Below are 56675 nucleotides of genomic sequence, written 5' to 3'. Positions count from 1 at the left end.
ATAGGTGTCGTGGTAGTGGCCGGAGACGTCGTCGATGCCGTAGTGCGCCAGCGTGGCCTCGATGGCGCGCTGCACCTTCACCGGCGTGCCGACGCCGATGGTGTCCGCCACGCCGACGTGCTGCACGCCGATGTCCTTCATCAGCTTCGCAAGCCGGCCCACGGCCTCGGGCGCGATCTCGCCTTCATACGGGCAGCCGACAGTGCACGACATCGCCCCGCGCACGTAGATGCCCTTGTCGCGCGCGGCGGCCACCACGGGTGCGAAGCGTTCGATGCTCTCGGCGATCGAGCAGTTGATGTTCTTCTGACTGAAAGCCTCGCTGGCGGCGCCGAACACCACGATCTCGTCGGGCCACTCCTCGCGCGGCGCCGCGATGGCCGCCTCGAAGCCCTTCATGTTCGGCGTGAGCACCGAGTAGCGCACGCCGGCCTTGCGCGTGATGCCGTGCATCACCTCGGCGTTGTCGGCCATCTGCGGCACCCACTTCGGGCTGACGAAGCTGGTCACCTCGATCTCGCGCAGGCCCGCATCCTGCAGGCGGTGCACCAGGCCGATCTTCACGTCGGCGGGGACGGGTTGCTTCTCGTTCTGCAGGCCGTCGCGCGGGCCGACATCGACGATCTTGACGTGGGTGGGGAGTTTCATGATGGGTCTCGTTTCAAGGAGGGGCGTTCGCCGGGATCACCCTACGCGCAAAGCGCAAGCCGGCCGCTCGCCACGGGAGAAAGCCAATATCGCGGGGGCAGGAAATCTCATGAAGCGCACGCGATCAATAGCCGCGCCGAGGATCCACCACGCCCGGCAGCGCATCGAATGCCGCGCCGGCTTCCAGCGCGCGGATCTTGCCGGCGATCTGGGCGATGGACTCCTCGCGCAGCGTGCGCGCCGAGGCATGCGGCGTGACGGTGATCTTCGGATGGCGCCAGAACGGATGCTCGGGCGCGAGCGGTTCGGCGGTGAACACGTCGAGCGTCGCACCGGCAAGCTGGCCGGCATCGAGCAGCGGGATCAGGTCGTCCTCGACCAGATGGGCGCCGCGTGCGACGTTGATGATGTAGCCGCCCGGCTTGCCGCCGTTGAGCTTCAGCAGGTTGTCTCGGCACAGGATGCCGCGCGTCTGCGCCGTGAGCGGAAGCAGGCAGACGAGCACGCGACTCGCGGCCAGGAAATCGTCGAAGCCCGCCTCGCCGGAGAAGCACCGGATGCCATCGATCTGCTTCGGCGAACGGCTCCAGCCCGTCACCGGAAACTCGAACTGCCCGATCGCCTTGCCCACGCGCTCGCCCAGCACGCCGAGGCCCATCACGCCGACCGTGAAGTCCTTGCGCTCGCGCGGACGGCGGTAGCTCCAGCGGCCTTCGCGCGCATCGGCTTCATAAACATCGAACTCGCGGAAATGGCGGATCAGCGCATGGCAGACGTACTCGGCCATCTGCACCGACATGCCCGCATCGTCGAGCCGCACGATGCGCGTCTGCGGCGGCAGATTGAGCTTGAGCAACGCGTCGACACCCGCGCCGATGTTGAACAGGCCACGCAACTGTTGCTGCTCGTCGAGGAACTCCTGCGGCGGCGCCCACACCACCGCGTGGTCGGCTGGCACGTCGCCCGGTGACCAGGGCGAGATGTCGGCATGGGGCAGTTCGGCTTGCAGGCCGGCGACCCAGGGTTCGGGGCGGTTGTTGTCGGTGAGGCAGACGGTGATGCGCATCGATCGAGCTTACTCAATCAGGCGCCGGCCGCGATGCGCAGCAATTCATTCCCCTCCGCCACCTGGTCGCCCGGCGCGAACATCAGTTCCTCCACCGTGCCGTCGGCTGGCGCGGCGATGGTGTGCTCCATCTTCATCGCCTCCATCACCGCCAGTGGCTGGCCCTTGCTGACCTTGTCGCCGGCCTTGACCGCGAAGGAGACGACCTTGCCCGGCATCGGTGCGGTGAGCCGGCCGCCTTCGGCCTGCGTATCGCCGGCATGCGCGAGGCGGTCGACCGCGAGGATCTTCGTGGCACCTTGCGCAGCGAAGACGTGCGAAGTGCCGTCGCGCTCGTAGACGTTCAGCGTGTGGCGGCCACCGTTGAACTCGACCTCGAATTCGCCGGAGGGGAACTGGCCCACGACCAGCGGTCCGGAGACGCCGCCGGCCTCGAGCGCGAAGCCGCCGTCGCGCTGGTAGGTCAGCGTGGCCGACGCGGGCTCGCCGCGGAATTCGAAGTCGAAGCGGCGCTTGTATTCGCCGAGCGCACGGAAGCCATCGCGGCGCGCAAAGGGCTCGGGCATGGCGGCCGGCCATTCGGTGATGCACTGGCGCGCGATGGCTGCCGCAGCCGCGAGCGGCAGGCCGAGCGGCTCGCGGTCGAACAGCACGGCGCGCTCGCGCTCGATCAGCGCGGTGTCGAGGTTGGCATTGGCAAAGGAATCGGTGGCGATGATGCCGCGAAGGAACTGCACGTTGGTCGACACACCGACGATGTGCACCTGGGCCAGCGCCGCATCGAGCCGCGCCAGCGCCTCGGCCCGCGTGCTGCCGTGCACGATGAGCTTGGCGATCATCGAGTCGTAGAAGGGCGAGATCTCGCCGCCCTCGCGCACGCCGTCGTCGATGCGCACGCGGCTGCGCTGGAAGGCCGTCGCCTGCGGCTTGCGGTAGACGTGCAGCGTGCCGGTGGCGGGCAGGAAGTTGTTGTCGGGGTTCTCGGCGCAGATGCGCGCCTCGATGGCATGGCCGTGGATCTGGAGTTGCTCCTGCTTCAGCGGCAGGGGCTCGCCGGATGCCACGCGCAGTTGCCATTCGACGAGGTCGAGGCCGGTGATGGCTTCGGTCACCGGATGCTCCACTTGCAGGCGCGTGTTCATCTCCATGAAGAAGAAGTTCATCGCGCCGCCGTCGCGCTGCTCGACGATGAACTCCACGGTGCCGGCACCGACGTAGTTCACCGCCTTCGCCGCCGCAACGGCCGCCGCGCCCATCTCCGCGCGCATCGCCTCGGTCATGCCAGGCGCGGGGGCTTCCTCCAGCACCTTCTGGTGGCGCCGCTGCACCGAGCAATCCCGCTCGAACAGGTAGACGCAATTGCCGTGGGTATCGCCGAACACCTGGATCTCGATGTGGCGCGGGCGTTGCACGTACTTCTCGATCAGCACCGCGTCATCGCCGAAGCTGTTGATCGCCTCGCGCTGGCAGGAAGCGAGCGCGGCGGCGAAGTCTTCCGACTTGTCGACCGCACGCATGCCCTTGCCACCGCCGCCGGCACTGGCCTTGATGAGCACCGGGTAACCGATGCGGTCGGCCTCGCGCTGCAGCAACGCCGGGTCCTGCTCGCTGCCGTGGTAGCCAGGCACCAGCGGCACGCCGGCCCTTTCCATGAGTTGCTTGGACTCGGCCTTGAGGCCCATCGCCTTGATGGCCGAGGGCGGCGGGCCGATGAAGACAAGGCCCGCGTCGGCGCAGGCTTGCGCGAACTCCTCGTTCTCGCTGAGGAAGCCGTAGCCAGGGTGGATGGCTTCTGCGCCGGTCGCCTTGGCGGCCTCGAGGATCTTTTCCCAGCGCAGGTAGCTGTCCTTCGGCGCACTGCCGCCGAGATACACCGACTCGTCGCAGGCGCGCACATGGTTGGCATGCGCGTCGGCATCGGAATACACGGCCACGGTGCGGATGGCCATGCGGCGTGCGGTAGCGGCAACACGGCAGGCGATCTCTCCGCGGTTCGCAATCAGAATCTTCTTAAACATGGGACTTGTCTTCCGAGGAGGGTTTCTTGAGTTGGAATGCCGGCGTCACGCCCGGGTCGGGCTTGCCGCTGAAGATCTTTCGCACGCGCCCGACGAGCCCGCGCAGGAAGCGCCAGCTCTTGCGGATGAGCCACACGCTAAGCACCAGCACGATCGCGAACACGATGAAGAACACCACCGGGTGCGCCACGGCGAGCCAGAGGCTGGCCGGCACCATGCTGTCTTCCACCAGCGAGGCGCCCACGTTGCTGAACGGCTCCGGCGAGGTGTTGATGGCGGCTCGCGTGGTCGCCTTGGCCGTGTGCGCCGTCGCCGCAAGTCCGCCACCGAGCAACGCGGCGACCAGCGCCATCGTGCCGTTGTCCGCGCCGAAGACGCCGGCCGCGAGCGCCGCGCCGGCCGGCACGCGGATCACGGTATGCACCATGTCCCAGAGCGAATCGAGGCCGGGGATCTTGTCGGCGAAGAACTCGACGAAGACCATGAAGCCGCTGGCCGCCAGCACCACCGGATGGGCCAGCACCTGCAAGCCACCGGGCAAGGGCATCCAGCCGAAGAAGCCGGCCAGCCCCACCAGCAAGACGACCAGGTAGAGGCGCACGCCGCTGGCCCAGCCGATCGCGCCGGCCAGGGCAAGCAGTTGGGGCATGTCGAGGGAGGTCACGTCAACCAACTTGGCTTGCGCTTCTGGAGGAAGGACTGCACGCCCTCGCGGCCCTCTTCGCTGGCACGGATGTCGGCAATGCCATCCACGGTCTGCGCGATCAGCGCGTCGTCGATCTCGCGGCCGGCCACATCGGCGATCAGCGCCTTGCAGGCACGCACGGCCGCGGGGCTGGCATTGCACAGCGCCTTGACGATCTCATCGACCTTGGCATCCAGCGCATCGGCGGCGACGACCTCGTGCACGAGACCGATGCGATGCGCCTCGGCCGCGCTGAAGCGCTCCGCCGTGAGGAAGTAGCGTTGCGCCGCGCGCGTGCCCATCGCGCGCAGCACATAGGGGCTGATGGTCGCGGGGATGAGGCCGATCTTGACTTCGCTGAGGCAGTACCAGGCCGTGTCGACACTCACCGCCATGTCGCAGGCCGCGACCAGTCCCATGCCGCCGGCATACACGTCGCCCTGCACGCGCGCGACCACCGGCTTGGGGCACTCGTGGATCGCGCGCAGCATGCGGGCCAGGCCGCCGGCATCGGCGATGTTCTGCTCGCGCGTGAAGTCCGCGGCGCGGCGCATCCAGTTGAGGTTGGCGCCGGCGCAGAACGCGGGGCCGCGTGCGCCGAGGACGATCACGCGCACGGGCGCCATCGCCGCCACCGACGCGAAGGCCGCGCTCAGTTCGGCAATGACGACTTCGTCGAAGGCATTGCGCAGCTCAGGCCGGTTGAGCCAGATGCGCGCGACCGGGCCTTCGGCCTGGACTTCGAGCGTGGTGAAAGAAGCGGGTGTTGCGGTCGTCGTCATGAGGCGCGTGTCTTTTGTTGCAGCAGGTAGACCCAGTCGAGTTCAGGTCCGGGCCGGCCCATGGCCGTGAGTGCGGCCGAAAGCTGGCCGCGGTGATGGGTCGCGTGGTTGAAAGCGTGGCCGAGCGCGGGCGCGAAGGGGATGTGCACCGTCTCGCCGTTGTTGCGTGTGTAGACCAGTTCGCCTTCGAAGCGTGAGGCATCCAGCGTGGCGAGCCAGGGCGACCAGCGGCCGACCGCGGCGCTCAATGCGGCAATCACCGATGCGCGATCTGCATGCAGTTCGGTATCCAGCGGCAGGCGCAGCGAATGGTTCTCGGCAAATCGCGCGTACCAGATGTTGTCGGTCACCAGCAGGTGGTTGACCGTGCGATGCACCGAGCCGAAGTACAGGCCGCTGGGCCGATGCCACTCGTCGTCGCTGATCGGCGCGAGGTTCGATTCGAGCAGACGCGCCGTGGCCCATGCGTGATAACGCGCGAGCGAGGCAAAGTACTTCTGGAGTTGCATGGCGATCTCCCGATGGGGTTCACATCACATGCGGAACACGCCGAACTTCGGCTCCGGGATCGGCGCATTGCGCGCAGCCGACAGGCCCAGCGCCAGCACGCGGCGCGTGTCGGCCGGGTCGATGATGCCGTCATCCCAGAGGCGTGCCGTCGCGTAGTACGGATGACCCTGGTCTTCGTATTGCTGGCGGATCGGCGCCTTGAAGGCTTCTTCCTCTTCCTTGCTCCAGGCGCCGCCCTTCAATTCGATGCCATCGCGCTTGACCGTGGCCAGCACGCTCGCTGCCTGCTCGCCGCCCATCACGCTGATGCGCGCGTTCGGCCACATCCAGAGGAAGCGCGGCGAGTAGGCACGGCCGCACATGCCGTAGTTGCCGGCGCCGAAGCTGCCGCCGATGATGATGGTGAACTTCGGCACGTTGGCCGTGGCCACCGCCGTCACCATCTTGGCGCCATGACGCGCAATGCCTTCGTTCTCGTACTTTCGCCCGACCATGAAGCCGGTGATGTTCTGCAGGAACACCAGCGGGATCTTGCGCTGGCAGCACAGCTCGATGAAGTGCGCGCCCTTCTGCGCCGACTCACTGAAAAGGATGCCGTTGTTGGCGATGATGCCGACCGGCATGCCTTCGATCTCGGCAAAGCCGCAGACCAGCGTGGCGCCGAAGCGGGCCTTGAACTCATGGAACTCGCTGGCGTCGACGATGCGGGCGATGATCTCGCGCACGTCGAAGGGCTTGCGCGTGTCGGTGGGGATCACGCCGTACAACTCTTCGCGCGGGAAGTCGGGTGCGGCCACGCCCGGATGTGGCGCATCGGTCGCATCCTTGCGGTTGATGTTGGCGATGGCCGAGCGTGCGAGGGCCAATGCATGCAGGTCGTTCTGCGCGAGGTGGTCGACCACGCCCGACAGGCGCGTGTGCACGTCGCCGCCGCCGAGGTCCTCGGCCGTCACGACTTCACCCGTGGCCGCCTTCACCAGTGGCGGGCCGCCCAGGAAAATCGTGCCCTGGTTCTTCACGATGATCGACTCGTCGCTCATCGCCGGCACGTACGCGCCACCCGCCGTGCAGGAGCCCATGACCACGGCGATCTGCGGGATACCCTGGGCGCTCATGTTGGCCTGGTTGTAGAAGATGCGGCCGAAGTGCTCGCGGTCCGGGAATACCTCGTCCTGGTTTGGCAGGTTGGCGCCACCCGAGTCGACCAGGTAGATGCAGGGCAGGCGGTTCTGCTCGGCGATCTCCTGCGCGCGCAGGTGCTTCTTCACCGTCATCGGGTAGTAGGTGCCGCCCTTCACCGTCGCGTCGTTGCAGACGATCATGCAGTCGACACCGCTCACGCGGCCGATGCCCGCGATGATGCCCGCGCCCGGCGCCGATTCCACGCCCTTGCCATCGAGGTACATCGCATGCGCGGCCAGCGGCGCGATCTCCAGGAAGGGCGTGCCGGGGTCGAGCAACTCGGCCACGCGGTCGCGCGGCAGGAGCTTGCCGCGGGCCGTGTGCTTGGCCCGCGCGGCCTCGCCACCGCCCGCCTCGACCTTGGCGAACTGCTTGTGCAGGTCATCGACCAGTGCCCGCATCGCAGCGGCATTGGCCTGGAAGTCGGCCGAGCGGGGGTTGAGTTTGGATTCGAGTTTGCTCATTGTTTGTGTTCCTCCCTCTCCCTTTGGGAGAGGGCTGGGGTGAGGGCTTGGGCGGTGGCAAAGGTGCGGCGATCGTGAAGGCCGCTTGCCCTCACCCTGACCCTCTCCCAAAGGGAGAGGGAAGAAGACCGGGTCATGCCGTCTTCTCCTCGTTCAACCCCAGCTCATCCTTCATCGCATCGCGGATCTTGAACTTCTGGATCTTGCCGGTCACGGTCATCGGGAACTCGGGCACGAACTTGATGTACTTCGGCACCTTGTAGTGCGCGATCTGGCCCTTGCAGAAGTCGCGCACTTCGTCTTCGCTCACGGTCTGGCCGGGCTTGGAGATGATCCAGGCGCAGAGCTCCTCGCCGTACTTCTTGTCGGGCAGGCCGACGACCTGCACGTCCTGCACCTTGGGATGGCGGTAGAGGAATTCCTCGATCTCGCGCGGGTAGATGTTCTCCCCGCCACGGATCACCAGGTCCTTGATGCGGCCGACGATGTTGACGTAGCCCTCGGCGTCCATCGTGGCCAGGTCGCCGGTGTGCATCCAGTCCTCGGCGTCGATGGCCTCGCGCGTCTTGGCTTCGTCTTCCCAGTAGCCCAGCATCACCGAATAGCCGCGCGTGCAGAACTCGCCCGACTCGCCGCGCTTCACCACCGCGCCGGTGGCGGGGTCGACGATCTTGATGTCGAGGTGCGGCTGGACCGTGCCGACGGTGGAGACGCGCTTGTCCAGCGGCGTGTCGGTGCTGCTCTGGCAGCTCACCGGGCTGGTCTCGGTCATGCCGTAGGCGATGGTGATCTCGCGCAGGTGCATCTGCTCGACCACGCGCTTCATCACCTCGGTCGGGCACGGCGAGCCGGCCATGATGCCGGTGCGCAGGCTCGACAGGTCGAACTCCTTGAAGCGTGGATGGTCCAGCTCGGCGATGAACATGGTCGGGACCCCGTGCAGGCCGGTGCACTTCTCGGCCTGCACCGTTTCCAGCACCGTGATCGGGTCGAAGCCGTCGTTCGGATACACGATGGCCGAGCCGTGCGTGAGGCAGGCCAGGTTGCCCAGCACCATGCCGAAGCAGTGGTACAGCGGCACCGGGATGCAGAGCCTGTCTTCCGGCGTCAGCTTCATGCATTCGCCGATGAAGAAGCCGTTGTTGAGGATGTTGCGATGCGTCAGCGTCGCGCCCTTCGGGAAGCCGGTGGTGCCGCTGGTGAACTGGATGTTTACCGCGTCGTTCGCCTTCAGGGTCTTGCCGATCTCCGCGATGCGCGCATCGGCCGGGTCGCCGCTCGCGAGCAGGTCGGTGAAGCGTTGCATGCCCTCCTTCACGCCCTCGCCCGGCTTGTCGATCCAGACGATGTGCTGCAGCGACGGCAGCTTGGCCGGCCCGAGTTCGCGCAGCATGCCAAGGTAGTCGCTGGTCTTGAACTGCGACATCGACACCAGCGCCTTGCAGCCGACCTTGTTGAGCGCGTATTCGACTTCCGAAGTGCGATACGCCGGATTGATGTTGACCAGGACCAGGCCAACCTTGGCGGTCGCGATCTGCATCAGCACCCAGGGCGCGTTGTTGTGCGACCAGATGCCGATGCGGTCGCCGGGCTTGAGGCCCAGGTTCAGCAATGCGCTCGCGAGCCGATTCGACTCGGTCTGCAATTCACGGTACGTGAAGCGCTTGCCTTCATGGCGACTCACCAGCGCCTCCCGATCCGGCTGCTTCGCAACCATGTCGTCGAAGAAATCGCCGATGGTCTGTTCGATCAATGGCACATCGGTGGCGCCGTGGGCAATGCTCAGGTCAGTGGTCATGGTGATGTCTCATGAATGCGGAATGCGGGAGCGGACAGCCGAACGCAGAGTGCCTTCGGCTGTCCGTATTCGCATTCAGGCCGTCTCTGCAAACAACTCGCGCCCAATCAGCATGCGCCGCACTTCGCTGGTGCCCGCGCCGATCTCGTACAGCTTGGCGTCGCGCCACAGGCGTTCCACCGGGAAGTCCTTGGTGTAGCCGACGCCACCCAGCGTCTGGATCGCCTCGCCAGCCATCCAGGTCGCCTTCTCTGCCGAGTAGAGGATGGCGCCGGCGGCGTCCTTGCGGAAGGTTCGCGCATGGTCATTGCGATCGCAGGCCTTGCCGACCGCGTAGACATAGGCACGCGTGGCCTGCCAGGTCGAATACATGTCGGCCAGCTTGCCCTGCATCAGCTGGAACTCGCCGATGCTCTGGCCGAACTGCTTGCGTTCGTGGATGTAGGGCAGCACCGCGTCCATGCACGCGGCCATGATGCCCAGCGGGCCGCCCGAGAGCACGGCGCGCTCGTAGTCGAGGCCGCTCATCAGCACCTTCGCGCCCTGGCCTTCGCCACCGAGCACGTTCTCTTCCGGCACCTCGCAGTTGTCGAAGAACAGCGGAAAGGTGTTGGAGCCGCGCATGCCCAGCTTGTCGAGCTTGGTGCCGGCCGAGAAGCCCTTGAAGTTCTTCTCGACGATGAAGGCCGTCATGCCGCGCGCGCCCATCTCGGGCTCGGTCTTGGCATAGATGACCAGCGTGTCGGCATCGCCGCCGTTGGTGATCCACATCTTGCCGCCGTTGAGCACGAAGTAGCCCGACTTCTTCTCGGCCTTGAGCTTCATGCTCACCACGTCGGAGCCGGCATTGGGCTCGCTCATCGCCAGCGCGCCCACGTGTTCACCGCTCACCAGCTTGGGCAGGTACTTCTTCTTCTGCGCGTCGGTGCCGTTGCGATGGATCTGGTTCACGCACAGGTTGGAGTGCGCGCCATACGACAGGCCGACCGAGGCCGAAGCACGCGACACCTCTTCCATGGCCACGATGTGCGCGAGGTAGCCCAGTTCCGTACCGCCGTATTCCTCCTTCACCGTCATGCCATGCAGGCCCAGGTCGCCGAGCTTCTTCCACAGGTCCTTGGGGAACAGGTTGTCGCGGTCGATGTCCGCGGCGCGCGGAGCGATCTCGTTGGCGGCGAAGTCCTGGATGGCATCGCGCAGCGAGTCGATGGTGTCGCCCAGGTCGAAGTTCAGGCCGGGATCGTGCATGGGGTCTTGTCTCCTCAGGGGTGTCAATCGCGCCGCGAATTGGCGCAGGCAAGACCGCAGCTTACGCCCTGCGCCGTCGCAATTGGCGCCACAATGGTTGCAAATTGCGCCACCTGAATCGCCACGCCGCATGTCCTCCTCGCAGCTCCTTCCCGCCGGCCGTGCCGCCACGCCGATGGCCTTCGTGCGAGCGATCGTCCTGGGCTACCAGCGCTACGGCATGGACCCGTCGGAAGCCCTTCGGCAGGCACAGATTGCGCCGCGCGAGCTGGCCCGGCCGCAGGCGCGCGTGACGGCGGCGCAGTTCGAGGCGCTGAATGCCCATGCCATGCAGGAGCTCGACGACGAGGCGCTCGGATGGTTCTCGCGCAAGCTGCCCTGGGGCACCTACGGCATGCTGTGCCGCGCCTCGCTGGGCTCGCCCGACCTGGGCGTGGCCATCAAGCGCTGGTGCCGCCACCACCGCCTGCTGACCGACGACATCCTGCTCGACCTGCAGGTGGCGGGCGGCATCGCCACCGTGACGATCACCGAGCAGCGCGAGCTCGGCGCCTTCCGCGAGTTCTGCCTGGTGTCGAACCTGCGCTTCCTGCACGGCTATGCCTGCTGGGCCATCGACTCGCGCATCACGCTGCGCGAGGCGCGCTTTCCGTTCGAGGCGCCGCCGCATCGCGATGCCTACCCGCTGATGTTCAGTGGCGACCTTCACTTCGGTGCGGCCCATGCCAGCTACAGCTTCGATGCGCGCTACCTGGCCCTGCCACTGCAACGCGACGAACGCGCGCTTCGCACCATGCTCAAGCGCGCGCTGCCGCTCACCGTGTTGCAGTACCGGCGCGACCGCCTGCTCGGCCAGCGCGTACGCGAGTTGATTCGTTCCCGGCCCGCGGAAGCGGCCCATGCAGAAGCACTGGCAACCCTGCTCCACATCTCCACCCGCACCCTGCATCGGCAACTGCACGAGGAAGGTGTGTCGCTGCAGGCGCTGAAGGACGAGGTGCGCAGGGACCAGGCCATCGAGCAACTGCTGCGCAGCACGCGGCCCATCAAGCAGGTGGCGCTGGCCGTGGGCTTTCGCAACGAGAAGAGCTTTTCCCGCGCCTTCCGCGAATGGACGGGCGAATCGCCGGGCGCGCTGCGGCGGCGCTCGGCGGGGGCGGCTGAATAGGCCTGCGCGGGTGCGGTCGCATGGCCGTCGACCGTCAACGGTCACTTCATCGCAGGCTCGCACGTCTGTGCCGCCAGCCGCACAATGGTCGCCTTCAGCGTCTTTCTTTCAAGGAGGATTCGCGATGACCATCCGTATCGGCACGCTGTGCTACGTCGACAGCAGCTGCGAAGCCAGTCCCGCCACCCGGGGCGCGGTGGGGCGCATCGTCGGGGTGGTGTCGGCGCCCTACGAGGCGCCCGACATGAGCTACCTGCCCGGCACCTACTACGACGTGGCCTTCGAAGGCTGGACCTACTTCTGCCGCAGCGACAAGCTGCATCCGATTTCCGACCCCGGCGCCGACATCGGGGAATGGATCGAAGAGACCTTGGACGCCAACGCCTGAAACCATCTGACCGGCGCTACAGCTTCTGCGTATTCAGCACCAGCAACCCGCCCAGTCCCGCCTTGCCGTCGAGCCGGAGCTTGTCACCGGAGATCAGGGTGCGCGCCAGCGATTGCGGCACGCAGAGGTCGACCGTCACCGGCGAATAGTCCGCCAGTTCGACGCGCGCCCGCTGGCCGCAAGTCGGGCTGCTTTCCCGCACCTGCGCCACCGCCACGATCTCGCTGGCATCGGGATAGCTGTTGAGGTGGACGATGAGGTCGGGCACGAACAACACCAGTTGTGCCACGGCGAAGTACACGACGAACGGGACGATCACCAGGTACGGGCCGGCCGGCACGCGCTTGCCCCGCTCGCTGTCGAGCAGCACATAGGCCAGCGGGATCGAGAGCAAGGCGGAGTACTTCCAGGCCAGCGCAGACAGGAAGGCGCTCGGCAGGAAGGGCGGCAGGCTGCTGCCATAGACCAGGCCTGCCACGCACAGCAGGGCGCAGGTCAGCACGGTCAGCTTTTGCGGGGTGGTGGGTTCGGCGCGCGAGGAGAGAGCGGCAGTGGAGGTCATTCGATCGGCGTCAGGACCGGGACGTCGGACCTGTCATTCGCCCGCGCACCATACGGCCCCGAGCCTTGATGGAAGCTGACCAAGGCCGCAGAACATGCTGCGGGTGTCGGTCGCCGGGCGCTTCCGATCAGGACGCGGCCTGCAACACCTCGTCGAACAGCGCCAGCAGTTGGCGCGCGAAGACTTCCATGTTGGCGGGACGGTTCGTGCCGCCCGTCTCGATGGTCCGCACGCGCGTCGTGCCGCCGACGACCGCCACGCAGACATGGCCCGGCGCATCGCCGTAGGGGCTGCCGCTGGGGCCGGCCGCGCCGCTCTCCGCGATGCCCCAGGTGGCATGCAGCGTGTCGCGCATGCGGCCCGCGATGAAGGTGGCGTAGGGCTCTGTCTCGGCCCGCATGCCTTCCATGTCTTCCTTGGTCACGCCGAGCAGGTTGCGGCCAGCCCGCCGCGAATAGACCACCGCGCCGCCGAGGAAATAAGCGGACGCGCCCGGAATGGCCAGCAACGCCGCCGAGACCAGCCCGCCCGCGGACGACTCGGCCACGGCCACGGTCTCGCCGCGCGCCCGCAACTTCGCGCCGACATGCGCCGCCAGTTCCGCCAGTGGCGCAAGGCCTGTATCGATCGCTGGCGGGCGCGTGTCGCTCACGTCATGCAGCCGCTTTGGGGGACAGGCCCTGCGCGATGGCCGCGGCCTCTTGCGCGGCCATCGCGCGCTTGAAGCCGTCGCGCTGCTGCAACCGATCCCAGTAGGCCGCGACCGCCGGTGGCAGGCGCGGCCCGAGGTCGATGACCTGGGCCAGCATCAGCGAATAGCCCACCGAGATGTCCGCACCGGTGAAGCGCCCCGCGCAGAGGTATTCGTTGTGAGACAGCACCGCCTCGATGCCGCGCAGGCGCGAGAGGAACCACTTGGCATAGTCCTCCGCAGCCTGCGGCAGCCGGCGCTCGGGCGTCTCGAAGCGGGCGTAGCGCAGCACGATGGTCTGCGGAAAAGTCAGCGTGGCCTCGCCGTGATGCAGGTAGTTGAGCCAGGCGCCGAAAGCGGGCTCATCGGGCCGCACGTGCAGGCCCAGGCGATTTTCCGGGTCACAGCGCACGGGCAGGTATTCGCACATCGCGGCCGACTCGGTCATGCGCGTGTCACCATCCTCCAGCAGGGGGATCGTGCCGAGCGGGTTGATGTCGAGGTAGGGCTTGGCGAACACGCGCGGCGGAAAGGGCAGCATGCGCAGTTCGTAGGGCGCGCCGAGTTCTTCCAGCATCCACAGGGGACGGAAGGAACGGGCGCTGGTGCAATGGTGAAGGACGATCATGCGCTCAGTCTAGGCGCTGCCATCGTCCTCGGGTAACCCGGGCAAGCACGGGTTACGTGCCTGGACCGGGGCTGGGGCTCAGGTCTCGCTGCGGATCGGGATGTAGAACTCGCCGCCCCCGGCCTTGAACTCGGCCGACTTGCCTTGCATGCCTTCAACGAGCGCTGCGTCTTCCGCCAAGCCCTTTGCCGCCGCGTACTCGCGCACTTCCTGCGTTATCTTCATCGAGCAGAACTTGGGTCCGCACATGGAGCAGAAGTGCGCCGTCTTGCTCGCATCCTTGGGCAGCGTCTCGTCATGGAAGTCGCGTGCCGTGTCCGGATCCAGGCCGAGGTTGAACTGGTCCTGCCAGCGGAACTCGAAGCGCGCCTTGGAGAGCGCATCGTCGCGCGAGCGCGCACCCGGGTGACCCTTGGCAACGTCGGCCGCATGCGCCGCGATCTTGTACGCGATGATCCCCTGCTTCACGTCGTCGCGGTCCGGCAGGCCGAGGTGCTCCTTGGGCGTCACGTAGCAGAGCATCGCGGTGCCGGCCCAGCCGATCATCGCGGCGCCGATCGCACTGGCGATGTGGTCGTAGCCCGGTGCGATGTCGATGGTCAGCGGGCCCAGCGTGTAGAACGGTGCCTCGTGGCAGGTCTTCAACTGCTCGTCCATGTTGGCCTGGATCAAGTGCATCGGCACATGGCCCGGGCCTTCGATCATGGTCTGCACGTCGTGCTTCCATGCGACCTGCGTGAGTTCGCCGAGCGTGCGCAGTTCGGCGAATTGCGCTTCGTCGTTGGCATCGGCACCGGAGCCGGGACGCAGCCCGTCGCCGAGCGAGAAGCTCACGTCATAGGCCTTCATGATGTCGCAGATGTCCTCGAAGTGCGTGTAGAGGAAGCTCTCCTTGTGATGCGCGATGCACCACTTGGCCATGATCGAGCCGCCGCGCGAGACGATGCCGGTCATGCGGTTGGCCGTGAGGTGGATGAAGGGCAGGCGCAGCCCCGCATGGATGGTGAAGTAGTCGACGCCCTGCTCCGCCTGCTCGATCAACGTGTCGCGGTAGATGGCCCAGGTGAGGTCTTCCGCCACGCCACCGACCTTCTCCAGCGCCTGGTAGATCGGCACCGTGCCGATGGGCACCGGCGAATTGCGCACGATCCAGTCGCGCGTGGTGTGGATGTTCTTCCCGGTGGACAAGTCCATCACGTTGTCCGCGCCCCAGCGGATCGCCCAGACCAGCTTCTCGACCTCTTCCTCGATGCTCGACGTGACGGCCGAGTTGCCGATGTTGGCGTTAATCTTGACGCGGAAGTTGCGGCCGATCGCCATCGGCTCGACTTCCGGGTGGTTGATGTTGGCCGGGATGATCGCGCGGCCGCGTGCCACCTCGTCGCGCACGAACTCCGGCGTGATGATTTGCGGGATGCGTGCGCCCATCGGGTTGCCGGCCACACGCCTGGCGCGTTCGTCGTTGTCGAGGTATTCCGCCATCCATTCGCGCTTGCCGTTCTCGCGCAGCGCGACGTATTCCATCTCGGGCGTGACGATGCCGCGGCGCGCGTAGTGCATCTGCGTGACGTTGGCGCCGCTGCGTACGCGGCGCGGTGTGCGTTGCAAGGCCGACGCTTCGGCGCGCAGTTGCGCGATGCGCTCGCCTTCCTTGTCGGACATGCGTTCTTCATGCTTCACGCCGTCGTCCAGCGCGGCGCGGATGCGACCTTCGTAGCGTTCGGTGTCGCCGCGCTCGGCGATCCACTTGCCGCGCACGTCGGGCAGGCCGCGGCGCACGTCGATGTCGACCGAGGCATCGGTGTACGGCCCCGAGGTGTCGTAGAGCGACACGCACTCGCCATTGGTCAGCGCCACATCGCGCACGGGCACGCGCAGGTCGGGCCGGCTGCCGACGATGGCGGACTTGGTGGAAGCGGGGAAAGGCTCGCGCGTCAGCGTGAGCAGCGAGGCAAACTTGTCGACTGCATTCATGGGGCACTCCTGGGTTGATGAGGGTGCTCCGCAATCGCCCGACAAGCCCGGCGGCCACGACGGACCACCGGAAACGAATCAAACTGCAGCTCTTCTTCCGCCGGTACTAACCGGTTCAAGTTCGCGGGTTCGGTCGCCTGACGACCATCTCAGCACGCTGATGCGTGTACCCCGGAGCGAGGCGGATTCTAGGGGCGGCAAGCTGCCGCAACGCGCCGATCGCAGCTTGGAGATGTGTCAGGACGTGAGCGCGGACGGCCGTTCCGATTCGGCCTGCGGCTGCCTCCGCGACGATGCCGCGCATCGCCGCAGCACCCCGTTTTCAGCCGACTCGCGCAGCGCCGCGCCAGTTCGCCAGCAAGGCCGGCAACTGCGCCATGTCGACGAACACCTCGCTCGCGCCTGTGGCGCGCAGCGCATCAGCACTGCTGTGGCTCAGTCCGCCCGGGCTGTAGCCGAACACCGTGGCGCCAGCGGCAATGCCGGCGGCGGCGCCCGTCACCGTGTCTTCGATGACCGCGCAGCGCGCCGGATCGATGCCCAGCGCCGCGGCCGCTGCCAGGTACACGTCGGGGAAGGGCTTGCTGCGCGGCGTCTCGTGCCCGCTGAAGATGCGTCCCTCGAACGCATCGAGCAGGCCGACCTTGTCCAGTTGCAGTCGCACCTTGCCACGGTCGGCGCCGGAGGCACAAGCGATGCGGCCCTGCAGCGTCGCATGCAGCGAGCGCACGGCTTCGGGCGCGCCGGGCACTTCGAGCAGGTCGCGATCGAGCGCCTCGTTGCGACGCGCCTGGAAGCCCTTGAGCCATTCGGGCGTGATGGCAACGCCGGTCTTCTGCTGGATGAGCGCCGCCTCGTCCTTCACCGCCTTGCCGACGAAGGTGCGCATGCATTCCTCCAGCGTGAGCGCCCAGCCGAGTTCTTCCAGCATGCCGCGCAGCACGGTGTTGGTGATGGGTTCGGAGTCGACCAGCACGCCGTCGCAGTCGAACAGCACGGCTTCAAAGGGGAATTGGGGCATGCGGCGATGCTAACAACGGCGCCCGCCACGGGGCTGGTTGTTCAGAGCCTCCTCAGGCCGGCACCGGCTCGTTCTTCGGCGAGGCGGCGATGGCCTCGGCCGCCACCCATGCATCCAGCCCACCTGCCAGCACGCGCACGCGCGGGAAACCGGCGGCCAGCAGCAGCCGTGCGCCGGCCAGCGCCGAGGCGTCGTCCGGGCAATCGCAGAACAGCACCAGCTCGCGCCCATCGGCCAGCGGGCCGAGGCGTTGCGGCAGGTGCTTGAGTTCGATGCCGACCGCGCCCGGAATGGTCCGCGTGTCCAGCGCGCGGGCAGCGGCGCCGCGCACATCGATGACCGCCGGCGCACCGGCGCCAAGCAGCGCCGCGCGCAGGGCATCGACCGCGATGTGCTCGATGTCGTCCGCGACCAGCGCGGCCCGGCGCAGGCGGTAGCGCCATGCCATGAACAGCACCAGCAGCGCCCCGCAAATCACAGCCGCCGCGACGCCGATCTGCGACAGCACCGCCAGCACATCCTTGATGGCCGAATGGAATACCGCACCGAGCGCCAGGAAGCCCAGCGTCCAGATCAGCGCCCCCACCGTCTCGTACGACAGGAAGCGCGTGTTCGACATGCCCAGCGCGCCCGCCATCGGCGGCGCCACCACCGACACGCCGGGCACGAACTTGGCGGCGATCAGCGACATGCCGCCCCAGCGGCCGAGGATCGCCTCGCTGCGCGCGACGCAGGTGTCCGCCGACAGCGAAATCCGGCACAGCAGCCGCATCACCCGGTAGCCCCAGCGCCGCCCGGCCAGGAACCAGGCGCCGTCGCCCAGGATGTTGCCGATCACCGCGGCCACCGTCACCGCCGCGAAGGAGACCCCGCCGCCCACCGACAACCCGCCCGCCACGATCAGGAAGGGCACCGCCGGCACCGGCGCACCCAGGCGCGCCGCGAGCGTGGCGAGGAACACCACGGCGGCGCCCTGGCTGGCGAGGAGTGCGACGAGATCGTTCATGGGCGGGCGTGGGTTGATTCGTGCGCGGCTATTCGGTCGTGCCCGGCGCCGCCGCCGGCTTGGCGCCGACGAGCTCGGGCGCAGCATTGGCGCGCAGGTCGATGTCGGAGAAGAAGGACAGGCCGTGACCCTGCGTGTTGTCCGAATCGGCCGCGACCGCGACCGCCACCACGTCCGGCACCACCGTGCCCGCCTCGCGGCCGAAGGCGCGCCGCCAGTCCTCCAGCACATTGCGCTTCTCCGCGACCCAACCGCCGGCCGCGGTGGTGGGTCCGGACTCCAGCACCAGCATCTGCATGCGGTTGGTGAAGGCATTCACGAACAGGCTGCCCTTGGGCTCCTTGGCATCCCAGACGTAGCAGAGGGTTTCGGTGGGCACATCCTCGCCGCTCACCGCGCGCGCCAGCTTCAACTGGGTGCGGTCCGAGATCGACAGCTTGTCCGACGGCAGGTTGAAGAACACGCAGAGCTTGGCCGCGCTGTCGTCGCCGGCCTTGGCATGGAGGTCCGTGCCCTGCACGAACTGCTCGACGCGCCAGCGCCAGGTCAGCGTGGGATCACGTTGCAGCGGCACCAGCGTGCGATGCACCAGCGTTCCGTAGGACTTGTCGGAGTCCACCTTGAGCACGCGCTGGCTGCCCTGTTGCACCACTTCGAATTTGGTCGGCACCTTGTTCGGCAGGCCGCTGAAATGCCAGGGCGCAGGCGGCTGCTCGCCGGTCGCGTTCGAGAACGCGCGGATCGATTCTTCCGCCTGCGCAAGGCCTGCCCAGCCGGCGAGGCACAGTGCCATGGCCAGGGCCAGGGCCGACGGCAATGGAAAACCCGAGGATCCTTCTTTGGAGAACATCGTGACGTGCCTTTCGAGGTTTGCTGCGAGGGTGGTCCGGCAAGCGCGCAGCGCGCGCCTGGATCATCCGGAACCATGGAGTGTGCCGCTCGCGCGCCTTCAGATAAATACGTTCGATGCAAACAATCTGTCTCCGCCCTGGAGACAATCCGCGGCGTGCTGCCGAATTGATAGCACCTCAGCCACGCCGGGCATGACGTGGCCGAACTTCCCGCTCGTTGCAGCGGCGAGCGCGGATGGGCGCGTCAGTCGAAGCGCAGTTGCGTGGCGATCAGCACGCCCTCGACCACCCGTGCCCCCGCCACCGTGACTTTCACGCCATTGCGCAAGTCCGCCGCCGCCCCGTTCTCGAACACGACATCGGCGCCGCTGGCGTCCACCGGCTGCCCGCGCACCCGGAAACGGGCGGGCGAGTCATAGTTCGCCACGGTGCCGATCAGCATGAACGCCGCCGGCCCGCCGGTCCCCGGCACATGGCGGATCTTGAGCGTCGTCGCGACCAGTCGCCCGCTGCTGTCGAAGGTCCCGCCCACGATCACCTTGACCCCATTGCCCAATGCACTGGTGCCGGGACCACCGGTGATCTTGGCCGCCGATGCGTCGACGGTGGTGTCGAGAACGCGGAACGCGCCCGGACCGGCGTAGTCGTCGATCACCCCTTCCAGCAACGCCGTGGTACCGGCGGGCGACGCATGGTCGTACCAGGACTGCACGAGGCTGGCAGTGAGAAACCCGTGAACGGGTGCCTGGCTTGCGCGTACCCGCACGATGGCGCCGTTGGCGAGCGTGGCCGCGTTCCCGCCCATGGCGACGGCGGCCGCCCGATAGTCGACCTGGAGCCCGCCAAGGCGGAACACCTGGGCGGCCCGGTCGAGTTGCTCCACCCTGCCGGTGACGATTGGTGCCGCGGGTTCGCCGACCTGCGCTATGCGGGTGGCGCGCAGCACGCCGGGTGATGCGGGCAGGCCCCAGACCTGCAAGACCGTTCCCGCGGCCATGCCTGGGAATGTCAGGCTGCCGGCCCAGACCGTGCTGCTGTCGGTACTGACCGTGGTGCCCATCACGAGAAGGGTTCCAGCCGATTCGTCCACCGACGTCACCGGTCCACGGAGTTCGGCAGCGGAACTGATTTCCTTCGCCACGCCCGTGGCAAAGCCCGCGTCGACGGCGCCGACCACGCGCGCCGTCATGCCGATCTCGAGCCCGGGCGCATCCTCGACGGAGATCGCGGCCCCCTCGACGTCATAGCGCAAGCCGTTGACGATGACACTGCCAAAGCCGTCCACGCTGCCGACGCCGACGGCGCTCGCGGAAGTAACCCCGGTGCCACCCGATCCCACGCCGGACCCGTCGCCGTTCGACGCCGTGCTGGTCGAGCCGTCGCCGGCGCCGCTCGCCGTCCCATCGCCCGCCCCCGGCGTGGCGCCGCCCGCGCCATCGCCGGATCCCCCCTTCGCGAAATCGCCGCCCCCGGCCACGACGCCATAAGACGATCCGCCGCCGCTACCGGCGACGCCGACGCCACCGCCGCCCCCGCCCCCGCAAGAAAGCAGCAGGGCCAGCGCCATCGCCAGCCATCCACCGCGTAGAAGTCTTTTCATCATCACTTTGTCTCGGGCGGGCTGGATCCGCTCGCCAGGTTGCGCACGGCGGCAGGCAGGCCCGGATCGTCTTCGAAATAGGTATAGATCCCCACCCGGACGCGGCCCTTGCTGCCGCCGGGGGCCTTCAACACGGCGCGGGACATCTCCCGTGTCAGCTCGTGATGAAGGGCCTGCCAGCGTGTCCGGGTGAACGCCTCGATGAGCTCGCCATCTTCCCGCGTCACCCCGCTCGCGAACACGGCGCGCTCGAGCATGCGTGGCTCGGCGCCGAGCGTGTTGTGGACGGCTGCCAGCAGGTGGTCGCGCACGTTGTCGCCCAGGAAGGCAAGCATCGTCTGCAGGTCCTCGGACGGCACGAAGCCCTCGGCGACGAGTTCGACGTGGCCTTCGTCCTCGCGCACCATGTTCAGGCGCAGGAAGTCCTCCAGGATCGACCTGTGATGCACGTTGCCGCGTCCTGCAAGACGGGCCAGGTCCTCGAACGAGAAGCCGCCGCCACCTGCAACGATGGGCAGCCGGCGGTGGCCGGCATCATGCGAAATCATTTGCAACCAGGTGGTGAAGGCCCGTGCGGTGGGCGAGGCGTCCGAGCGGGGAAGCGCACCGTCGAGGTCCCGGACCTTGGCCGTCACGGCCTTGCGATTGAGGCCGGTCGTGACGGACAACTGGCTGATGTTCGGCTTGCGGGTGCCCCGCTTCAGCCAGGCTCGCCTGGCCTCGTCCAGCATCAGGTCGCGCAAGAGTTCCTCGAGTTGCGGGTACTTGACCCCCATGGCGAGCGCCAGCCTGACGACGGGGCGCATCACGCGCGCACAAGCGGCAACTGTCCAGACGAGCGTTTTTTCCATGCAGGCGGGTCCGCGATCCGCCAAACGGCGCTTTTTGGGACGCAGGCGTGAAGTCTATCGCCTGATTACAAAATGACACAGATACAGAATGTGACAAAATCACATTTGTTTACAAAGCGCTTAGCACGCTGCCAGCGACAGTTTTGTAGGAAGTCATCCCTTGGTTCGAAGTCATTCCCGCCCGCCCCCGCACGGCTTCACGCTGATCGAACTGATGATCACGGTGGCCGTCATCGCCATCCTCGCGGCGGTTGCCTACCCGTCCTACACCCGCTACATCGTTCGCTCGAACAGGGCTGCCGCCCAGGGCTACATGCTGGAGGTCAGCGGGCTGCAGCAGCGTTACCTGCTGGATGCGCGCGCCTACGCCGCCCAGCTCAGCGACCTGGCGACGACCGTCCCTGCGACCGTCGCCGCCAACTACACCATCACCACGGCACCGGTAGCGGGCCCACCGCCTGGATTTACGGTCACGGCGGTGCCCATCAACGCGCAACTCGCCCGGGACGGCGAGTGCGGGACGCTCGGCCTCAACCAGGCGGGAACGAAGACGGTCACGGGGACGGGGTCCACATGCTGGTAGGAGCCCGCAAACCACGCCGGCCCAGTGCGACGGTGCGCGGCTTCACCCTGGTCGAACTCGTCTTCACAATCACGATGGTGGCCCTGCTCGCCACCATCGCCGCGCCCTCGTTTCGCCAATTCATCATGTCGCAACGCGTACGCAACGCCTCCTTCGACTTCATGACGGCGCTGACGCTGGCGCGCAGCGAAGCCATCACGCGCAATGCGAGCGTCGATCTGGTCCGCACCTCCGGCAGTTGGAGCGGCGGTTGGACAGTGGCCGCCGATGCCGGCGTGACGACGCTGCTCAACCAGCAGTCCATGGGCGGCGTGTCAATCACTGACTCCGCCAGCCTCGCGAAGATTTCCTATGCGAGCGACGGGCGTTCGACGACGGCCGCCACGCAATTCACCGTGGCGCCGGCGACCACGATGCCGGGCGTGACGCCACGCTGCATTTCGCTCGGGCTCGGCGGGGTGCCCAGCAGCAAGGCGGGGGCATGCTGACCATAGCCATGCCTCCCCTCCAGGCTCGCCGACAGATCCCCACGCGACTCTCCGGCTTCGCCATGATCGAAGTCATGGTCGCGCTCGTGGTCCTGCTGTTCGGCCTGCTGGGCCTGGCCGGCGTCAGCAGCCGCGCCAACCTGGCGGAAATGGAGTCCTACCAGCGTGTGCAGGCGTTGCTGCTGCTCCAGGACATGGCCGACCGGCTCAATGCCAACCGCAAGGTCGCGTCCTGCTACTCCAACAACGCCACGGGCGTGCAAGTGGGGACGGGCAGCACCAGCCTGCCGACCTGCGCTGTCGGAACCGCGTTGCAGCAAGCCCAGGCCGTGGCGGACCTCGCCGCCTGGGACGGCATGCTCAAGGGCCAGTCCGAGCAGGTGGCCGGCGCCAGGCGCGGCGCGATGATCGGCGCCGTCGGCTGCGTATTGCAATCCGATGCGGCCGCCAACGTCTACATGGTCGCGGTGGCGTGGCAAGGGCTGCAACCGACCTTCGCGCCCAAGCTGGCCGACGGCGCCACGGCCTTTCCATGTGGCGACGGCGCCTTCGGAGACGAGCGCCTGCATCGCGTCGTGACCACCAAGGTGCGGATCGGAGCGCTCTCGTGACCGACATCAGCGCACCGGCCTTCGCCGCGCGCCGCGCCCGGCGCCGGGCGATACGCGGCTTTACGCTCATCGAACTGCTGGTCGCGATCACGCTCGGGCTGTTCCTGCTCATCGGGCTCATCACGCTGGTCGTGTCCAACGTGACCAATCGCAGCGAACTCGACAAGTCGGCCCGCCAGATCGAGAGCGGACGCCATGCCATCCACGTGCTGGCCGGGGACCTGCAGAACGCCGGCTACTTCGGCATTGCCGCCACGACCGAGTACACCGGCGTCCTTCCCGCCATTTGCCCGGCGGCGGTGGCCGACATGGGGTACGTGCCCAAGACCAGCCCCGGCATCTCGACGGTGCCGTTGCCGGTGTATGCGGCGACGGCCGTTCCGGGCTGCATCGACCACGTCGTTCCGAACACGGCAATCCTGGTGGTCTCGCGCATCCACACCAAGCCGATCCTGGCCAGCGCCAAGGTTGCGACGGAGACCTACATGCAGTTGTCCAACTGCGCCACCGACATCCTGCCCTTCGGCGTGGCGGCGGGCTCCGCGTCCTTCCCGCTCCTGAACAAGGACTGCAGCGCGGTCTCGCCGCTGCGCAAGGTGGTGCACAGGATCTACTTCCTGAGCAGCTGCAACGAGTGCGGCAGCGACACCACGCCCACGCTCAAGGTGGCGGAACTCGTCAATGGCGCGATCGCGATCACGCCGCTGTCGGAGGGCATCGAGAACCTGCAATACGACTACGGCATCGACATGGACGGCGACGGCGCCCCTGATTGCTACACCAGCAATCCGAGCGCGCCGCCCGCCACCGAGACCGCCGCCTGCCCGGCGACCACGCCACCGCACGTCTGGACCGATGCCACCGCCAATTGGACCAGCGTCATGGCCGTGCGGATCCACCTGCTGGCACGCAACGTCGACAAGAGCGCCGGCTGGTCGGACGGCAGCAAGTACGACATGGGCCTGGCAAGCGGCCAGGTCGGTCCATTCGCAGACGCATTCAAGCGTCACGTCTACAGCACCACGGTGCGCCTCTACAACGGCTCCGGACAGCGCGAGCAGCCATGAAGAACCCGAACCTGCCCCGGCCCAGCCGCAAGTCCCAACGCGGCGCCACGTTGATGATCGCCATGATCTTCCTCGTCATCCTCACGCTGGTGGTCGTCTCGTCGATCAAGGCGACCAACGTCAACACCCGGATCGTCGGCAACATGCAGATCCAGAAGGAGGCGCAGGCGGCGGCGCAGGAAGGCATCGAGACCGTCATCAGCACCGACTTCACCAAGCTGCCCACTGCCACGTCCGTGAGCGTGGACATCAACGACGGCGGGCAAGCCGCATCCACCTATGTGGTGAGCGTGGCCGCGCCGGAATGCACCAGCGTCAAGCCGATCAAGCTGAGCGAGCTCGACGCCTCCAATGCCGACGACGTGCCCTGCTATGCCAGCGGCGCGGCGCAGAACACGGGTATCGAGGGCGCGGGTCCGAACGGCAATTCGATGTGCTCCAACTCCAACTGGGACGTCAACGCCACCGCGACCGCACCCGGCGTTGCCACGACCACCACCACCACGCACCAGGGCATCGCGCTGCGCGTGGCGCTCGATGCCGCCTGCTGATGGCCGCAGCGAACCGAGAGACACGACGAATGACGCGCAAGACTGCAATCTGGACCACGTTCGCGGCACTGGCGCTGGCGAGCGCCAATGTCCGGGCCGAGGACATCGACATCTACCAGGCCAGCGGGGGCGGCTCGGCGCCGAACCTGGTGATCATCCTGGACAACGCGGCCGCGGCCAGCGCCAGTTCCAGCTTCACCTGCCCCACGTTGACGGTGAACGACCCCGGCAAGAACTTCGGGTTCGAGCAATGCGGGCTGTACAACGCCGTGTCGTCGATCGGCAGCAGCAAGGCGCTCAACGGGAACATCAACCTGGGCCTGATGTACTTTCCGCCCGGGCCGACGGACGGCGGCACCTTCGTGCTGCCCAAGGCTTCGCCGGCGCCCGGCTCCCTGCTGCTCATGGACGGCACCGGCAGCGACGGCAAGGGTGTCGACAAGATGCTGACGCGCATCAAGGCACTGAGCCTTGCCGCCGACAAGGGCAACAACAACGCCATCGCCCAGGCGATGCAGGAAACCTGGGCGTTCTACAACGGCAAGACCGGCCTGTCCGGCACCACCTACCCCGGCACGAACTCGGCGCAGATGTGCGCGAAGAACTTCGTCCTCTACATCACGCTGGCCACCAATAACCAGAAACCCCAGGACAGCGGGAACCGTGCGGGCGGAGCGCTACAGACCGCCGCGGCGCTGTCGGGCTCGCCGACGCAGGTGCCCCTGCCCGGCTGGAAGTCGCCGATCTCGCCGAACAAGGCGGCCTCGGGCAAGTACAGCAGCGACTACGCCGACGAGTGGGCCAAGTTCATGTACACGGGCGCTTCGCCCAACCTGGCCACCACCTACCCAGGCATCACGACCTACACCATCGTGCTCACGGACGGCAGCAACCCCGACTACGAGCAGCACATGGTCAGCATGGCCAACCAGGGCGGCGGCAAGTACTTCATGGTGCAGCTCGGCGACCTCGACGCCCTGGCCCGTGCGATCGGCGACGTGTTCAGCGAAGTGCAGGCCGTCAACAGCGTGTTCGCGGCCCCCGTGCTTCCCGTCAGCACCAACGCGCAAGGCACCTACCTCAACCAGGTGTACATCGGCATGTTCCGGCCCGACGCCAGCGGCAATCCGCGCTGGACCGGCAACCTGAAGCAATACCAGTTCGGCGTGGACACGAGCGACCCGCAATCGCCAGAGCTCTTTCTTGCCGACGCATCGTGGGGGCCCTACGCAGGACACACGAATGCCAACCGCGCGCTGAGCGCCGCGGGCACCGGTTTCGTCGCACCCACCGCCGTGAGCTTCTGGACCGCGAAGAACACCGCGACGCTGCCCGACTCCAAGGGCGGCTTCTGGTCGGCGGCCGTGGCCGCGCAGGGCGGCAGGGACGGCTTCGACGGGCCCGACGGACAAGTCGTCGAGAAGGGGGGCGTGGGTCAGCAGATTCGCCTGAAATACCTCGCCGACAGCTATACCGGCACGAGTGCCACCACCTCGCGCAATCTCTTCACCTGCGGCACAACCACACCCTGCACGACGGGCGCGACCCTGAGCAGCGTGAAGTTCGGCACGGCCAACACCTCGCTGGCCACGGACCTCGGCTACACCACGGCGCAGGCGACCGCCAGCGCCAATTTCATCAACTGGGTACGCGGAGAGGACACCGCCGCACAGAAGGCCGACGGCGCTGCCGGCGCGGAGTCGAGCGCGCCGCCGGACGCAAGCATCACGGTACGCGGGTCGATACACGGCGACGTGCTCCACTCGCGCCCCGTCGTCATCAACTACGGCGGCACGACGGGCGTGGTGGCCTTCTACGGTTCGAACGACGGCGTGTTTCGCGCCATCAACGGCAACCAGCCCAACAACACCACCGACGCCACCAAGCCGCGCGGCTCGTGCACCGTTTCCAGCACCTGCGCGATCGCCGTGACGGATGCGAAGGGAAACCCCGCCAGCGTGCCGCCGGGCGGCGAGTTGTGGGGCTTCGTGGCGCCCGAGTTCTATGCGGGCCTCAAGAAACTGTATGCGAACAGCACGCAACTCACGCTGGGCGAGAAGACCAGCGGCAAGAGCTACTTCTTCGACGGCCCCACCAGCGTCTACCAGAACGCGGCGACCAACAAGGCCTACATCTTCCTGACGGCGCGGCGCGGTGGCCGGCTGCTCTATGCGCTGGACGTGAGCGACCCCGCCAATCCGAGGTTCATGTGGAAGCACACCAGCACGGACCTCGGCTTCGGCGAACTGGGCCAGACCTGGTCCCAGCCCAAGGTGGCGCGCATCAAGGGCCACACGAACCCGGTGCTGATCTTCGGCGCCGGCTACGACCTGGCCGAAGACGACGAACCACCCTCCGCGGCGACCATGGGCCGGGGCGTGTTCGTACTGGATGCCGTCACCGGCGCACTGCTGTGGCAGACCGTGTCGGCCAATGGCACCTGCGCCGTCGTCACCGGCGCGACCTGCCTGAAGACCGCGGGCATGGACTTCCCGATCCCGGCCGACGTGACCCTGGTCGATCGCGATTTCGACGGCTACATCGACCGTGCCTACGCCGCCGACGTGGGCGGCAACATCTGGCGCATCGACTTCCAGCCCAAGGGCGGCGACCCCGTGCCCGACTATTCGAAGCCGACCTGGGCCGTCACGCAACTGGCCGCGCTGGGCGGCAGCGGCGCGACCCGGCGCAAGATGTTCTTCGGCCCCGACATCGTCATCACCAAGGCTTACGACGTGATCGTCGCCAGCACGGGCGATCGCGAGCACCCCTTGGTCACGCACCAGGCCAATGACATCGTGAACCGGTTCTACATGCTCAAGGACACCAACGTCGGCATGAGCGTCGCGGCGGGGACCGCCGTCGTGCGCGACGATTCGAGCAGCACCGCCAACGCGGCGTCGCCCGACTTCTTCGACGCGACGGCGACGGACTATGACGGCAGCCGGAAAGGCTTCTACGTCACCCTGCTCGGACTCGACGCCAACGGCGTTTCCAGCAAGGGAGAGAAGGCGGTGAACGCGCCTACCACCGTCGGCGGCACCGTCTATTTCGGGACCAACCAGCCGACCGCGCCGTCCGCCAACAGTTGCCAGGCCAATCTGGGCAAGGCACGCAGCTACGCGGTGAACTTCATGAGCGGCACGTCGAAGAAGGTGGTCTTCGACGGTGGCGGCCTGCTGCCGTCGCCGGTCTACGGCATCGTCACGGTCGACGTCGATGGCAAGCCCCGGAAGCTGCCCTTCCTCATCGGCGGCGGCGGCGGCTCCGGCGCCGATTCGCGCTCCGGCCTTGGAGCGCAGAAGCCAGTCATCCCGATCAAGGTGAAGAAGCGCCGGACCTACTGGTACCGCGACATCGACCGGTCGTAGCGCAATGCTGTCGAGGGCGCATCAGCCATGGTCGCCATCGACGTAGAACCAGCGGCCGTCTTCGCGCACGAAGCGGCTGCGCTCCACCAGCCGGCTCGCACGGCCCGTGGCGTCGCGCTGCCGCGCCACGAATTCGACCTCCGCATGCGTCTCATCGACCAGGCGCCGCGCCCGCACCTCCAGCCCGAGCCAGCGCACGCCCGCGTCGAAGCTCACCCGCGACGGGCGCTTGCTTTCATGCCACGTCGCCAGCAGGTAGTCGGCCCGCTGGCGCACGAAGGCCGTGTAGCGCGAGCGCATCAAGGATTCGGCATCCGGCGCGGGCGTGGCGCCGAAGTCGTCGAGGTAGCGGCCGCAGCACTGAGCGTAGGTCAATGGCCGCGCGCGTGCGTCGGTGCGGCCGCAAGGGCATGGGAGGTCGGCCATGGGGATCGATCGTGTCAGGAAAAGGAATTGATTCTGGCGTGATCGCCACCTTCTTTGGCATGGCTCCCCTAGATGCCTATCATGTCCGTTGCAGGGGAGTCATCATGGATCGGAACATCGTGCGATCGGCCGGGAAGGCAGGTCCTACCGGCAACCCGTTGGTCGACAGCCTCGCGCAGTTGCGCGCCGCGCTGGTCGCGGCAGGCTTGGACGGCATTGAGATCGCGCCTCGACCGACGGAGGGCCGGCCGACCCGTTTCGAACGGATGCTGGACGAGGACTACGGACCGGCGCCCACGCCACTGACCGCCCCCGAAAGGAAGGCCACTCTATGAAGTTCGGCTACACCATCGTCTACGTGCCCGATGTCGCGGCCTCGCTGCACTTCTTCGAGCGCGCCTTCGGCTTGTCCCGCCGCTTACTGCATGAATCAGGCACCTACGGCGAACTCGAGACCGGCGCGACGGCACTGGCATTTGCCGCGCACGAATTGGGCGACACCAACTTCACCGGCGGCCACGTGGAAGCGCACCGTTCCGCGCAGCCGCTGGGGTTCGAGGTCGCCTTGGTCACGTCCGACGTTCCTGCTGCCCATGCCAAGGCGCTCGCTGCGGGCGCCCAGGAGATGGCGGCGCCCACGCAAAAGCCCTGGGGACAAGTGGTTTCTTACGTCCGCTGTCCGGATGGGGTGCTGGTCGAACTCTGCACGCCAGTCACTGGCTGACGGCGTACGGCCGCTGCATACGGCTTTGCATTCAATTGCAGAACAAGGCGGAGCGCCGCAGACAGTGCTGTAGCACGGCAAGGCGATCCAACGCAGTTGTGCGATTGAAGGCGAAGTCGTATCAAGCCATCGCGCGCTGGATCAGCAGCTTCTGGATATCCGACGTGCCCTCATAGATCTGGCACACGCGCACGTCGCGGTAGATCCGCTCCAGCGGGAAGTCATTGACGTAGCCATAGCCGCCGAGCGTCTGGATCGCGGCGCTGCACACCTTCTCGGCCATCTCGCTGGCGAACAGCTTGGCCATGGCGGCCTCCTTCAGGCAAGGGCGGCCGGCATCGCGCAGGCTGGCCGCGTGCCAGATCAGTTGCCGGGCCGCTTCGAGCTGCGTCGCGCATTCGGCCAAGCGAAAGCCCACGGCCTGCTGGTCGAAGATGGCGCCGCCAAAGGCCTGCCGCTCCTTGGCATAGGCCACTGCCACTTCGAAGGCGCTGCGGGCCATGCCCACGCTTTGCGCAGCAATGCCGATGCGCCCGCCTTCCAGCGCGCCCAGCGCTATCTTGTAGCCCTCGCCTTCCTGGCCGACCAGGTTCTCCGCCGGGATGCGGCAGCCGTCGAAGTTGATCTGCGCCGTGTCGCTGCTGTGCTGGCCGAGCTTGTCCTCCAGCCGCGCGACGTTGTAGCCGGGCGCATCGGTCGGCACGATGAAGGCGCTCATGCCCTTCTTGCCGGCGGCCTTGTCGGTCATGGCGATGACGATGGCCACCTGGCCGTTCTTGCCGCTCGTGATGAACTGCTTGACCCCATCGATCACGTAGCCGTCGCCGTCGCGCTTGGCCGTGGTGCGCAGCGACGAGGCATCGCTGCCGGCTTGCGGCTCGGTCAGGCAGAAGGCGCCGAGCATCTGGCCCTGCGCCAGGGGATGCAGCCATTTCTTCTTCTGCTGCGCATTGCCGTACCGCATGAGGATGGCATTGACCGGGCAGTTGGTGACGCTGATCGCCGTGCTGGTGCCGCCGTCACCGGCCGCGATCTCCTCCAGCACGAGCGCCAGCGTGAGGTAGTCGAGGCCGGCGCCGCCATCTTCCTCGGGCACGCAGATGCCGTAGGCGCCGAGCGCTGCCAGGCCTTTGTGGACTTCCTTCGGGAAGCTGTGGTCGCGGTCCCAGGTGGGCGCGTGCGGCCAGAGTTCGGCTTGTGCGAAGTCGCGCACAGCGTCGCGGATGGCTTCCTGGTCGGGGGTCAGCAGCATGGGATCTTGCCTCGTTGTGTTTCAGGTCGCCGGCGTGCGCTCGGCGGCGAGTTGCGCGCGATAGCGCGCGAGCGTCTCGGCTTCGGATTCGGACACGGCGTCCGTGCGCATCTGGTCGCGGATCATCTGGCCCATCGTCGGCAAGGCATCTCGCGCGGGCCAGGTGCCCGGTTGCCAGAGCTCCGAGCGCATGAAGGCCTTGGCGCAATGAAGGTACGCCTCCTGCACGTGCACCTCGATCACCAGCTTCGGCCTCTGGCGCTCCCGCGCGAACAAATCAGTGAAGGCGGGCTCGTCGCGCAGCCGCGCGGTGCCGTTGATGCGCAACGTCTCGTCGACACCCGGCACCATGAAGATCAATGCGATGCGCGGGTCGGCAAGCAGGTTCTCCAGCGTGTCGAGGCGGTTGTTGCCGCCGCTGTCGGGCAGCAGCAGCGTGTGGTCATCGGTCACCTTGACGAAGCCCGCGGCACCACCGCGCGGCGATGCATCGAGCAGGCCTCCGGACGTGCCGGCGCTCGCCACCACGCAGAACGGCGACAGCGCGATGAAGCGCCTGCAATGCACGTCGAGTTGCGCCAGTTGCTTGCCGACGGCGCGCTCGCCCGGCGCCGCGTACATCGCGCGCAGTTCAGTGAGCGAGCCGATCATGCCTACTTGCCCTGCCCGAGGTCCATGATCATGCGCGCGGCCATGTAGAGCCGGCGCGGAATCGAATCGATGACCACGTACTCGGCCTTGTCGGTGTGATAGCCGAAGCCCGGCAGCCCCATGCTCTCGATCACCGGCTTGCCGGACAGCGACGCATAGGACGCATCGGTGCCGCCGCCGCCGATCTTCTCGTCCACCTCGATCGTGCCGCCCGCTTCCCTGTAGAAGCCCATGGCCTTGTCGATCAGCTTGCGGCCACCTTCGCCGCCATAGAAGGCGGGGCGACCGCGCGTGATGACGATCGACACCTCGGCGCCCGGCACCTTCTTCTTCTGCGCGCGCTCTTCCAGCGTCTTCATCGCGGCGTCGAATTCATCGTTGCGCGTGTAGCGCACGTCGGCGTTCACCGTCGCGCTGTCGGGAATGATGTTGGTGGCCGGGCCGCCGCCCTTGATGACAGTCCAGTTGAAGCGCAGGCCCTTCGACTTGTCGTCGAGGTCCATGGTGCGCAGCACCAGGTCGGAGGCCTCGACCACCGCGTTCACGCCCAACTCCGGCGCGGCGCCGGCATGCGAGGCCTTGCCCTTGATGTTGGCTTGCACATAGGCGATGCCCGAAGTGCCGACCGGGAACACCTCGGCATCGGCCGGGCTGGGCTCGAAGGACAGCACGTAGTCAACCTGCTTCGCTTCTTCCTGGATCAGGTCGCGCGAGCCGAAGGAGCCCTTTTCCTCGTCGGTGTTGAACAGCACGGTGATGCTGCCATAGTCGCGCACGCCGTAGGTCTTCAGCAGCTTGAGCGTGTGCAGGATCACGGCGTTGCCGCCCTTGTCGTCCGCGATGCCGGGCCCGTAGGCCTTGTTGCCCTCGATACGGAATGGCGCCTTGGCCAGCGTGCCCTTCGGGTACACGGTGTCCATGTGGGACATCAGCAGCAGGTTCTTGCCGCCCTTGCCCTTGATCTTGCCGACGATGTTGTCGCCCACCACGAGGCCGGCCGCCTTGCTGCGCGTCACGGTGAAGCCCAGCGCCTTGAGTTCTTCCTCGAGGAACTTGCCGGCGGTGGCAAGGCCCTCGGCGTCACCCGTGCCGGTCTCGATGTTGACCAGCTTCTCCAGCGTCTTGAGCACGGCCGGCTGCTCGGCCGTGGCGGCATCGAACAGCGCGTTGTCGCGCTTGGGCTGGGCGAAGGTGGACGGGGCCAGCAAGGCCGAGGCCAGGATCAGCGCCAGGGCGGTGCGGGAAAGGTTCGGACGCACGGAATCTCCTCTCTGAGTCGAATGTTGTTTTGAATGAGCTGACCGCAGGCTGGCTCAGAGCACCTCGAGCGCCACGGCCGTGCCTTCGCCGCCGCCGATGCACAGCGTCGCCACGCCACGCTTCAGGCCACGCGCCTTCAGCGCATGGATCAGCGTGACCATGATGCGCGCACCGCTGGCGCCGATCGGATGGCCCAGCGCGCAGGCACCGCCGTGCACGTTGACGATGTCGTGCGAGACGCTGAGCTCATGCATCAGCGCCATCGGCACCACGGCAAAGGCCTCGTTGACCTCCCAGAGGTCCACGTCCTTCACGCTCCAGCCGGTCTTCTTGAACAGCTTGCCGACGGCGCCCACCGGCGCGGTGGAAAACCACTCAGGCTGCTGCGCATGCGTGGCATGGCCGACCAGGCGGGCCAGCGGCTTCGCGCCGATCTTCTTCGCATGCGATTCGGTCATCATCACCAGCGCGGCGGCGCCATCGTTGATGGACGAGCTGGACGCGGCGGTGATGGTGCCGCCATCCTTCTTGAAGGCGGGCTTGAGCGTCTTGATCTTGTCGAGCTTGACCTTGCCCGGGCCTTCGTCGATGGCGATGACGGTGTCGCCGCCGCGCCCCTTGACGGTGACGGGTGCGATCTCGTCCTTGAACAGCCCGGTGTCGGTCGCCTTCTTCGCGCGCTCGACGCTGGCGATGGCGAAGGCATCCTGCTGCTCGCGCGTGAAGCTGTACTTAGCGGCGCAGTCCTCGCCGAAGGTGCCCATCGAACGGCCCGGCTGGTAGGCGTCTTCCAGGCCGTCGAGCATCATGTGGTCGAAGATGCGGTCATGGCCCATGCGGTAGCCACCGCGGCCCTTGAGCATGAGGTAGGGCGCGTTGGTCATGCTCTCCATGCCGCCCGCCACCATCACGTCGTGCGTGCCGGCCAGCAGCATGTCGTGCGCCATCATCGCGGCCTTCATGGCCGACCCGCACATCTTGCTGAGCGTGACCGCGCCCGCGCTGTCGGGCAGCCCGCCCTTGTAGGCCGCCTGCCGCGCCGGCGCCTGACCCTGGCCCGCCATCAGGCAATTGCCGAACAGCACCTCGCCGACCGAGTCCGGCGCGACGCCCGCGCGCTCGATGGCCGCCTTGATCGCCGCGCCGCCGAGGTCGTGCGCTGCAAGGGAAGAAAAGTCGCCCTGGAAGCCGCCCATGGGCGTGCGCGCGGCGCCGACGATGACGATGGATTCAGACATTCAAATACTCCTTCAATTCAACAACAGGCAAGACTGCCTTCATTCGTGAAACACCGCGGAACCGGCTTTGCCGGGCCGCTGGTGTTGCCCCCGGTGAGGGGGTGGGCGGCTCACGCAGTGAGCCAACCTGGGGGAGAGCCAAATCCTTCTGGGGGAGAGCCTAGAAATACGGCGCGTGCCCATCGTGCTCGAATCGCTGCGCCTCGTCATAGGGGAAAACATCCAGCATCTGGCCAGCCTGGATGCGCTCCTTGTGGCTTTGCCAGAAGGCCGCGTCCAGCAGGTCGGCATGTTTCGCCATGAAGGCCTTGCGCACCGAGTCGTTGCCCAGCAGGAAGGGCCCGAAGGTCTCGGGGAACACGTCCTTCGGGCCGACGGAATACCAGATCTCGCCGCTCATCTCGTCTTCCTCGTTGCGCGGTGCGGGCACCCTGCGGAAGTTGCAGTCGGTGATGTATTCGATCTCGTCGTAGTCGTAGAACACCACCTTGCCGTTGAGCGTGACGCCGAAGTTTTTCCAGAGCATGTCACCCGGGAAGATGTTGGCCGCGACCATGTCCTTGATCGCGTTGCCGTATTCGGCCACCGCATGCTCCAGCTGGTCCCGCGCGCGCTTGGCCACGGCCGGGCTTTCGGGCGCGGCGAGCAGGTCAAACGTCTCCTGCAGGTAGAGGTTGAGCGGGATCATGCGGCGCTCGATGTAGACGTGCTTGAGCACCAGCTCCATCTCGCCGTTGCCGTCACGGTCACCGATCTCCACCTGGCTGGGCGCGAACTTCTCCAGCTCGGCGACCAGGTCGGGCTCGAAGCGGTCCAGCGGAAAGCCCACGTCGCTGTACTCCAGCGTGTCGGCCATGCGGCCCACGCGGTCGTGGTGCTTCACCAGCATGTACTTGCCCTTGATCTGCTCGCGCGTGGTTTCCTTCTGCGGCGGGTAGTAGTCCTTGATGACCTTGAACACGTACGGGAAGGACGGCAGGTCGAACACCAGCATCACCATGCCCTTGATGCCGGGAGCGATGCGGAACTTGTCGCTGGAGTAGTTCAGGTGCGACAGGAAGTCGCGATAGAACAGCGTCTTGCCCTGCTTCGCCAGCCCCAGCGCGTTGTAGATCTCGGCGCGCGGCTTGCGCGGCATCAGCGATCGCAGGAACTGAACGAAGGCTGAAGGCACCTCCATGTCCACCATGAAATAGGCCCGCGCAAAGCTGAACAGCATCTGCAGGTCGTCCTCGCCGAACAACGCCGCATCGACATAGAAGTGACCCTTGCGGTCGTGCAGGATCGGCAGCGCGAAGGGCAGCTCGACGAAGCCGTTGATGATCTTGCCGACGAGGTACGCGCCCTTGTTGCGATAGAACAGGCCCGACAGCACCTGCAGCTGGAAGTTGGCCCGCAACTTGACCTGGTGGAAGCGCCCGAGGATGGCGGCCGCCACGCGCTCCGCATCGCGCCGCTTGTTGGCGAAGGTGCCGAGCAGCGCGTAGTCCTCGATGACCCGCTCGACGGTATCGGCCAGCCCCTCGTGCGTCGGGTAGTAGGCGCGGAAGTGCGGGGCGCCGCGCGGCTCGATGTATTCCGTGCTGATCGCCGGGCGCACGAAGATGAAGTCGTTCTGGAAATACGCGCGGTGCAGGATCTTGGTCGTGACCGAATTGAAGAAACTCTCGGCCAGCTCCGGCTGGTGATGGTTCACCAACAGGCCGATGAAGTGCAGCTTGATCTGGTGCCACACATCCATCGGCTGGTCGCCGGCCTTGAATTCCTTCTCCAGCCGCGCCACGGCCTCGTTCACCCGCAAGTCATAGAACTCGATGCGCTCGCGTTGCGCGCGCTGCTGGCCATGCCAGTCGGCCGTCTCGAACCGGTGCTTGGCCCGTGACGACTCCGCGCGAAACAGCCGGTAATGGCGGTTGAAGCCGTCGATCAACGCCTTGGCGATGTCGTACGCGAGCGGGGAATCCAGACGTTGCGGGAACATTTCTTCTTATGCCTCCTTGGTGACCTCCGCATTTTGCTGTGTGCCATGGCCGTTCCCATTGCCGTTGCCGTTTCCATTGCCGGTCCACTTGTAGCGGATGCGTTGCACGCACGCCTTGTAGGTGGTCTCCAGCGGCTTGGTGTTGTCGGCCGTGATGCCCAGGTCCTGCAACAGGCCGTCGTGCACGCCAAAGGCCCAACCGTGGATGCTCACGTTCTGGCCGCGGCTCCAGGCATCGACCATGACGGTGCTGACCGCCACGTTGACCACCTGCTCGGCCACGTTGAGTTCGCACAGCGCATTGGCGCGCGACTCGGCCGGCACGGACTCGAGGAGCACGCGATGGCGGTCGCGCACGTCCTGGATGTGGCGCAGCCAGTTGTCGGCAATGCCGATGCGCGCGCCTTCCAGCGCAGCCTGCACGCCGGAGCAGCCGTAGTGGCCGACCACCATGATGTGCTGCACCTTCAGGCGCTCGACCGCGAACTGGATGGCCGACAGCGCATTCAGGTCGGAGTGCACCACGATGTTGGCGACGTTGCGGTGCACGAACACCTCGCCGGGCTCCAGCCCGGTGATCTGGTTGGCCGGCACGCGGCTGTCGGAGCAGCCGATCCACATGTACTTGGGCGTCTGCTGCTTCACCAGGCTGGTGAAGAAGCCGGGACGGTCACGCTCGACCTGGGCAGCCCAGTGGCGGTTGTGTGCGAAGAGGTCGGGGAGGCTGTCTGACATGGGGATATTTTCCGATGAGCGTTAATGAACGGGGTCGATCTTTTCAACCGGCCTTGGCCTTCAGCGCTTTCGCCAGCGTGGCGCGCGTCTTCTTCTCCTGCTCCCGTACTTCGTCGAGGTTGGCCTGCAACTCGGCCTGGCGACTCTCCAACTGTGCCCGGTGCGCGCCGAGCACGCCCAGGAATCGCTGCAATTGAAGCACCGTGTCGCGCGGGCTGTCGTACATGTCGAGGATTTCCTTCGCCTCGGTCAAACTCAGGCCGAGGCGCTTGGCGCGCAGCGTCAGCAAGAGGCGCGCCCGATCGCGCGGCGTGTAGACGCGCTGCCGGCCGCCCGGGCCGCTGCGCGTGGGCGCCAGAAGGCCCACGTCCTCGTAGAAGCGGATCGCGCGCGTGGTCAGGTCGAATTCCCTGGCCAGGTCGCTGATGGTGAAGGTCTGCGGAGCCAATTCAGATGCCGGTTGGGGGGCGTTGCAATCGTGACAGCGCAATCAGGCCGCTGTCTCTACAATGGGCGATTCACCCATGACGTTTACGTAAACGTCAATCGTACATGAACTTGCTCGAACGCGAACTCCATTACCCCCTGGGCGACCTGCTGCCGGCCCCGGGCACCAGCCATGAGGTGCTCCCCGGCGTGCGCTGGATCCGCATGGCGCTGCCCTTCGCGCTCGACCACATCAACCTCTGGCTGCTGCGCGACAACATCGATGGCGTGGAGGGCTGGACCGTCATTGACTGCTGCATCGCGCACGACAAGTCGCGCCAGCAATGGGAACAGATCTTCGCGACTCAGTTGGAAGGCATGCCGATCCTGCGCGTGATTGTCACGCACATGCACCCCGACCACATCGGCCTGGCCAGCTGGCTCTGCGCGCGCTGGAACGCGCCGCTGTGGATCAGCTCCACCGACTACCACGTGGCGCGCATGCTCACCAGCCCCGGCGCCAGCGACAGCCTGGCCGGCGGCGATGTCGCGGCCGACTTCTTCGCCTCGCACGGCATGACGAACCCCGAGGCCATCGCGAAGATCCGAGGGCGCGGCAACTACTACGCCAACATGGTGCCGAAGGTGCCCGCCAGCTTCGTGCGCATGCTCGATGGCGACACGGTGCGCATCGGTGGCCGCGACTGGCAATGCATCAGCGGCTACGGCCACGCGCCCGAGCACATCGCGCTGTATTGCGACGAGCTGCATGCGCTTATCGCCGGCGACATGATGCTGCCGCGCATCTCGACCAACGTGAGCGTGCATGCGGACGAGCCGGATGCCAACCCGCTGCGCCTGTTCCTCGACAGCATCGAACGCTTTCTCGATCTGCCCGAAGACACGCTCGGCCTGCCCTCGCACGGCAAGCCTTTCACCGGCGTGCACCGCCGCGTCGGCCAATTGCAGGAGCATCACCGCGACCGCCTCGCCGAAATGCTCACGGCCTGCACCGAGCGCCCGCACACCGCGGCCGAGGCCATGCCGATCATGTTCAAGCGCGAGCTCGACTTCCACCAGGTGACCTTTGCGATGGGCGAGACGGTGGCGCACCTGCACCTGCTGCGCTTCTCGGGGCAGCTCAAGCGCACGGTCGACGCGCAGGGTGTCTACCGCTTCGGCGCCCCCTGAGTCGTGGCCAAGGGGCACACGCTCGCGCAGCTGCGCAGCGGCGAACTGGCCGGCCACCATGCGCTCGACCTTGTCTCCTGCGGCCTGACGGAGTTCCCGCGCGAGATCTTCGAGCTGGCCGATACGCTGGAGGTCCTGAACCTCTCGCGCAATGCGCTGCAAAACCTGCCCGAGGACATGCATCGGCTGCACCGCCTGCGCATCCTCTTCTGCTCCGAAAACCCGTTCACCGAATTGCCGGCGTCGCTCGGTACCTGCCCCTCGCTGGAGATGATCGGCTTCAAGTCCTGCCAGGTCCGCGAGGTCCCTGCCAACGCCCTGCCGCCAAGGCTGCGCTGGTTGATCCTGACCGACAACGCCATCGAGGCCTTGCCCGATGGCTGGCACCGCTTTCCGCGCCTGCAGAAGCTGATGCTGGCCGGCAACCGACTGCGCTCGCTGCCCGACGACATGGCCGGCTGCGAGCGACTCGAATTGCTGCGCATCTCGGCCAACCGCTTCGACGCCCTGCCGAACTGGCTGCTGCAAATGCCGCGGCTGGCCTGGCTGGCCTGCGCGGGCAATCCCTTCAGCGATGCCCACGAGGCCGCTGCGCTGTCGCGCCAGGCCGTGCCGTCCATCGACTGGTCGCAGCTCACGCTCGGCGAACGGCTCGGCGAGGGCGCGTCCGGCGTCATTCACCGGGGCACCTGGCAGCGCACGGCGGATGCCAGCGAATCCGTGGCGGTCAAGCTGTTCAAGGGCGCCGTGACCAGCGACGGCTGGCCGCACAGCGAGATGGCAGCCTGCATGGCCGCCGGCAAGAACGCCGGGCTGATCGCCGTGCACGGCCGCATCGCCCACCATCCCGAGAACGTCGAGGCCCTGGTGCTCGCCTTGGTGCCGCCGCACTTCCGCAACCTGGCCGGCCCGCCGAGCTTCCACTCATGCACGCGGGACGTCTACGACGCACACGCGCGCTGGCCACTGGCCGCGGCGCTGGCGATGGCGCAGCAGATGGCCTCGGCGGCCGGCCAACTGCACGCGCGCGGCATCCTGCACGGCGACCTCTACGGCCACAACATCCTGCATGACGGCGCGGGCCAGGCCTTGCTCGGCGACTTTGGCGCGGCATCCTTCGTCGGCACCGGGCCGCAAGCCCCAGGCCTGGAGCGCATCGAGGTGCGCGCCTTTGGCTGCCTGCTGGAAGAGTTGCTGGATCGCTGCACCGATGCCGACGAAGCGGCGCTGGCGCCGTGGCGACAGCTTCAGTCGCGCTGCCTGCAGGACACCGTCGCCCTGCGTCCCGACTTCGCGCAGATCAGCGCTGCGTTGTCGAGCGGCTGAAGGGCTCGTCCACGACCAGCACGCTTTCCAGCCAGCGCAGCGCCCGCGCAAGGAGCGTCGGTCGAGGCGCGGAGGACCGCGCGACGAGGGCACGCGAGCGCGTCTCGGCATGCACGATATCGCCGTCGCCGCGATCGACCGTGCAGCAGAAGCGCTTGTGCCGCATCAGCGCCAGCATCGCCGCGTTGTCGGCCATCAGGTCGCAACGCATCCAGCTGACGCCGGCCGCATGGGCCGCGGCGCCCAGCGCATGCAGCGCCCATGTCGCGATGCCCTGGCGTTGCCATGCATCGTCCACCATCAGCATGAACTCCGCGCTCTGGCCGTCGGGATCGATCAGGTAGCGCGCTTCCGCGACCAGGCGTTCGCGCCCGCCTTCATGCACCGCCACCACCATCGCGAGGTGGCGACGGTAGTCAATGCAGACGAGGCTCGCCAGCTCGTCAGCCGATGCGGGCAGTTGCGCGTTGGGAAAGCGGCGTGAAAGCGAGCGCTCCGACATCCGATTGATCAAGTCCGCCAACAGGCGATTGTCCTGCGGCATCACCGGCCGCAGTGTCAGCCGATGGTCCCCGTCGATCCAGCGCACGTCGATCAAGTTCGTCGGGTACTGACTGATCAGGTACGAATCGACGAGCCCCACTGTTGACCGTAAGGTATGTGGGGTTATCGGACTGTCGGAACTGGCGTTCATGCCCAAGCATACGAGTGGCGCGCTTCGATTTCCCCATCCATGGGGGCGTTGACAGTACGACCAAAGTATGAGTAAGCACTCGCACAATGCGAATCTGGTGAATACTGGGGTTTGGGGGGATAAAAATGAACTTGCTGATGGTCGACGACCACATGATGTTTTTGCAGGGCATGAAGAACCTGCTCAACGTATTGGTGCCCGAGCTTCGCGTCGAAACCACCGGTGACATGGCCCACGCGGTCCAGTTGGTGCAGTTGACCGAGTTCGACATCGTCCTGCTGGACTGGCACCTGAGCGATTGCGAAGGCACCGAGTCGATCCGCTGGCTGCGCGACGCGGGCTGCACGGCACGCATCGTCGTGCTGTCGGGCGAAACGAATGCCACGCTGATACGCCACTCGATCGAGCTCGGCGCCGCCGGCTTCATTCCCAAGAAGTACAGCTCCGAGATGATGGTGGCGGCGCTCAGGCACGTTCTCGCGGGGCGCGTCTTCTTGCCATCTGAAACCTATCCGGCACGCGGCATCGGAGGCCCGTCCAATACGGGCACGCCCGCCGGCACCACCGCCTCCCCATCGGAAACGGCGCTCGACCCCCGCCTGGCGGGGCTGACCGCGCGGCAGATGGCCGTGTACCGGGCCGCCACCCGAGGACTTTCCAACAAGCTGATCGCGCGGCAACTCGACATTGCCGAATCGACCGTCAAGGCCCATCTCAGTGCGGTGTACAGCGCGCTCGGCGTGCGCAATCGCACCGAGGCCGCCTACCAGGCATCGCGCGAGGGCATGCACATTGGTTGACGTGCCACTGCACGACCCGGTCCCTCGCGAAGAGCGGATCGCGCGTCGGATTGCGGAGCGGCGTGTCGAGTTGATGCTGCGCTACCTGAACCGCTTGCCCGCGATGTTCGTGGGATACGTCATCCTGGCGGTGGTCGCGATGCGGCAAGGGCTCATGGTGTGGCCGTGGGTGTGGCTGGCCATCACCGCGGTGACGATGTACTACCGCTGGTCGGTGGCGCGCAAGATCGAGAAGCTCCCCGCGATCGAGAAGGGCGCCGCGCTCCCGCGTCTCAACCGCGGCTTCGCGCTGGGCGGCCTGGTGACCGCGCCGATCGTGCTGCTCGCCTACTCCGCCCCCAGCGACGAGGCCCCGCTGTTGATGGGCATCATGCTGGTGACCGGCTGCGCCGTGGGCGCCGCGTCGATGGCGGGTTCCGTGAAGGCCTTCGTGGGCTTGTGCACGCCGACCTTCATGCTGATCGCCGGCGGCTGGTTCATGCGGGGCGGAAGCCTCGGCGTTTCGCTGTGCATCGGCATCCTGATCATGTACCTGGTGCTGCTGGCCAGCGTGCGCGACCATGACCGCAACCTCAAGGAGCTGATGGCGCTGGTGGAGGACAACGCCCAGCTCTCCGAATCGGTCGAGCTCGAGCGCGACCGCGCGGAGGCGGCCAGCGCGGCCAAGACCCGCTTCTTCGCCGCCGCGAGCCATGACCTGCGCCAGCCGCTGCATGCGCTGTCGATCAACGCGACCACGCTGGAGATCCTCGCGCAGCGCGGCAACGACGTCCTGCTCAAGGAAATCAGCCGCGGCATCGGCAGCGCGCTGCGCCAGAGCAGCGGCCTGCTCGACACCTTGCTCGATATCTCGCGACTGGAAGCCCACTCCATCGAGCCCAAGCTTGCCCCGCACGACATCGGCATCCTGTTGCGCGCGGTGCATGACGAATACGCCGCGCTCGCGGCCCAGCAGAGCCTGCTGCTCAAGGTCGACCTGCCGGCCGAGACGCTCTGGTGCCTGACCGACAGCGACCAGCTCATGCGCATCCTCGGCAACCTGGTCAACAACGCCATCAAGTTCACCGAGCGCGGCAGCGTCACGCTGTCGGCCCGGCGCGGCCCGCGCGGGCATGTGCTGGTGCAGGTGGCGGACACCGGCTCGGGCATCCCGCCCGACCAGCGCGAGCGCGTGTTCGAGGAGTTCTACCAACTCGACAACACGCCACACGACCGCGCGCAGGGGCTGGGCCTGGGCCTGGCCATCGTGCGGCGCACGGCGGCGCTGCTGAAGCACAAGCTGCGACTGGACAGCGTTCCGGGACGGTGCACGACCTTCGAGCTTCGCATCGCATCCGCCATGCCGCCGCGCCAGCCCCCCGCGCCGACGGTGCCCCTCGCCCGACTGGCCGACAGCCAGCCGCTCGCAGTCCTGCTGATCGATGGGGAGGCCGAAGGGCTGGCGGCGCTGTCCACCTACCTCACCCAGCTCGGCTGGTCGGTCCATGGCGCGGAGGGCGGCGCGCAGGCCGAGCAAGCACTCGTCGACGGCTATGAGCCCGACGTGCTGGTCATCGACTACCGACTGCGCGGCGAGACCGGCCTCGACGTGATCGAGCGCGTGCGCCGACGCGTGCCCGGCGTGCCGGCCGTGATCGTCACCGGCGAGACCGCCCCCGAGCGATTCGCCGACCTGTCGCGCGCCGCCGAGCGCGTGCTGCACAAGCCACTGAGCGGCGACGTGCTGGCCCGCACCCTGCAGGACGTGGTCGCGCGCGCTGGCGCGTTGGCGACCGGCCCCGTCATCGCCCGGCACTAAGCTGCGCGCTCCTTCCGGAGCAAAAAAAGCATGGACACCACTCAACTCTTCTCCCTCGAGGGCCGCACCGCCCTCATCACCGGCGGCTCGCGCGGCATCGGCCGCATGATCGCCGAGGGCTACCTGGCCCAGGGCGCCCGCGTGTACATCTCGGCGCGCAAGGCCGATGCGTGCGACCAGACGGCCAGGGAGCTGTCGGCCTTCGGCCATTGCGTATCCCTGCCGGCCGACGTGTCGACCATCGAAGGCGCGCAGGCACTGGTCGCGGCCTATTCGAAGCACGAGAAGACGCTCGACATCCTGGTCAACAACGCGGGCGCCGCATGGGGCGCGCCGTATGACGACTTCCCCGAAAGCGGCTGGGACAAGGTGGTCGACCTGAACCTCAAGACGCCCTTCTTCCTGACGCAGGCGCTCACGCCGATGCTCAAGGCCGCCGCCACCGATCACCTGGCCAAGGTGATCAACATTGCGTCGATCGACGGCGTGTCGGTCAATCCGCAGGAAACGTACTCCTATGCCGCCAGCAAGGCCGGCCTGATCCACCTCACCAAGCGCATGGCACTGCGCCTGGCACAGGAGCGCATCGCGGTCAGCGCGATCGCGCCGGGTGCGTTCGCCTCCAACATGAACAAGGAAGCGCGCGACCATGCCGACGAGGTCAAGGGGCACATTCCCGCCGGCCGCATCGGCACGCCGGAGGACATGGCGGGCGCCGCGATCTACCTCGCTTCGCGCGCGGGGGACTATGTGATGGGGGCGACGCTCGTTGTAGACGGCGGCGTAGCCTGGGCCCGCTGAAAAAGGCATGAATCTTCCTACTGCGGACGCCGATCTCGGGTCTGCGCTGCTCGCCGCACGAGAGTGCGGCTGCGCTGCTCAATCCGACCTCGACGCCCTCGCTACGGAATCTTCACACCTTTTCATGACGCAGCTCAGATTGCGTTGACGGCGAGCAGCATGTCAGCCAGCTCGCGCGGGGCCGAGATCATCGCGTCGTGGCACGTCGCGATCTCGCGGTAATCCCATCCGGGCTGCAACCGCGCGAGCTCGGCGCTCGGCGTGACGATCGGGTACAACGGGTCGGTGCAGCGGACATAGGTGGCGGGTACGCCATTGCCCACCGGGTTCGCCAGGGTCAGGCTGGTGAGGTAGGTCTTGAGCGGTTGCGGCGTGAGCCGGCGCTCCACCCAATCCATGAGCGCATCGCCCTCGCGCTCGCGCGACAGGCCGAAGTTGGTGGCAGGCGGCACCGGCGTGCACAGGCCGCCGCTGAACTTGTCGGCGGCAGCGAGCCTGGCTTCCTGCACGTCCGGCGGCAGCCCGCTCATGATGCTCTGGCCCGACATCGGAATCAGCGAGTCGAGGAACACGAGGTGCCGCAGTCGTTGCGGCATGCGCTCAGCGACACCCACCACCGCGCAGCCGCCGAAGCTGTGGCCCACCAGGTAGACATCCTCCAGTTCTTCCGCCTCGATCACGTTGACGATGTCGTCGACGAAGGTTTCCAGCGTGATGTCCCGGCTCATGAGATGGCGCCGCTCGCCCAAGCCGGTCTGTGTCGGCGTCAGCACGAAGTGACCGGCCGCCCGCAGATGCGCCGCCACGTCGCGCCAGCACCAGCCGCCATGCGATCCGCCATGGACCAGGAGATAGGTTCTCTTTTCCATCGGGTGCTTCAGCTCCAGCGAGGCATGGTCTCGTCCTTGAGCTGCTTGCGCAGCACGCCGTAGTCCGGCACCACGCTCTCCACCGTTTCCCAGAAGCGTGGACTGTGATCCATCACGCGCAGGTGGCTGAGCTCGTGAGCGACCACATAGTCGATCACCGGCATCCGGAAGTGGATCAATCGCCAGTGCAGGCGAATCCCGCCGTCGGCGCTGGCGCTGCCCCATCGCGTCGACGCGTTCGAGAGCGACAGCTTGGTCCACCGCACGCCGAGGCGCTGCGCGAAATGATCCAGCCGCTCAATGAAGATGCGCCGCGCCTGCTTCGAGAGCCAGGCTTGCGCGGCATCGCGTATCTGTTCCGGCGTCGCGTTCTGCGCGAGCGCCATGCGCAAGGTCCTGGGCTGCGTCGGGTCGTCGCCGGCTTCGAGCACCGCACCCACGCCCTTGAAGCCATGCTTGGGATCCAGCCGCACAACGACCGGTTCGCCAAGGAATGGAAAGCTCACGCCATCGCGCCATTCGATGCGCGCAGATTCGAGCCGGGCATAGCGCTGGTCGGCCTCGGCCAGCTTGCGCAGGATCCAGGCGGACTTCTCCTGCAACGCCGCATCGACATCGCGCAACGCCACCCAGCGCGGCGCCCGCACCGACAGCCCCTGCGCACCGACCACGAAGCCGATCGTGCGCCGTTGTCCGCGTGTGAATTCATAGGCCACGCGCGCATTGCCGAGCATGGTCTCGCGCGTGGCGCGAGGATGCACGAAGCGCGCGGGCGCCAGCGAATCGGCCAGCGAAATTTCAGGCTGCGACGTGCGCGGAACCGCATCGGCGACGGGTGCGGCAGGCCCCTCCGGCGCAGCCGGCACCACGGGCGCAACAGGCTTGGCGCGTCTCGACCGCGGTTTCGACGGCGTCTTCGATCCCGGCGCGTCCGTCGACAGTCCTTCGAACAGGTCCAGCGTGTGTTGCAGCAGCCCGCGCATGTCTCAGCCTCCCGGCGTGTGTGCGTGTGTCATCGATAGGCCTCGGGGTCGAGCCGACGCATCTCGGCCTCGATCCAGTCCTCGACTTCACGCATCAATTCGTCCGGCTTGCGGCCGATGCTCGGTATCGCCGGCCCGATCGACACATCCACGATGCCCGGCCGCTTGATGAAAGCCTTGCGCGGCCAGACCTTGGCCGAGGTCACGGCAATCGGCACCACCGGCGCGCCGGTCTCGCAGGCCAGCCGCGTGCCCCCCGACTTGTAGGTGCCCTTCTGTCCGCGCGGAATGCGGGTGCCCTCCGGGAACATGATGATCCAGATGCCTTGCGCCAGCAACGCGCGGCCCTGGCTGACCACCTTGTTGAAGGCCTGCGCCCGCTGGCTGCGATCGATGTGGATCATGTCCAGCCGCGCCATGGCCCAACCGAAGAAGGGCACGTAGATCAGTTCGCGCTTGAACACATAGGCCAGCGGATGCGACATCAGCGTCGGCATCAGGAAGGTCTCGTAGGTCGACTGGTGCTTGACCAGCAGGATGGCGCCGGCCCGCTTGTCCTGCGGCAGGTTCTCCATGCCGACCACGCGCGTCTCGATGCCGAGGATCACGCGGGCGCCACCGATCGCCCAGCTCAGCCAGCGCACCGCCATCCACCACAGCGGCTCGCCACGGCGCCAGATCGAGGCGACCACCATGATGATGCCCCAGGGAATCACGGTGACGAGCATCCACAGCATGTGAACGACGGAGCGGAGAAATGCCATGGAAATCGATCTTCTTGTGCAATGGAAAGAATCAGTCTTGCGGCGCCGCGAGCGCCGCCTTTGCTTCGCGCTCCTCGCGCGCCAGCAGGAAGTCGACGAAGGCCGAGAGGTCGTCATGGACCCGCGTGTTGGGCGGGTACTCGGGCGGCAGCGGCACGACGCCGCGGCACGCCTCGCCCATGCCGGTCAGCAGCAGGTGCGGCTCGCACCCCGCCGCCGCGCCGGCCTGCACGTCGCGCAGGCTGTCACCGGCCGTCGGCACGCCATCGAGGTCGATGCCGTAGCGCTCGCCGATCTGCAGGAACAGGCCCGGCTTCGGCTTGCGGCATTCGCAGTTCTCGTCGGGGCTGTGCGGGCAATAGAACACCGCGTCGACCTTGCCACCCACGGCCGCCAGCATCTTGTGCATCTTGGCATGCATCTGGTTGAGCGAGGCCACATCGAACAGGCCGCGGCCCAGGCCCGACTGGTTCGAAGCGATCACCACATGCCAGCCCGCATGGTTGAGCCGCGCGATCGCTTCGAGCGCACTGGGCAACGGCGTCCACTCGACCTCGCTCTTGACGAAGTCCTCGCGGTGAACGTTGATGGAGCCGTTGCGGTCGAGGATGACGAGCTTCATGGTGATTGCCTCAGGTTGCGAGCCGCTCCAATTGCGCCACACGGTTCATCGACTCGTGCAGCGACTTCAGCAGGCCCAGCCGGTTCAGCCGCAGGTCCGCCTGTTCCGCATTGACCATCACTCCGTCGAAGAAGGCGTCGACCGGCGCGCGCAAGGCGGCGAGGGATTGGAGCGATGCGGTGTAGTCGCCAGCGTTGAACTGCGCATCGGCCGTCGGGACGACCTGTTGCATTGCGGCGTGCAGTGCCTTTTCGGCAGGCTCCTGCAACAAGGACTCGGCCACCGGCGCGTCCGCCGATTCGGGCGACTTCTTCAAGATGTTGCCGATGCGCTTGTTCGCCGCAGCCAGCGCGGGTGCCTCGGGCAGCGCGGCGAAGGCGCGCACGGCTGCCAATCGCTTCGGCAGGCTCGACCATTCAGTGAGCTTGCGCGCATAGACCGCGGCATCGACCTCGGGCACCGAATAGCCGGCGTCCTTGAGGTAGCCCTTCAGGCGCTCTATGAGGAACTCATCCAGTTCGACGGACGGATCTTTCGCCAGCAGCGGCCCGAAGGCCTCGTAAGCCAGCCGTGTCAGTTCGTAGAAGTGCAAGGGTAAGGCACGCTCGACCAGCATGCGCACCACGCCCAATGCATGACGACGCAGCGCGAACGGATCGCGGTCACCCGTCGGCAGGTTGCCGATGCCGAACATGCCGACCAGTGTCTCCAGCTTGTCGGCCAGCGCAACCACGATGCCCACCTCGCCGCGCGGCAAGGTGTCGCCAGCGAAGCGCGGCTTGTAGTGGTCTTCGATGGCATCGGCTACCGCGGCATCGAGTCCGTCGTGCAGGGCGTAGTAGCGGCCCATCGTGCCTTGCAGCTCGGGGAATTCGCCGACCATGTCGGTCACCAGGTCGGCCTTCGCGAGTTGCGCGGCCTGCACGGCTTGCTGCGAGAGCTTCGCATCGCCCAGCTTGGCAGCGATCGCCTGCGCAATGCGCATGACGCGCTCCACGCGCTCGCCCTGCGTGCCCAGCTTGTTGTGATAGACCACCTTGCCCAGCGACTCGACACGCGAGGCCAGCGTCTTCTTGCGGTCCTGGTCGAAGAAGAACTTGGCATCGGCCAGGCGCGGACGCACCACGCGCTCGTTGCCCTGGATCACGGCGCTCGCATCATCAGGCGTGATGTTGCTGACGACGAGGAACTTGTTGGTGAGCTTGTCCTGCGCATCGACCAGCGGGAAGTATTTCTGGTTGGCCTTCATCGTGAGGATCAGGCACTCCTGCGGCACCGCCAGGAATTCTTCCTCGAAGGAGCAAGTCAACACATTGGGCCGCTCGACCAATGCGGTGACTTCGTCGAGCAGCGCATCGTCCTCGACAGGCTTCGCGCCACCGCCCACCTTCGCGGCCGCAGCAGCCAGTTGCCGCGCGATCTCGCCGCGGCGCGCATCGAATCCCGCGATCACCGCGCCCTCGTCGGCCAGCTGTTGCGCATAGCTGTCCGCATCGCGCAGCACGACCGGATCGACCTTCGCCTCGAAGCGATGGCCATGCGTGTCGCGGCCCGACTGCAGACCCAGCGCCTCGACGGCGACCACATCAGCACCATGCAGCGCGACGAGTCCATGTGCGGGCCGCACGAAGCTCACGCTGCTCCATCCCGGCAGCTCGCAGTGGGTCTCGAGTTGATAGCTCATCACCTTGGGAATCGGCAGCTTCGCGATGGCTTCCGCCAATGCCTTCTGCAAGCCCTCGGCCAGCGTCGCGCCCTTCACCGTGCTTTCGTAGAACAAGGCTTCGGCCTTGCCGTCCTGCGCGCGCTTGAGCCCCGCCACCGCCGAGGCATCGGCGCCGAGCGCGGTCAATTTCTTCAGCAATGCCGGCGTCGCGCCGCCCGAAGCATCGAGCCCGACCGCGACCGGCATCAGCTTCTGCGACACGGCCTTGTCGGCTGCCTGCGATGCCACGTCGGTCACATGCGCCGCCAGCCTGCGCGGCGATGCAAAGGCCGTCAGCACCGAGCCACTGCCAGCGAGCCCCAGCGCCACGAGTTGATCGCGCAGCACGCCCGCGAACGCATCGCCCAGCTTGCGCAAGGCCTTCGGCGGCAGTTCCTCGACGAACAGTTCGACCAGAAGATTCTTGTTGTTCATGCTCATCGCTCAAGCAGCCTTCTTCGGGATTTGCGCGACCCACTCGCGCGGTGCCAGCGGGAAGCCGAGCCGCTCGCGGCTCTCGTAGTAACTTTGCGCAACGCTGCGCGCGAGATTGCGGATGCGGCCGATGTAGGCCGCCCGCTCCGTTACGCTGATGGCGCCGCGCGCATCGAGCAGATTGAAGCTGTGCGCCGCCTTGAGCACTTGCTCGTAGGCCGGCAGTGCCAACTGTTGCTCCATCAGGTGCTTGGCCTGCTTTTCGTGCGCAGCAAAGGCGGTGAAGAGGAAGTTGGCATCGCTGTGCTCGAAGTTGTAGGTCGACTGCTCGATCTCGTTCTGCTTGTAGACGTCGCCATACGTGAGGCCATCGGTCCACGTCAGGTTGTAGACGTTGTCCACGCCTTGCAGGTACATCGCGAGGCGCTCGAGCCCATAGGTGATCTCGCCGGTGGCCGGCTTGCAGTCGATGCCGCCGACCTGCTGGAAGTAGGTGAATTGCGTGACTTCCATGCCATTGAGCCAGACCTCCCAGCCCAGCCCCCATGCGCCGAGTGTCGGGTTCTCCCAATCGTCCTCGACGAAGCGGATGTCATTCTTCTTCAGGTCGAAGCCGAGTGCTTCCAGGCTGCCCAGGTACAACTCCAGGATGTTCGAAGGCGCGGGCTTGAGCACCACCTGGTACTGGTAGTAGTGCTGCATGCGGTTCGGGTTCTCGCCATAGCGCCCGTCCTTGGGACGGCGGCTCGGCTGCACATAGGCCGCCTTCCACGGCTCCGGCCCCAGGGCACGCAGGAAGGTGGCCGTGTGCGAGGTACCCGCGCCCACTTCCATGTCATAGGGCTGCAGCAATGCGCAGCCCTGGTCGGCCCAGTACGACTGCAATTTGAGAATGATTTGCTGGAAGGTCAACATGAGACTGGCCGGTGTATTCCGGACATTGGACACATAAGCGCAGGCGAAGCCCGCGAAAGCCGGTGATTTTACGGGGGCGAGGCCGGCGCCACAGCGGTTAGGCTCTCGGCCCGAGGAGATCGCTTTGAGCGCACAACAATTGATATTGAGCGTGGTCCTTGCCACGATGGTTTTTTCGGTCGCGCTGGAGCTGAAGGTTGATGACTTCAAACGGGTTGCCCAGACGCCCCGCGCCGTCATCTGCGGATTGATTCCCCAGTTCATTCTCTTGCCGGTCGGCACATGGCTGGCAACTATGGTGCTCGACCTGCCACCGGACATCGAGGTCGCGATGATCCTCGTCGCGGCTTGCCCCGGCGGGTCGCTCAGCAACGTCATCACGCACTTCGGCCGGGGCAACACGGCCTTGTCGGTGAGCGTGTCTGCGGTGGCCAGCGTGATTGCGCTGTTCGCGACGCCATTCAACTTCAGCTGGATGGTGGCGAACAATCCGCACACCGCGAGCTGGCTGCGCACGCTCTCGATCGACCCGTCCGACATCTGGGTCAGCCTGCTGCTGTTGCTCGCAATCCCGATGGCGCTGGGTCTGTCGCTCACGCACTTCAAGCCCGCGCTGTCGAAGAGGTTGCAGAAGCCGCTGGCCAACTTCTCGCTCGTCGCGCTGCTGGCCTTCATCGTCGTCGGCCTTATCGTGCAACGGCAGTTGCTCACCATCGGCCTGCTGCCCCTGCTCGTCATCGTGATCCTGCACAACGCGAGCGGCCTGTTCTTCGGCTTCATCACCAGCATCGCGATGCGCGTGAGCGAATACGACCGCCGCGCCGTGATGATCGAAGGCGGCATGCAGAACTCGGGCCTCGCGCTCGGCATCATCGCGGTGCAATTCAACAGTGACCTGGGCATGGTCTTGATCGCCAGCCTGTGGGGCATCTGGCATATCGTCAGCGGACTTTCGCTGGCATTCTTCTGGAGACGAAAAGATGCAGCACGACCTGCTTATTGAGAACGGCACGCTGGTCGACGGCACTGGCGCTGCCCCGTACACCGCCGACATCGCGGTGCGTGACGGAAAGATCGCGGCCATCAGCCGCACGCCCGGCGAGCTCGCCAGCACCGCGCGTGAAACGGTCGATGCCCAAGGCGCCTGGGTGACCCCCGGCTTCATCGACATCCACACCCATTACGACGGCCAGGCCACCTGGGACGACTGCTTCTCCCCGAGCATCCATCACGGCGTGACGACCGTCGTCATGGGCAACTGCGGCGTCGGCTTCGCGCCCGTGCGACCCGGCCACGAGGACGATCTCGTCAAGCTCATGGAGGGCGTGGAAGACATCCCCGGTGCCGCACTGCATGAAGGTATCCGGTGGAACTGGGAAAGCTTCACCCAGTACATGGACGCGCTGGCCGCCACGCCACGCAGCCTCGACTACCTGGTGCAAGTGCCACACGACCCCTTGCGCATGTACGTGATGGGCGAGCGCGCGGTTGCGCAACAGGCTGCAACGCCCGAAGACATCGCGGCCATGCGCGCACTGTTGCGCGAAGCGCTCGAAGCGGGCGCCGCCGGCTTCAGCACCGGCCGCAGCGACAACCATCGCACGTCCGACGGACTGGAGACACCGGCGTCCGAAGCCAGCGCGGCCGAACTGACCGGCATCGCCTCGGCCTTCGAAGGCCTGCAGCACGGCGTCGTGCAGTGCGTTAGCGATTTCGACCTTTTGCGTGGCCCCGAGAACTTCGATCGCGAGTTCGCGCTCATCGAGCAGGTCGCCCGCGCCTGCGGTCGACCGCTGTCGATGACATGGATGCAGCGCGACCCCGGCGGCGAGCAGTACATCGCCATCCGCGATCGCGTCGAGGCCGGCGTGGCCCAAGGTCTACCGCTGTACCTGCAGACCGCTGCGCGGGGCATCGGCGTCATCAACGGACTGGACGCCAGCTTCCATCCCTTCATGGGCTTCCCGGGCTACAAGGAAATCGCACACCTTCCGCTGGCGGAACGCGCCGCCGCGATGCGCGAGCCCGCGCGCAAGGCACGCATCCTCAGCGAGAAATCAGCACGCCTTGCCGGTGACGGCACCGCCATCCCTCCGCTCGTCGACGAGCTGCTGGCCCGCATCGACATGATCAGCGGCCGCATGTTCCCGCTCGGCCCCTCGCCGGACTACGAGCCCTCCGTGATGCAGAGCTTCCTGGTGCGTGCGAAGCAGGCCGGCATCAAGCCCCTGGAGGCGCTGTACGACCACCTGGCCGGCGGCGATGGTGACCACCTCATCTACTTCCCGATCTTCAACTACAACGGCGGCTCGCTCGACGTACTCGGCGAAATGCTGCAACATCCGCGCGCGCTCGCGGGCCTGAGCGATTCCGGCGCGCACGTGGGCACCGTCTGCGATGCGAGCTTCACCACCTTCATGCTCACGCACTGGGTTCGCGACCGAAAGCAGGGCCGGTTGCCGCTTGAGACCGTGGTGCAGATGCTGACCCAGCGCAACGCGCGCTACCTCGGCCTGGAGGACCGCGGCACGCTCGAGGTCGGCATGCGCGCCGACATCAATGTGATCGATCCGCAAGCCCTCGGCGTCGGCACGCCCAAGCTCGTCGCCGACCTGCCAGCCGGCGGCAAGCGCTTCCTGCAAAAGGCCACCGGCTATCGCGGCACCTGGGTCGCCGGCAAGGCGGTACAGCGCGACGGCGCGATCACCGAAGCGCGGCCTGGCCGCCTCGTGCGCCTCGGCCAATGATGTAGCGCAGGGCGCAACGTAGCTTGCAAGGGGCGGGCGCTGCCGCCTCGCAGGTCATTGCCGCCTTGCCTTCATGTGCCCGTCTCCATGAAAAGGCGCGCTCAGGAACCGCGACGCCGAAGCGCGCCAGGCAATACCGTGATCGCCACCACCAGCATCGCCACGAGCCACATCGGCAGCAGTCCGTAACGCGAGACCCAGGCGGCATAAGGCGTGATGCCGTTGCGCCCTTCCACCATCGCCACCAGCACCCCGCGCGTGAGCCGCGGCAATGACTGCGTCACCACGCCGTGGTGGTCGATCACAACCGTGGCACCGGTGTTGGTGGCCCGCACCATCGGCCGCTGGAACTCCAGCGCGCGCATGCGCGAAATGGCCAGGTGCTCGTCGATCGCAACCGAATCACCGAACCATGCGATGTTGCTGACGTTCAGCAGGATGGTTGGCGCCCGCGCTTCGTCGCGAAAGTTCGCGCCGATCTCCTCCCCAAACAAGTCCTCGTAGCAGATGTTCGGTGCGATGCGCTGTCCTTGCCACTCGAAGGAAGGCTGCGCCAGTCCGCCGCGCGCGAAGTCGCCCAGCGGGATGCTCATCATCTCGGTGAACCAGCGGAACATGCCCGGCACGAACTCCCCGAATGGCACCAGGTGGTGCTTGTCATAGCGATACGGCGCCGCCTGTCCCGCCTTGAAACCGAGCACCGTGTTCGTGTATCCGCGCGCGTCACCTATCGGCAAGCCGACGATGGCGGCTTGCGTGCCGCTCGCGTAGCGCGAGGCGATCGCATGGAGATAGCCCGGCGGCAACTGGCTCGGCAGCAGGGGCAGCGCGGTCTCCGGCGTGACGACCAGCGAAGCGCTCGCATCGCGCAATTGCACGCCATACCAGTTCAACGCCGTGGCCACCCCGCCGCCGGGGATGAACTTCTCGTCCTGTGGAATATTGCCCTGGAGCAATGCGATCTGTAGTGGGGGCGGTGCGGCGTTCGCTGCGCGCGCGGTGACGTCGGTCACGCCCACCACGCTCAAGCCGGTGAGCACAAGAACGACGCTGACGGGCGCGAGCCACGATGACCTGAGCCGATGGTCGAGTCGCAAGCACTGGGCCAACACCGCGCACAACAGTGCGGCGACCGCGCCGATGCCGTACACGCCGACCCAGGGCGCCAGCTTCGCCAGCGGCCCCTCAACGTGCGCATAGCCGCTCGCCCCCCATGGGAAGCCCGTGAACCAATAGCCGCGGATCAACTCCGCCAAGGTCCATAGGGCCGCAAAGCTCAGGGCCCGCCACCACCAGCGTCGAGGTGCCCAAGCGACAAACACGGCACATGCGACCGCGTAGTAGAGCCCCAAGGCTGCTGCCAGCAGCAGCACCGCGAGTGCAGCCAGCGGCGCCGCCATGCCGCCATAGGTGTGCATGGAAATGAACAGCCACCAGAAGTTGCCGCACAGCCAGGCGGTCGCAAAGACCCAGCCTTGACCGAAGCCCCTGCGCCAAGGCCGAGGGGCCGCGTCGAGCCGCAAGCCCTCCAGCAGCCACACCAACGCCGCCATGGACAGCAATTGAAGCCACCAGAGCGGCTGACCGCCCCAAGGCCAGGCAATCGACGCCGCTTGCGCCGTGCCTGCCAGCGCAAAACCGAGCGCGCGAAGCAGCGTCGTGGTGTTCAATCGGCCGCGTCGTCGCCGCGCGCCGGCGAGACCTTGAACCAGCGCACCGCGCCGCCCTTGGTGTGCAGCACGACGAAGTCGAAACCACCCAGCGCGTGGTGCTCGCCCCGCTTGGGCACATGGCCCATCTCGTGCGCAATGAGTCCGCCAATGGTGTCGAAGTCCTCGCTCAGCACTTCTTCATCAAAGACGATGCCGAAGGCCTCGGCCACGCGCTCGATCGGCGTGTCGCCCGACACCCGGTACGTGTGGTCGGCCAAGCCAAAGATGTCGCCCTCTTCCTCGGCAATATCGAACTCGTCCTCGATCTCGCCGACGATCTGCTCGAGCACATCCTCGATGGTGATGAGCCCCGCCACACGCCCGAACTCGTCGATGGTGATGGCCAGGTGATTGCGATTGCCGCGGAACTCGCGCAACAAGTCGTTGAGGCCCTTGCTCTCCGGCACGAAGGTCGCGGGCCGCAGCAATGCGCGCACATTCAAACCCGGCGCGCGCTGCAATTTGAGCAAGTCCTTCGCGAGCAGGATGCCAATGATGTTCTCCCGGTCACCCTCGAACACCGGAAAGCGCGAATGCGCCGTGTCGATCACCACGTGGATCAAGGAATCGAGCGAGGCGTCGATGTCCAGCAGGTCCATGCGCGGCGCGGCAACCATCACGTCGGCGGCGGTCATGTCGGCCATCCGCAGCACGCCTTCGAGCATCACGCGCGATTCGGCGCCGATCACGTCGTTGTCCTCTGCGTCGGCCAGGGTTTCGATCAGCTCGTCGCGCGAATCCGGTCCAGGATGGATGAATTCGGCCAGCTTCTGCAAGAAGCTGCGTTTGTCTTCCCGTTCGACGGGGGTGCGCTCAGGGTGAGGGTCGGCCACTGCGGGAGGGCGTAGTTGGGGAAGCGCAAGGATACCGGAAAGGCGAACGCCTCCCGGGCATCGCAGCGCTCGTGCGGCCGGTTCGCGGCCCGGGCGACTCAGGACGCGGTGTGATCGCTCGCGGGACGACCGCCGCGCCGAATCTCCTGCATGGCATGCAGGAAGGTCCAAAACCGCTTGGCGCGTGTCTTGAGCTGGAAATCGACTTCGCCGTAGTTGTCGAGGGCGATCTCGGTCATGCGGCTGTCGAAGTCGGCCTTCGGCAGTTCCAGGTGGGCCTCGGCTTCCGATCCCGTGCGCACGACCGTGGCGCCGGCGTTGCGCGCGATCTTGATCATTGCCGCGTTTTCGCTCAAGGCGTGAATGAAGAGCATGCCGATGCCTTCGTTGCGCGCCGTGACAATAGTGCGCTCAAAGAGACGCGCCCCGTAACCGCGTCGGCGAGCGTGCTTGGACACTGATCCGCCGAACTCGGCGCAATCCAAAGGTTGGCCCGCCGGGGGAAAGGCCAGGTGTGCCAGTGCGATGATCTCGAGCCGGCGGTTGTAGATACCGAAGATCTCGTCGCGGTCGAAGTCCAGCGTATCAACGTAGCGCTGCACTTGCTCGTCTGACGCCGCATAGCCGAAACGAAGGTAACGGTCGTGCAGGTCCAGGTCCAACAGATGGCGCGCGATGCGGTCGCGCTCACCCGGACCAATGGAACGGATGGGCACGAGGACCGGTTGCTGACCTGGGTCATCCGGCAGGCGAGACTCAGTAGCCGGCACTTTGAAGAAAGAACCAGCGCCGAACGACGCCTTGAGAAGGGAGCTTGCATTGAGCATGCTCCGAATATAAGGGTTTCCCCCAATAAATGATGTCGGACGGGGCCGATAAGTGACGCTCTAGTGACGTATTACTAGACATTGTGGCGTAAAACGAACCAGTCCGTCAGTTTAGACGGGCACGGCGGTGGTCGTCTTGACCCGATCGAGGACAAAACTCGTCTTGCAGTCTTCCACGCTAGGGTGCTTGAGTAGCGTGTCCATGATGAAGCGGCTGTAGTGCGCCATGTCCGCGACGACTACACGCATCAAGTAGTCCATATCACCAGTCAACGCCGCGCATTCGACAACCTCCGGCCAAGTCTGAACGCTGGCCCGAAAGACATCCATGGGATTGCGCTTGTGGCTCTCGGTATGTTTTTCAAGCCGGACATTGATGTAGGCGGTGAGGCCCAAGCCAACGGATTCAGGCTTCACGAGCGCCACGTAGCGATCGATCACGCGACTTTCCTCCAGCCGCTTGACACGCCGAAGCACAGCACTCGGCGAGAGACTGACCTGCTCCGCAAGCTGCTCATAGGTCGCCCGCCCGTCTGCTTGCAGCGTGCGCAGTATTAAGCGATCCAGCTTGTCGAGTGCCTCCATGGGCCGATTTTTACAGCTTTATTGCGCCTCGAGGCTGAAATCGGCATAGTGAGTTCAACGCACCGTGACGTCGTCCACAAGTACACCAGGTTCGCGCGCCATCGGTGGCCCTATGCAGGTGCCGTGCACGAGCCGATGCGCCGGTGGTCCCCTACGGGTACGCAATGACCGGCTGCCATGGCGCCTCTCTCGCGTATCTCGCGCAGTGCGGGCCTGAGTAGGATTTTGTGAATGAGTCCAAGCACGCGGCGGAAGGAATGCCCCGCTTGTTCGTAGTCTGAACCGCACAAACACCAAAACTCAGCCACCCGAGTCGATGCCAAGTTCGACAAGCAGAAATACGAGTGGCTTTTAGACGTCGCGGACCGCACGTCTGGCGAATTCACAAACCAAGGGGGCTAACTTCATCTCCCATCATTTCAGCTCGGAAAAGCAAAAAGCCCAACCTCTGCTGAGGTTGGGCTTTCTGGGCTGTAAGAGCCTGACGATGACCTACTTTCACACGGGAACCCGCACTATCATCGGCGCTGAGTCGTTTCACTGTCCTGTTCGGGATGGGAAGG

General features: G+C 66.5%; 54 protein-coding genes, 1 rRNA gene and 1 riboswitch (1 of these 56 running past the window's edge). Of the genes, 17 read left to right on the top strand and 38 right to left on the bottom strand.

Going from position 1 to position 56675, the window contains the following annotated elements; all coding sequences use genetic code 11:
* From WKW79_RS32725 to WKW79_RS32685, 9 genes are all read right to left on the bottom strand, one after another.
* A protein-coding gene (locus WKW79_RS32725; RefSeq protein ID WP_340339411.1) for a hydroxymethylglutaryl-CoA lyase crosses the window boundary here: on the bottom strand, positions 1-648 show its 5' portion. 273 nt of this gene lie to the left of the window's left edge; only the first 648 of its 921 coding nucleotides appear in the window; the start codon lies at positions 646-648; its stop codon lies beyond the left edge, outside the window.
* Positions 649-772: 124 nt separating this feature from the next.
* Positions 773-1714, bottom strand: coding sequence for a 2-hydroxyacid dehydrogenase (locus WKW79_RS32720; RefSeq protein WP_340339410.1), 942 nt, complete (start codon positions 1712-1714; stop codon positions 773-775).
* Positions 1715-1731: 17 nt separating this feature from the next.
* Complete coding sequence (locus WKW79_RS32715; RefSeq protein WP_340339409.1) at positions 1732-3732, bottom strand: acetyl/propionyl/methylcrotonyl-CoA carboxylase subunit alpha; 2001 nt, start codon at positions 3730-3732, stop codon at positions 1732-1734.
* Entirely contained in the window at positions 3725-4396 is a 672-nt protein-coding gene (locus WKW79_RS32710; protein ID WP_340339408.1) for a DUF4126 domain-containing protein, read from the bottom strand. The genes WKW79_RS32715 and WKW79_RS32710 overlap by 8 nt, the downstream gene beginning before the upstream one ends.
* Positions 4393-5199, bottom strand: a complete 807-nt coding sequence (locus WKW79_RS32705; protein WP_340339407.1) for an enoyl-CoA hydratase/isomerase family protein — start codon at positions 5197-5199, stop codon at positions 4393-4395. The genes WKW79_RS32710 and WKW79_RS32705 overlap by 4 nt, the downstream gene beginning before the upstream one ends.
* Positions 5196-5708, bottom strand: coding sequence for a DinB family protein (locus WKW79_RS32700; protein ID WP_340339406.1), 513 nt, complete (start codon positions 5706-5708; stop codon positions 5196-5198). The genes WKW79_RS32705 and WKW79_RS32700 overlap by 4 nt, the downstream gene beginning before the upstream one ends.
* 24 nt (positions 5709-5732) lie before the next feature.
* A complete protein-coding gene (locus tag WKW79_RS32695) occupies positions 5733-7355 on the bottom strand; it encodes a carboxyl transferase domain-containing protein (protein WP_340339405.1) in 1623 nt (540 codons plus the stop codon).
* Between the two features lie 133 nt (positions 7356-7488).
* Positions 7489-9153: an AMP-binding protein gene (locus WKW79_RS32690; protein ID WP_340339404.1), complete on the bottom strand. Its 1665-nt coding sequence runs from the start codon at positions 9151-9153 to the stop codon at positions 7489-7491.
* Between the two features lie 75 nt (positions 9154-9228).
* Positions 9229-10401 carry an isovaleryl-CoA dehydrogenase gene (locus WKW79_RS32685; protein ID WP_340339403.1) on the bottom strand — a complete coding sequence of 391 codons (1173 nt, stop codon included), beginning with the start codon at positions 10399-10401 and terminating at the stop codon, positions 9229-9231.
* Positions 10402-10531: 130 nt separating this feature from the next.
* Between WKW79_RS32685 and WKW79_RS32680 the strand changes: the two genes are divergently transcribed.
* Both WKW79_RS32680 and WKW79_RS32675 read left to right on the top strand, forming a co-directional pair.
* Positions 10532-11569, top strand: a complete 1038-nt coding sequence (locus WKW79_RS32680) for an AraC family transcriptional regulator (RefSeq protein ID WP_340339402.1) — start codon at positions 10532-10534, stop codon at positions 11567-11569.
* A gap of 124 nt (positions 11570-11693) precedes the next feature.
* Positions 11694-11957, top strand: a complete 264-nt coding sequence (locus WKW79_RS32675; protein ID WP_340339401.1) for a hypothetical protein — start codon at positions 11694-11696, stop codon at positions 11955-11957.
* A 16-nt stretch (positions 11958-11973) separates the two neighbouring features.
* Here the strand turns inward: WKW79_RS32675 and WKW79_RS32670 are convergent, their stop codons facing one another.
* The 9 genes from WKW79_RS32670 to WKW79_RS32630 form a co-directional block, all read right to left on the bottom strand.
* The gene (locus tag WKW79_RS32670; protein WP_340339400.1) at positions 11974-12519 is read right to left on the bottom strand and encodes a hypothetical protein; all 546 of its coding nucleotides are present in this window, start codon (positions 12517-12519) and stop codon (positions 11974-11976) included.
* Positions 12520-12646: 127 nt separating this feature from the next.
* A complete protein-coding gene (locus WKW79_RS32665) occupies positions 12647-13171 on the bottom strand; it encodes a CinA family protein (protein ID WP_340339399.1) in 525 nt (174 codons plus the stop codon).
* A gap of 1 nt (position 13172) precedes the next feature.
* The gene (locus WKW79_RS32660; RefSeq protein ID WP_340339398.1) at positions 13173-13838 is read right to left on the bottom strand and encodes a glutathione S-transferase family protein; all 666 of its coding nucleotides are present in this window, start codon (positions 13836-13838) and stop codon (positions 13173-13175) included.
* 78 nt (positions 13839-13916) lie between these two features.
* Positions 13917-15812, bottom strand: a complete 1896-nt coding sequence (gene thiC / locus WKW79_RS32655) for a phosphomethylpyrimidine synthase ThiC (protein WP_340339397.1) — start codon at positions 15810-15812, stop codon at positions 13917-13919.
* A 75-nt stretch (positions 15813-15887) separates the two neighbouring features.
* A riboswitch (TPP riboswitch) is annotated at positions 15888-15996 on the bottom strand.
* Between the two features lie 138 nt (positions 15997-16134).
* Positions 16135-16833, bottom strand: coding sequence for an HAD family hydrolase (locus WKW79_RS32650; RefSeq protein WP_340339396.1), 699 nt, complete (start codon positions 16831-16833; stop codon positions 16135-16137).
* 52 nt (positions 16834-16885) lie between these two features.
* A complete protein-coding gene (locus tag WKW79_RS32645) occupies positions 16886-17839 on the bottom strand; it encodes a rhodanese-like domain-containing protein (protein ID WP_340339395.1) in 954 nt (317 codons plus the stop codon).
* Positions 17840-17867: 28 nt separating this feature from the next.
* Positions 17868-18689 carry a DUF3047 domain-containing protein gene (locus WKW79_RS32640; RefSeq protein WP_340339394.1) on the bottom strand — a complete coding sequence of 274 codons (822 nt, stop codon included), beginning with the start codon at positions 18687-18689 and terminating at the stop codon, positions 17868-17870.
* Between the two features lie 245 nt (positions 18690-18934).
* Positions 18935-20293 (bottom strand): DUF5666 domain-containing protein, encoded by a 1359-nt coding sequence (locus WKW79_RS32635; RefSeq protein WP_340339393.1) that lies wholly within the window; start codon positions 20291-20293, stop codon positions 18935-18937.
* A complete protein-coding gene (locus WKW79_RS32630; protein ID WP_340339392.1) occupies positions 20293-21141 on the bottom strand; it encodes a DUF6502 family protein in 849 nt (282 codons plus the stop codon). The genes WKW79_RS32635 and WKW79_RS32630 overlap by 1 nt, the downstream gene beginning before the upstream one ends.
* A 160-nt stretch (positions 21142-21301) precedes the next feature.
* On the opposite strand from WKW79_RS32630, the gene WKW79_RS32625 reads away from it, so the two are divergent.
* The 6 genes from WKW79_RS32625 to WKW79_RS32600 are packed head-to-tail and all read left to right on the top strand — an operon-like array spanning position 21302 to position 27812.
* Positions 21302-21724 carry a type IV pilin protein gene (locus tag WKW79_RS32625; RefSeq protein ID WP_422824001.1) on the top strand — a complete coding sequence of 141 codons (423 nt, stop codon included), beginning with the start codon at positions 21302-21304 and terminating at the stop codon, positions 21722-21724.
* Positions 21715-22212 (top strand): GspH/FimT family pseudopilin, encoded by a 498-nt coding sequence (locus WKW79_RS32620; protein WP_340339391.1) that lies wholly within the window; start codon positions 21715-21717, stop codon positions 22210-22212. The genes WKW79_RS32625 and WKW79_RS32620 overlap by 10 nt, the downstream gene beginning before the upstream one ends.
* A complete protein-coding gene (gene pilV, locus WKW79_RS32615; protein ID WP_340339390.1) occupies positions 22206-22823 on the top strand; it encodes a type IV pilus modification protein PilV in 618 nt (205 codons plus the stop codon). Before WKW79_RS32620 ends, pilV begins: the two co-directional genes overlap by 7 nt.
* A complete protein-coding gene (locus tag WKW79_RS32610) occupies positions 22820-23890 on the top strand; it encodes a PilW family protein (protein ID WP_340339389.1) in 1071 nt (356 codons plus the stop codon). Before pilV ends, WKW79_RS32610 begins: the two co-directional genes overlap by 4 nt.
* Positions 23887-24441, top strand: coding sequence for a pilus assembly PilX family protein (locus WKW79_RS32605; protein ID WP_340339388.1), 555 nt, complete (start codon positions 23887-23889; stop codon positions 24439-24441). Before WKW79_RS32610 ends, WKW79_RS32605 begins: the two co-directional genes overlap by 4 nt.
* Before the next feature lie 29 nt (positions 24442-24470).
* Positions 24471-27812 (top strand): pilus assembly protein, encoded by a 3342-nt coding sequence (locus tag WKW79_RS32600; protein ID WP_340339387.1) that lies wholly within the window; start codon positions 24471-24473, stop codon positions 27810-27812.
* Positions 27813-27833: 21 nt separating this feature from the next.
* Here WKW79_RS32600 and WKW79_RS32595 read toward each other — a convergent pair whose 3' ends face one another.
* Positions 27834-28238: a YchJ family protein gene (locus tag WKW79_RS32595; RefSeq protein WP_340339386.1), complete on the bottom strand. Its 405-nt coding sequence runs from the start codon at positions 28236-28238 to the stop codon at positions 27834-27836.
* A 38-nt stretch (positions 28239-28276) separates the two neighbouring features.
* Between WKW79_RS32595 and WKW79_RS32590 the strand changes: the two genes are divergently transcribed.
* Together WKW79_RS32590 and WKW79_RS32585 are read left to right on the top strand one after the other, a co-directional pair.
* On the top strand, positions 28277-28573 hold the full coding sequence (locus WKW79_RS32590) for a hypothetical protein (protein WP_340339385.1): 297 nt from the start codon (positions 28277-28279) through the stop codon (positions 28571-28573).
* A complete protein-coding gene (locus WKW79_RS32585) occupies positions 28570-28962 on the top strand; it encodes a VOC family protein (RefSeq protein ID WP_340339384.1) in 393 nt (130 codons plus the stop codon). The genes WKW79_RS32590 and WKW79_RS32585 overlap by 4 nt, the downstream gene beginning before the upstream one ends.
* Before the next feature lie 121 nt (positions 28963-29083).
* Here the strand turns inward: WKW79_RS32585 and WKW79_RS32580 are convergent, their stop codons facing one another.
* The 7 genes from WKW79_RS32580 to WKW79_RS32550 all read right to left on the bottom strand — a co-directional run bounded on the left by WKW79_RS32580 (position 29084) and on the right by WKW79_RS32550 (position 36527).
* Positions 29084-30214, bottom strand: a complete 1131-nt coding sequence (locus WKW79_RS32580) for an acyl-CoA dehydrogenase family protein (RefSeq protein ID WP_340339383.1) — start codon at positions 30212-30214, stop codon at positions 29084-29086.
* 21 nt (positions 30215-30235) lie between these two features.
* Positions 30236-30865 (bottom strand): pyridoxamine 5'-phosphate oxidase family protein, encoded by a 630-nt coding sequence (locus tag WKW79_RS32575; protein ID WP_340339382.1) that lies wholly within the window; start codon positions 30863-30865, stop codon positions 30236-30238.
* Between the two features lie 2 nt (positions 30866-30867).
* The gene (locus WKW79_RS32570; protein WP_340339381.1) at positions 30868-32124 is read right to left on the bottom strand and encodes a glutamate carboxypeptidase; all 1257 of its coding nucleotides are present in this window, start codon (positions 32122-32124) and stop codon (positions 30868-30870) included.
* A 54-nt stretch (positions 32125-32178) separates the two neighbouring features.
* A complete protein-coding gene (locus tag WKW79_RS32565) occupies positions 32179-33363 on the bottom strand; it encodes an acetyl-CoA C-acyltransferase (protein WP_340339380.1) in 1185 nt (394 codons plus the stop codon).
* Positions 33364-33523: 160 nt separating this feature from the next.
* Positions 33524-35344 carry a bifunctional isocitrate dehydrogenase kinase/phosphatase gene (gene aceK, locus WKW79_RS32560; RefSeq protein ID WP_340339379.1) on the bottom strand — a complete coding sequence of 607 codons (1821 nt, stop codon included), beginning with the start codon at positions 35342-35344 and terminating at the stop codon, positions 33524-33526.
* A 6-nt stretch (positions 35345-35350) separates the two neighbouring features.
* Positions 35351-36079, bottom strand: a complete 729-nt coding sequence (gene can, locus WKW79_RS32555; protein WP_340339378.1) for a carbonate dehydratase — start codon at positions 36077-36079, stop codon at positions 35351-35353.
* A 43-nt stretch (positions 36080-36122) separates the two neighbouring features.
* The gene (locus tag WKW79_RS32550) at positions 36123-36527 is read right to left on the bottom strand and encodes a MerR family transcriptional regulator (protein WP_340339377.1); all 405 of its coding nucleotides are present in this window, start codon (positions 36525-36527) and stop codon (positions 36123-36125) included.
* A 104-nt stretch (positions 36528-36631) separates the two neighbouring features.
* Between WKW79_RS32550 and WKW79_RS32545 the strand changes: the two genes are divergently transcribed.
* Both WKW79_RS32545 and WKW79_RS32540 read left to right on the top strand, forming a co-directional pair.
* Positions 36632-37696, top strand: a complete 1065-nt coding sequence (locus WKW79_RS32545; protein WP_340339376.1) for an MBL fold metallo-hydrolase — start codon at positions 36632-36634, stop codon at positions 37694-37696.
* A gap of 3 nt (positions 37697-37699) precedes the next feature.
* A complete protein-coding gene (locus WKW79_RS32540) occupies positions 37700-39022 on the top strand; it encodes a protein kinase (RefSeq protein ID WP_340339375.1) in 1323 nt (440 codons plus the stop codon).
* On the opposite strand, the gene WKW79_RS32535 is transcribed toward WKW79_RS32540, so the two are convergent.
* Entirely contained in the window at positions 38997-39716 is a 720-nt protein-coding gene (locus tag WKW79_RS32535; protein WP_340339419.1) for a GNAT family N-acetyltransferase, read from the bottom strand. The two genes, WKW79_RS32540 and WKW79_RS32535, sit on opposite strands and share 26 nt — an antisense overlap.
* A gap of 137 nt (positions 39717-39853) precedes the next feature.
* Between WKW79_RS32535 and WKW79_RS32530 the strand changes: the two genes are divergently transcribed.
* From WKW79_RS32530 to WKW79_RS32520, 3 genes are read left to right on the top strand one after another with little or no spacing between them, the layout of a single operon-like run.
* Positions 39854-40516 (top strand): response regulator, encoded by a 663-nt coding sequence (locus WKW79_RS32530; protein WP_340339418.1) that lies wholly within the window; start codon positions 39854-39856, stop codon positions 40514-40516.
* A 1-nt stretch (position 40517) separates the two neighbouring features.
* Entirely contained in the window at positions 40518-42314 is a 1797-nt protein-coding gene (locus WKW79_RS32525) for an ATP-binding response regulator (protein WP_340339374.1), read from the top strand.
* Between the two features lie 30 nt (positions 42315-42344).
* The gene (locus WKW79_RS32520) at positions 42345-43115 is read left to right on the top strand and encodes an SDR family oxidoreductase (protein ID WP_340339373.1); all 771 of its coding nucleotides are present in this window, start codon (positions 42345-42347) and stop codon (positions 43113-43115) included.
* 134 nt (positions 43116-43249) lie between these two features.
* On the opposite strand, the gene WKW79_RS32515 is transcribed toward WKW79_RS32520, so the two are convergent.
* Genes WKW79_RS32515 through glyQ form a run of 6 tightly spaced genes read right to left on the bottom strand, consistent with a single transcriptional unit; the run spans position 43250 to position 49408 of the window.
* Complete coding sequence (locus WKW79_RS32515; RefSeq protein WP_340339372.1) at positions 43250-43984, bottom strand: alpha/beta fold hydrolase; 735 nt, start codon at positions 43982-43984, stop codon at positions 43250-43252.
* A gap of 8 nt (positions 43985-43992) precedes the next feature.
* Complete coding sequence (locus tag WKW79_RS32510; protein ID WP_340339371.1) at positions 43993-44967, bottom strand: M48 family metallopeptidase; 975 nt, start codon at positions 44965-44967, stop codon at positions 43993-43995.
* Positions 44968-44996: 29 nt separating this feature from the next.
* Entirely contained in the window at positions 44997-45731 is a 735-nt protein-coding gene (locus WKW79_RS32505; protein ID WP_340339370.1) for a lysophospholipid acyltransferase family protein, read from the bottom strand.
* Positions 45732-45762: 31 nt separating this feature from the next.
* Positions 45763-46353: a D-glycero-beta-D-manno-heptose 1,7-bisphosphate 7-phosphatase gene (gene gmhB / locus WKW79_RS32500; protein WP_340339369.1), complete on the bottom strand. Its 591-nt coding sequence runs from the start codon at positions 46351-46353 to the stop codon at positions 45763-45765.
* A gap of 10 nt (positions 46354-46363) precedes the next feature.
* On the bottom strand, positions 46364-48493 hold the full coding sequence (glyS, locus tag WKW79_RS32495; RefSeq protein WP_340339368.1) for a glycine--tRNA ligase subunit beta: 2130 nt from the start codon (positions 48491-48493) through the stop codon (positions 46364-46366).
* A 9-nt stretch (positions 48494-48502) separates the two neighbouring features.
* A complete protein-coding gene (gene glyQ, locus WKW79_RS32490) occupies positions 48503-49408 on the bottom strand; it encodes a glycine--tRNA ligase subunit alpha (RefSeq protein ID WP_340339367.1) in 906 nt (301 codons plus the stop codon).
* 124 nt (positions 49409-49532) lie between these two features.
* On the opposite strand from glyQ, the gene WKW79_RS32485 reads away from it, so the two are divergent.
* The gene (locus tag WKW79_RS32485; protein WP_340339366.1) at positions 49533-50411 is read left to right on the top strand and encodes a bile acid:sodium symporter family protein; all 879 of its coding nucleotides are present in this window, start codon (positions 49533-49535) and stop codon (positions 50409-50411) included.
* Complete coding sequence (locus WKW79_RS32480; protein WP_340339365.1) at positions 50389-52155, top strand: N-acyl-D-amino-acid deacylase family protein; 1767 nt, start codon at positions 50389-50391, stop codon at positions 52153-52155. Before WKW79_RS32485 ends, WKW79_RS32480 begins: the two co-directional genes overlap by 23 nt.
* A 101-nt stretch (positions 52156-52256) precedes the next feature.
* Here the strand turns inward: WKW79_RS32480 and lnt are convergent, their stop codons facing one another.
* The 5 genes from lnt to rrf all read right to left on the bottom strand — a co-directional run.
* Positions 52257-53825, bottom strand: a complete 1569-nt coding sequence (lnt, locus tag WKW79_RS32475) for an apolipoprotein N-acyltransferase (RefSeq protein WP_340339364.1) — start codon at positions 53823-53825, stop codon at positions 52257-52259.
* The gene (locus WKW79_RS32470) at positions 53822-54700 is read right to left on the bottom strand and encodes an HlyC/CorC family transporter (protein ID WP_340339363.1); all 879 of its coding nucleotides are present in this window, start codon (positions 54698-54700) and stop codon (positions 53822-53824) included. The genes lnt and WKW79_RS32470 overlap by 4 nt, the downstream gene beginning before the upstream one ends.
* A gap of 98 nt (positions 54701-54798) precedes the next feature.
* Positions 54799-55527, bottom strand: coding sequence for a GNAT family N-acetyltransferase (locus WKW79_RS32465; protein WP_340339362.1), 729 nt, complete (start codon positions 55525-55527; stop codon positions 54799-54801).
* Positions 55528-55638: 111 nt separating this feature from the next.
* Positions 55639-56112 carry an Lrp/AsnC family transcriptional regulator gene (locus tag WKW79_RS32460; protein WP_340339361.1) on the bottom strand — a complete coding sequence of 158 codons (474 nt, stop codon included), beginning with the start codon at positions 56110-56112 and terminating at the stop codon, positions 55639-55641.
* 479 nt (positions 56113-56591) lie between these two features.
* Positions 56592-56675, bottom strand: a 5S ribosomal RNA gene (gene rrf, locus WKW79_RS37110); the annotation flags it as partial.

Source organism: Variovorax robiniae, assembly GCF_037889955.1.
GTDB classification, from domain to species: Bacteria; Pseudomonadota; Gammaproteobacteria; order Burkholderiales; family Burkholderiaceae_C; genus Variovorax; species Variovorax robiniae.
This window is presented reverse-complemented; position numbering and strand designations above follow the sequence as displayed.

Bases quoted from the DNA above. Each gene is read 5' to 3' on its own strand.
- WKW79_RS32720 (WP_340339410.1), bottom strand. From the start codon at position 1,714: ATGCGCATCACCGTCTGCCTCACCGACAACAACCGCCCCGAACCCTGG.
- WKW79_RS32715 (WP_340339409.1), bottom strand. From the start codon at position 3,732: ATGTTTAAGAAGATTCTGATTGCGAACCGCGGAGAGATCGCCTGCCGT.
- WKW79_RS32705 (WP_340339407.1), bottom strand. From the start codon at position 5,199: ATGACGACGACCGCAACACCCGCTTCTTTCACCACGCTCGAAGTCCAG.
- WKW79_RS32700 (WP_340339406.1), bottom strand. From the start codon at position 5,708: ATGCAACTCCAGAAGTACTTTGCCTCGCTCGCGCGTTATCACGCATGG.
- WKW79_RS32695 (WP_340339405.1), bottom strand. From the start codon at position 7,355: ATGAGCAAACTCGAATCCAAACTCAACCCCCGCTCGGCCGACTTCCAG.
- WKW79_RS32690 (WP_340339404.1), bottom strand. From the start codon at position 9,153: ATGACCACTGACCTGAGCATTGCCCACGGCGCCACCGATGTGCCATTG.
- WKW79_RS32685 (WP_340339403.1), bottom strand. From the start codon at position 10,401: ATGCACGATCCCGGCCTGAACTTCGACCTGGGCGACACCATCGACTCG.
- WKW79_RS32680 (WP_340339402.1), top strand. From the start codon at position 10,532: ATGTCCTCCTCGCAGCTCCTTCCCGCCGGCCGTGCCGCCACGCCGATG.
- WKW79_RS32675 (WP_340339401.1), top strand. From the start codon at position 11,694: ATGACCATCCGTATCGGCACGCTGTGCTACGTCGACAGCAGCTGCGAA.
- WKW79_RS32670 (WP_340339400.1), bottom strand. From the start codon at position 12,519: ATGACCTCCACTGCCGCTCTCTCCTCGCGCGCCGAACCCACCACCCCG.
- WKW79_RS32660 (WP_340339398.1), bottom strand. From the start codon at position 13,838: ATGATCGTCCTTCACCATTGCACCAGCGCCCGTTCCTTCCGTCCCCTG.
- thiC (WP_340339397.1), bottom strand. From the start codon at position 15,812: ATGAATGCAGTCGACAAGTTTGCCTCGCTGCTCACGCTGACGCGCGAG.
- WKW79_RS32650 (WP_340339396.1), bottom strand. From the start codon at position 16,833: ATGCCCCAATTCCCCTTTGAAGCCGTGCTGTTCGACTGCGACGGCGTG.
- WKW79_RS32645 (WP_340339395.1), bottom strand. From the start codon at position 17,839: ATGAACGATCTCGTCGCACTCCTCGCCAGCCAGGGCGCCGCCGTGGTG.
- WKW79_RS32640 (WP_340339394.1), bottom strand. From the start codon at position 18,689: ATGTTCTCCAAAGAAGGATCCTCGGGTTTTCCATTGCCGTCGGCCCTG.
- WKW79_RS32635 (WP_340339393.1), bottom strand. From the start codon at position 20,293: ATGATGAAAAGACTTCTACGCGGTGGATGGCTGGCGATGGCGCTGGCC.
- WKW79_RS32630 (WP_340339392.1), bottom strand. From the start codon at position 21,141: ATGGAAAAAACGCTCGTCTGGACAGTTGCCGCTTGTGCGCGCGTGATG.
- WKW79_RS32620 (WP_340339391.1), top strand. From the start codon at position 21,715: ATGCTGGTAGGAGCCCGCAAACCACGCCGGCCCAGTGCGACGGTGCGC.
- pilV (WP_340339390.1), top strand. From the start codon at position 22,206: ATGCTGACCATAGCCATGCCTCCCCTCCAGGCTCGCCGACAGATCCCC.
- WKW79_RS32605 (WP_340339388.1), top strand. From the start codon at position 23,887: ATGAAGAACCCGAACCTGCCCCGGCCCAGCCGCAAGTCCCAACGCGGC.
- WKW79_RS32600 (WP_340339387.1), top strand. From the start codon at position 24,471: ATGACGCGCAAGACTGCAATCTGGACCACGTTCGCGGCACTGGCGCTG.
- WKW79_RS32595 (WP_340339386.1), bottom strand. From the start codon at position 28,238: ATGGCCGACCTCCCATGCCCTTGCGGCCGCACCGACGCACGCGCGCGG.
- WKW79_RS32585 (WP_340339384.1), top strand. From the start codon at position 28,570: ATGAAGTTCGGCTACACCATCGTCTACGTGCCCGATGTCGCGGCCTCG.
- WKW79_RS32580 (WP_340339383.1), bottom strand. From the start codon at position 30,214: ATGCTGCTGACCCCCGACCAGGAAGCCATCCGCGACGCTGTGCGCGAC.
- WKW79_RS32575 (WP_340339382.1), bottom strand. From the start codon at position 30,865: ATGATCGGCTCGCTCACTGAACTGCGCGCGATGTACGCGGCGCCGGGC.
- WKW79_RS32565 (WP_340339380.1), bottom strand. From the start codon at position 33,363: ATGTCTGAATCCATCGTCATCGTCGGCGCCGCGCGCACGCCCATGGGC.
- aceK (WP_340339379.1), bottom strand. From the start codon at position 35,344: ATGTTCCCGCAACGTCTGGATTCCCCGCTCGCGTACGACATCGCCAAG.
- can (WP_340339378.1), bottom strand. From the start codon at position 36,079: ATGTCAGACAGCCTCCCCGACCTCTTCGCACACAACCGCCACTGGGCT.
- WKW79_RS32545 (WP_340339376.1), top strand. From the start codon at position 36,632: ATGAACTTGCTCGAACGCGAACTCCATTACCCCCTGGGCGACCTGCTG.
- WKW79_RS32535 (WP_340339419.1), bottom strand. From the start codon at position 39,716: ATGAACGCCAGTTCCGACAGTCCGATAACCCCACATACCTTACGGTCA.
- WKW79_RS32530 (WP_340339418.1), top strand. From the start codon at position 39,854: ATGGTCGACGACCACATGATGTTTTTGCAGGGCATGAAGAACCTGCTC.
- WKW79_RS32520 (WP_340339373.1), top strand. From the start codon at position 42,345: ATGGACACCACTCAACTCTTCTCCCTCGAGGGCCGCACCGCCCTCATC.
- WKW79_RS32515 (WP_340339372.1), bottom strand. From the start codon at position 43,984: ATGGAAAAGAGAACCTATCTCCTGGTCCATGGCGGATCGCATGGCGGC.
- WKW79_RS32510 (WP_340339371.1), bottom strand. From the start codon at position 44,967: ATGCGCGGGCTGCTGCAACACACGCTGGACCTGTTCGAAGGACTGTCG.
- WKW79_RS32505 (WP_340339370.1), bottom strand. From the start codon at position 45,731: ATGGCATTTCTCCGCTCCGTCGTTCACATGCTGTGGATGCTCGTCACC.
- gmhB (WP_340339369.1), bottom strand. From the start codon at position 46,353: ATGAAGCTCGTCATCCTCGACCGCAACGGCTCCATCAACGTTCACCGC.
- glyS (WP_340339368.1), bottom strand. From the start codon at position 48,493: ATGAACAACAAGAATCTTCTGGTCGAACTGTTCGTCGAGGAACTGCCG.
- glyQ (WP_340339367.1), bottom strand. From the start codon at position 49,408: ATGTTGACCTTCCAGCAAATCATTCTCAAATTGCAGTCGTACTGGGCC.
- WKW79_RS32480 (WP_340339365.1), top strand. From the start codon at position 50,389: ATGCAGCACGACCTGCTTATTGAGAACGGCACGCTGGTCGACGGCACT.
- WKW79_RS32465 (WP_340339362.1), bottom strand. From the start codon at position 55,527: ATGCTCAATGCAAGCTCCCTTCTCAAGGCGTCGTTCGGCGCTGGTTCT.
- WKW79_RS32460 (WP_340339361.1), bottom strand. From the start codon at position 56,112: ATGGAGGCACTCGACAAGCTGGATCGCTTAATACTGCGCACGCTGCAA.